Source organism: Caulobacter segnis (genome assembly GCF_031454995.1).
Classification (GTDB): domain Bacteria; phylum Pseudomonadota; class Alphaproteobacteria; order Caulobacterales; family Caulobacteraceae; genus Caulobacter; species Caulobacter segnis_E.
Genome location: NZ_JAVDRV010000003.1, coordinates 228,393 through 284,142 on the forward strand (window position 1 = coordinate 228,393; position 55,750 = coordinate 284,142).

The following is a 55,750-nucleotide window of genomic DNA, read 5'->3' on the forward strand; positions in this document are numbered from 1 at the left end:
CTTCCGTAGTCCAAATGAAGGCTACGCTTAGAAGGCGTAGCGCAGGCCGAAGCGCACGGTGCGCGGCGACTGATAGGTACGAGGCAGGCCGTAGTAAGGAGCCCGAACGCCCTTAACGCCCGAAGCCGAGGTCCGGACTTCGCCCTGTTCAACGACGCGAGTGACCTTGTCGCCGTCCAGCAGGTTGAAGATGTCCATAACGGCCACCAGGCTGCCCTTCGTATCGCTTTCCATGATGCGATACGAGACGCTCAGGTCGACCTGGTAGTTCCAGTCCGTATGGCCCGAGGCGCCGCGAGGAGTCATGATGCTGTTGTACGAGACGTTCGGCTGACCCGCGGCAGCCAGTTGGAGCGGGATCGACGCGTTAGCCGAACCGGCGGTGCCTTTGGCCGTGCCTAGCGGGCAGTACCAAGCCGACGGCGTGCCCGAGTTCGGGGCCAGCGGATCGATCGACTGCGGCAGGTAGCCGATGCACCCATACGGACGACCCGACTGCGCCGTGAAGTTCGCGCCGATGGTCAGGCGCTCGACCGGAGCGTAGGTGCCGAACACCTTGAAGGTGTGGCGGCGGTCGTTCGGCAGGTTGCCGTAAGCGCCGACGGTGTTGGCGTAGTGGTCGAAGTCCTGGGTGATCGAGGTATCGGTCTGACCCACGTCGGACTTAACGGCGCCTTCGTAGTTGCCCTTCGACTTAGCCAGCACGTACGAGCCTTGCAGACCCCACTTGCCGTCGAACGCCCGCTCGAAGGTGAGCTGGAGGGCCTTATACTCCCGCTTGGTCTTCGGGAGCTTCATGTCCTCAGCCGTCAGGTCGATCCACTGCGGATTGTAGGCCGGATTGGCCGCCGCTCCGATCTTCGTGGTGTCGCCTTCCAGATCGATGAAGACGCGGGCGCCGTCGCCCGGATTGACCAGGACATACGGATAGACGCTGGGATCATTGCAGGTGGCGATGCTCTTACGCGCGCAGTAGCGCGAAACAGCGTCGCCGATGGCGGTATCTTCGATCGTGCTCTTGAGTTGACGATAGACGGCGCGGGCGCCGAAGGTCCAGTCGGACAGCATGCCTTCGCGGAAGCGGTGCTCGTAACCCAGGACGAACTCGCGCTCGTACATCGGCTTGAGGCCATCTTCCGTGACGGTGCGCGGGTCAGGACCACCGGGGGGGCTGTAGTAGTCGGTCGCGCCGATCTGAGCGCCAAGAACAGGATATCCGTCCGCGCTGATGCCCGTGAGCGGAGCGCAGTTGTTGGGCGCCGCGGCGGTATTGTTGCTCAGGCACGGTCCGCTACGCGTCGTCTGATAGTAGGCTTCGGTATAGACTTCACCCGACGAAGCGCGGATCGAGGTGTTGGTGGCGATCGGCAGATAGTAGTCGCCGACCGAGCCGTAGATCCGGTCGTCGCCATTGCCGGTCGGGTCCCAGTTGAAGCCGATACGCGGCGCCAATTGGTTGTCGATCTTGATGTACGACTGACCCGACGAATTCTTGTAGTTGTAGATGTCGGCGCGCAAACCCAGCTGCAGGCTGAAGTTGGGCGTCACCTCCCACGAGTCCTGAACATAGGCGGCGGTTTGGCGAGCCGTGAAGGAACCGATGTTCGCGAAGGTCACCACACCAACACAACCGAAGCTCGACGCACCGTCCGGGCAGGACGCTTGCGAGTAGGCGGTGTAGAGCGCGCCGCCCGAGTAGGCGCTAACGGCCGTTGAGGTCAGGTCCTCCCGGTCATAGCCAACGCGGAAGTGGTGGTCGCCCAGAAGCTTGAAGTAGAAGTCGCCGTCGACGCGGTATGTCTTGCGGAGATCGACGCCTTCCAGGTTGAACGGCCCGCCTTGGCGGCCGCCCGTGGCATAGCCGCCGAACAGCGCGCCCTGATCGATGATGCCCGGCACGTTGACATTCGCACCGTAGTCCTTTTGGTCGCTGCGGATACGACCATAGGTGCCCGAGAGGGTGAACCAGTCGGCGAAGACGCCCGTATACTTATAGATTTGGTTCAGACCACCGGACTTCTGGTAGTAATTGTTCAACGCCGCACCGATCGTGTAGTTCGAGCGCGCGAAGTTGTAAGGGTTGTAGTCGGTCGTCGTCGTGTCAGAGAAAATCGTGGCTTCGAGCTTGTGGTTTTCATTCAGCACGAAGTCGAACTTGCCGATCCAGCGCGGATCGTTCGACTTAGTCCGGGTAATGGTGCCGGTCGCCGTGGTCGGGTTTGCGAAGCTCGCGGCGCCCCAGCTCTTGCTCTGGCGGGCGTTGTACAGCAGGAAGAAGAAGATGTGATCTTCCATGATCGGGCCGCTGGCCCAGACCGTCTGCTCGCTCGAATCCGCCTTCGAATACTGGTTTAGGACCAGTTGACCAACCGAGTTGTTGCCGCCCGGCGCATAGGCCTCGCCGCGCTTGGCGCGCAGCGAATTCGGGGTCCAGTAGGTGCTGACGCCGCCGTGGAACTCGTTCGAGCCCGAACGGGTCACGATGTTGATGACGCCGCCGGTGCCACGGCCGAATTCGGCCTGGTAGCCACCGGTCTTCACGTCGACGGCCTGGATGGCTTCGAACGGCAGGTCCGCGTAACCTAGGAAGTTGCGCTGGTCGGTGACGTTGATGCCGTTGATGTAGTATGCGCTTTCAGCGGCCGAGGTGCCCGACAGGGTCACGGCCGACTGGTTGCGGCGCACGCCATTGGCGGCGATCGAGGGGTCAGCGATGCCCACGCCCGGGGCGAGCAGGACGGCGGCATTGATGCTGCGGCCCAGCGGCACGCGGCTGGCCAGGTCCTGCACGTCAACCACGAGACCGGTGTCGGTCTTCGAGAAGTCCTGGGTCTTGCGCGTGGCCGTGATCACCAGTTCGGAAACCGACTGGTTGCTCAGGGTGAAGGCGTAGGACGAGCTGCCCGGAGCGACCCGGATCGATTGATTTTCGAGCGTGGGGAAGCCAGCCGCCGAGATCGTGGCGCTGTAACCGCCCACGGACAGCGCCGGGATGCGGTAGCCGCCATCGGCGTCGGTCTTCGTCGTACGCGTCGAGCCTTGAGTCGAGGTCACGCTGACCGTGGCGCCCGCGATAGGCTTGCCGGCGTCGTCCGTGACGGTCCCGCTCAAGTTGCCGCTGGTGTAGTCCTGCGCCATGGCGACGGTCGGAGCCACGCTTGCGCCGACGAAAACGGCCGCGGGCGCTGCGACGACGGCAAGGCCAGCCAACAACGTCGTCGACATCAGGCGCGCGCGAGCGCCACCCTTAATGAAAGTCATTCTATTACCCCTCTGTGCGTGGCGCGGGCGGCGAGCCGGACAAGCCCCTCTAGAAACTTTGTCCCGCCCGGAGCGGAAAACCGCCGAATTGCGCCACCAGACTCCTGGTGTCCCGGAACAAAACCCCGGTTAAGGAGACGTTAGGAGGCGGCGCGCCCGAGGGTCAATTGTCATTGCAAAACTGTAATCCACATGACGACGACCTGTCGCAAATGGGCCACAGTTTGCCCCAATTTCTGGCGACCACGGCTCGACGGATGTCGCTGAACCCGCCGGAAGCGAAGAAAAATTTCCACAGCCCCTTGTTTAGGAAGAACTATTCCAGCCCAAAATACCGCCGTTAGCGCGAAGATCGGCCGCCACCGCTTGAGGCGAAGCCACGCCTGAACCATCTTGACTTGAGCAACTTTCCGCCCCGTTCGCGCCAAATTCAGGGTCTGGATTTTATATTTTTGACACAAACACCGGAAAGATAACCGTCGCGCCGCCCCCTTAGCGGGCGCCGGCTGACTGACCTGACCATTGTCTAGGCGCCGGTTGGTCGCGAGAATGTCGCCGCGACGGACGGCGTCGCGACAAGTCAGTTTGGCGGAGCCATGAGCGATTTTCGACGCGTCACCGACTCTCTTTCGGTCAGCCCTCAGGTCTCCGAGGCCGACATGGCCCGCGCCGCGGCGGAGGGATTCGTTCTGGTGATCAACAATCGGCCCGACGGCGAGGACCCGAGCCAGCCGTCGAGCGCGGCGATGGAAACCGCCGCGCGGGCGGCGGGCCTGGACTATCTCTATGTTCCCGTGCGCGGCGGGCCGACGCCGGATCAGGTCGAGACGGTGCGCGAGGCGGTCGAGGCCGCGGACGGGCCGGTGCTGGCCTTCTGCCGTTCGGGCACGCGCTCGATCGTCACCTGGTCGATCGGCCAGGCCCTGGCGGGGGCGGACCGCCAGACGCTGGTCGGGCAGGGCCTGAACGCCGGCTACGATCTTTCCGGCGTGCTGCCGGCCTAGGCTAGAAGGCGAAGGTTTCCCGCGCGGCCATCGGCGTCGGCTCGGCATGACAGCTGGCCAGGGCGAAATGCGCCAGCGTGATACAGAGGACCGCGAAGGCCGCGCGCTGGAGCCGTTTTGAAACAAAAATCGCCGTGTCCGTCACCATGGTCCGAGCCCCCGAGGATACTTGAGGGCCTCCAGCGCAAGACCGGCGCCACGACGAGAGGCCCGAACGGAGCGACAGCATGATCCCCTTCGTCCGCGAGCTGGCCTTCGAGTACGGGCGTTGCGATCAGGTCTCGCCCCTGATCCGACGGGTCATCGCCCGTAATCCCGGGCCGTTCACCTACACCGGCACGGGAGTCTACATCGTGGGCCAGGGCCAGGTGGCGGTGATCGATCCTGGCCCCGACCTGCCGGAACACTTCGAGGCGCTGAAGGCGGCGCTGGCCGGCGAGCGCGTCAGCCACGTGCTGGTCACCCACCACCATCTGGACCACAGCCCCCTCGCCCGCCCGCTGGCCGAGCTGTTCGGCGCCAAGGTCCTTGGCCGTCCCGCGCCGCCCGATCATAGCGAGGCCGCCGCGCCGGGTCTGGAGGAAGGCGCCGACGATCGCTTCCGTCCCGACGTCGAGCTCGCCGACGGCGACGTGATCAGCGGCCCCGGCTGGACGCTGGAGGCGGTGGCGACGCCGGGCCACACCTCCAATCACGTCTGCTTCGCGTTGAAGGAGGAGAACGCCCTCTTTTCCGGCGACCACGTCATGGGGTGGTCAACGACGGTGATCACGCCGCCGGACGGCGACATGGGCGACTATTTCGCCAGCCTGGCCAAGGTCCGGGCGCGGAACTTCGACACGCTCTGGCCGACTCACGGCGCGCCGGTGCGGGAAGTGACGCCCTTCATCGACGCCTATATCGCTCACCGCCAAGCCCGCGAGGCGCAGATCCTGGAGGCGCTGGGCGCGGGCTTCACCTCGATCCCGGCCATGGTCCCCAGCCTGTACGCGGCCGTCGATCCGCGCCTGCACCCGGCCGCGGCGCTGTCTGTCCTGGCCCACATGAATCAGCTGGTGAAGGAAGGCCGCGTTCTGGCCGAAGGCGATGGGCTAGGCGGCCAGTACCGGCTGGCCTAGGGGAACAGCCGCTTGGTGGTCCAGCCGTCGGCGACGCGGTCGAAGACCAACCGCTCGTGCAGACGGAACGGGCGATCGCGCCAGAACTCAAGGGTGATCGGGACGATCCGATAGCCCGACCAGTGCGGCGGACGCGGCACCTTTCCCAAGCCGAACTTCAGGCCCATCTCGGCGACGCGCTTTTCGAGCGCCAGGCGGTCGGGCAACGGCTGGGACTGGTCGCTGGCCCAGGCGCCGATCTGGCTGTGACGGGCGCGGCTGGCGAAATAGGCGTCGGCCTCGGCCTCGGTCACCGGCTCGACCAGACCCCGGATCCGCACCTGGCGGCGCAGGGACTTCCAGTGGAACAGGATCGCGGCCTTGGGATTGGCCGCCAGCTCCCGCCCCTTGGCGCTGTGAGTGTTGGTGTAGAAGACGAAACCACGCGGGTCGAAGTCCTTCAGCAGCACCATCCGCGAGTCGGGCATGCCGTCGGCGTCGACCGTCGAGACGGTCATGGCGTTGGGATCGTTGAGCTCTTTCTTACCCGCGTCCTCCAGCCACTCGGCGAACAGGGCGAAGGGATCCGTCTCCGACAGAAGCGGGGGCGGGGTGGCCTCGGTGACCTGGCGGACATAGTCGTCCTGGCTGGGCGAGGCGGGGATCAGGGTCTGGTCGGCGCTCATGCGCTTCATATAGGCCCGCCCGTGGCGAGGGGCCACAGCCCCGACTCCGTAAGCTAAAGTCTTAACTTAACGCCCCGTTGACCATCCGGGCGGCAGGGTCGCGGCCATGACCGCCAAAGGCCCAGTTCTGACGCTTTTCGCGGCCCGCGCCCTGCTCGGCGTTGGGCCGGACGCGGACGATCGCGCGCTGCGCAAGGCCTATCGCGAGGCCGCCAAGCGGGCCCACCCCGATCGCCCGACCGGCGACGCGGCGCTGTTTCGCGACGTCCAGGCGGCCTACCGCCTGCTTCAGGACGCCTTGGCGCGTCCGACGAATTTCCCCCCGACCCTGGCCGCGCCGCCGGTCGCCGACCGCGCCTTTCTGGATATCGACATAGCCACCGCCGTCGCCGGCGGGGCGGAGGAATTGTCGATCGACGGCCGCCGCCTGCGCCTGAAGCTGCCGGCTGGCTTGCGCGCCGGCGACAAGGTGCGGCTGATGGACGTGCTGTTCGAGGTCCGCCACCGGCCGCTGGACGGCGCGTTGGTGCGCGGAGACGACCTGTGGCTGACCGGAAAGGTCGCCCCGCGCGTGCTGGCCGAGGGCGGCCGGGTCGAGGCCGATACGCCGCTGGGTCCCCGTCAGGCCTGGATCTCGACCAAGGCCGCCGATCGCGGCCTGGTCCGCCTGACTGGTCAGGGCCTGCCCGCCCGCGCCAACCACCGCGCTGGCGACCTCTTCCTGCGCCTGGAAGCCCGCGAGAGCGAGAAGGACAGCCTGGCCCGCTCGCTGCTGCGCCGCTTCGCGGCGGCCTGGGCCGCTTAGAAAGCGACGCCCCCAAATCCTCCCCCGCTGGGGGAAGATCTAAATAGATCGCGCGCGATCTTTTTTGCGGCACTGCTCTTGAAGTTATGTCGCGCACGATTAAATCGCTCACATCATTCGAGAGCGAGGAGTTTCGCCATGACCACCCTCTACACCACCCGCGCCACCGTCGTCGGCGGCCGCGAAGGCCACGCCCGCAGCGAGGACGGCCTGCTGGACGTTCAACTATCGATGCCCAAGTCGTTGGGCGGCAAGGAAACCGGCACGAATCCGGAGCAGCTGTTCGCCGCCGGCTACGCCGCCTGCTTCCAGAGCGCCATGGCGCACGTCGCCCGCACGCAGAAGATCGCCCTCACCGGTTCGACCGTCACGGGCCAGGTCAGCCTCGCCAGCGCCGGCGCGGGTTTCGCGCTGGAAGTCGCGCTGGAAGTCGAGACCCAAGGCCTCAGCCAGGCCGACGCCGAAGCGCTGGTCGCCACGGCTCACCAGGTCTGCCCGTACTCCAACGCCACGCGCGGCAATGTCGACGTGGCCATCAGCGTCAAGGCGGCGTAAGCCAGTCGACATGACAGAGACACCCGCGTCATCCGAAAGCCCTGTCGAGATTCTGCGTCTCGACAACCAGCTGTGCTTCGCCCTTTACGGCGCGGCCAACCGGATGACGCGGCTCTATCGGCCGATCCTGGACGCGCTTGGCCTGACCTATCCGCAGTACCTGGCCATGCTGGTGCTGTGGGAGCAAAGCCCGCGCACGGTGGGCGCCCTGGGCGATGCGCTGGATCTCGATTCCAGCACCCTGACCCCGCTGCTCAAGCGGCTGGAGGCGAGCGGCCTCGTCGAGCGCCACCGCGACCCGGGCGACGAGCGGCGGGTGATCGTGGCCTTGACCGAAAAAGGCCAGGCGCTGCGGGAGCAGGCGGTCAGTGTTCCGGAAAAGCTGTTCTGCGCGCTGGACCTGCCGCTAGAGGCGCTGACGACCCTACGCGAGCGGCTGAAAACGCTGGCGCGCTGAACGAGTCAGTCCTGCGAAACAGGGACTTCCGCCGACTGAGCCTGGCGGCGCGCCAGGAAGGCGGCGTGGTCGGCGTCGCTGGTCTGGCGCAGGGCGCGAAGGTCTTCGCTGATGCGGAAGATGGCGACGTAGAACTCGCAGAACGCCCGCCACAGCAGGACCAGCGCGCCGGCGACCAGAAGACCGGCCACCAGCACGGGGAAGGCCAGCAGCAGCGAGCCGACGCCCGGCTCCTTCAGCGCCAAGCCCACGGCGGCGCCCACGACCGAGAAGCCGAACAGGGCCACGACGCCCAGGCCCGCCCAGTAGATGAAGTGAATCACCGGCCCGGTGACCAGGCGATCGAACGTCAGAAGATCCCAAAGCAGCGAGTTGGACCCACGCTTGGTCTTATTGGCCGGAGGCATACGGGAACCCCAAGTCGGCGGAAAACCGCCCCTTTGCAGGCCATCGCTAGCAGCGAGAAGCCCGCTCGGCAATGCCGAGCGGGCCTCCTTATCACCGTCTTTGAAAACGATGGCTTACTGCGGCTTGGCGCCGGCGACGGTGGCGTCGATCTGGGCCTTGGTGGCCGTGGTCGAGACGCTGCCGTCCGCGCCCGCGCTCAGGCTGTTCCCCGGCAGGGCGAACTTCACGCCGCCATTGGTGACGATGACGTTGGTCGAGCCGTCGGCGCCGGTGCTGGTGCCGCTGATCTGGCCGACCGGAACGCCTTGGGCGTCCTTCACGGCCGAGCCGACCTTGAAGCTGGCGACATTGGCCGAGCTGGGGGTCGCGGCGCTGTCGGCGGTGTTGGCCGAGGGCGAAGTCATCGAGGATCCCGGCGCGGCCGAGGTGGCGCCCGGGCTGGTCATGGTCTGGCCCGGCGCGGTCATCTGGCCGGGAGCCGTCGTCGATTGACCCGGCGTGGTAGTCGTTTGGCCCGGGAGCGTTTGCCCCGGCGCGGTGGGCGCGCCCGTCGAGGGCGTACCCATCGAGGTCGAACCGGTGGAAGTGGTGCTCTGGGCGAAGGCGGCGCCGGCGAACGTCAGGGACGCGGCGGCGGCGAGCAGGGCGATCTTGTTGGTCATGTTCACTCTCCGTCGAGGCCCCACCCGGCGAAAACAACGTCACCTTCCCGCTACAGTTCCGTCGAAGAGTCGACGCGAACTCTACCGGGGCGCGTTTTTTGCCGCCGCCAGCGCCGAAATGTAGCCCTCCATCAAGCGCACCAGTTCGTCCTCAAGCCGCTGGGGATCGAGCGCCAGGTCCTGCTCGACCGTGGCCGCCCGCAACAGGCCGACGACGGCGTGGGTCAGCACGAACCCCGCCTCTGGCGAGAGGTCGAAACCCAACGCCGCCTTGCCGGCGATGGCGGCGAAGAACGACTGGTGATGGCGCGCCATCACCGCCTCGCCCTCGTCCAGCAACAGGGCGTCCAGCAGGGCGCGGCGGGTGTCGGGCGCCCCCTCGAAGGCGGTCGCCAAGGTGCGCACGATCAGCCTGACGGCGCCGAGTTCCGGACGCGCGATGACCAGATCGGCGATCCGGTCGCGCGCGGCCTCGGCCTTGCGATGGGCCAAGGCCGCCAGGATCGCCTGCTTGCCCCCAAAGTACTGGTAGAGCGTACCGACGCTGACCCCCGCGCGCTCGGCGATGTGGTTGGTGGTCAGGGCCTCGACACCGCCCTGCTCCAGAAGTTGAAAGGCCGCCTCGAGAATGGCCTCGACCGTCGCCTCCGAACGCGATTGCCGTGGCGTTCGTCTCGTTTTTTCAGGGACTTGCATCCGCGCAGCGCCGCCTTTCCGTATCAGGGCCAAGGCGAGTAGCCTGGGCCTACGGTAGGCGTAACCTATGATGCGAAAGCTGGATCCGTCACGGGTCCGCGACGTCACGAGGATCAGATGAGCACGCTGGACCAGGTCCTGGCCAAGGTCGCCTCGCAGAAGACCGCCCTGCCCGAACTCTATGGCGATATCGACTTCGACATCACGCCCGAGCGGTTCACGACGGACCCCAGACAGAGCGTCGCGCCAAGGCTGGCCCGCGCCAAGCTGGACGCGGACAAGATCGCCCTGATCAAGGCCTACACCATGCTGGGCGACGTGGTGGCCGACGCCTACGCCGCCCTGATGCCGCGCCATGGCTTCCGGCCGCTGGTCGCCATGCTGACCAAGGCCTGCGACGAGGGGATCGCGGCCGTGCCCGACGCCCCGCCAGAACTGGCCGCCTTCATCGCCGACATGGAGCGCGCGCCCGACTGGCTGGACATGGACTTGGTGCGAGAAGGCCAACGCCTGGACCGCAACGCCGCGGCCAACCTCGGCCCGTTCGCGATCCGGGGCGCGTTCATCGCCACCTTCATGAACAAATACGCCGCCCTCCCCATGGCGCTGACTGGGACCCTGTCCAACGACACCGCCGCGCGGCGGGTGAACGAGACGGCCACCTTCTTCACCGCCACCCTGCTGCCGGGATCGCTGGAACGACATGGCGCGGGCTTCCGCGCGGCGGCCATGGTGCGGCTGATGCACTCGATGGTGCGGTTCAACGCGCTGAAGCGCTCCAACCGCTGGGACGTCGGGGTCTATGGGATCCCGATCCCGCAGGTCGATCAGATGCCGGCCGGCCTGATCCCGATCTTCCTGATGAGCTACAAGATCGTCGGCGAGGGCCGGAAGACCTTCACCGCCGAGGAGCGCGCTCGGGTCGAGCTGGCCCGCTACCGCTGCTTCCTGCTGGGCCTGCCCGAGGACCTGCTGGCCGACACCCCGCAAGGGGTCGTCGACACCATGAACGCCCGTAGCGCCACCCTGCGCGCCGGCTTCGACGACGCCACCTGCGGCGAGCTGGTCCGCGCCACGCTGAACGCCTACCTGCTGCCCGACGAGCGGCCCGAGAACCGCCTGTTCGACAAGGTCGAGCGCGGGTTCTCGAAGGTCTTCTTCCTGCGCAACTTCATGAATGGCGACGTCGCCGCCGCCAAGCGCATGGGCGTCGAGATCGGGCCGCGCGACTTCATGCTGTTTGGGCTAGTGGCCCTGCTGGTGACCAGCCAGCTGACCGCCTATCGCCTGGCGCGACGGGTGCCGGGGCTTTCCGACATCGCCGACGCACGGCTCGTGGGACGGCTGAAGCGACAGCTGAAGCGCTACGGCCACGCCGAGTTCACCTCCGACGCCGAGAAGTACAGGCCGACCACCGGCGCCAAGCCGGCGGCGGCGGCTTAGGGGACGAGCCCGCGCGACGCGGGCCCGTCCGCCAGGCGTTTACAGAGTCGCCATGTCGATCACGAAGCGGTAGCGCACGTCGCTCTTGTGCATGCGCTTGTAGGCCTCGTTGATCTGGTCGATCGAGATGGTCTCGATGTCGGCGACGATGTTGTTCTCGCCGCAGAAGTCGAGCATTTCCTGGGTTTCCTTGATCGAACCGATCATCGAACCGGCCAGGGTGCGGCGACCAGGGATCAGGGCGAAGGCGTTCAGCGGCACCGGCTCTTCGGGCGCGCCGACGATCACCATGGTCCCGTCGATCTTCAGCAGGGCCAGGTACGCGCCCCAGTCCAGCGGCGAGGAGACGGTGCAGATCAGCAGGTCGAACGTGTCGGCCAGGGTCTCGAAGGTCTTCGGGTCGTTGGTGGCATAGTAGTGGTCCGCGCCCAGGCGCAGGCCGTCGGCCTGCTTGGACAGGGTCTGGCTCAGCACCGTGACTTCCGCCCCCATGGCGTGGGCCAGCTTGACGCCCATGTGGCCCAGGCCGCCCATGCCCAGGATCGCGACCTTCTTGCCGGGACCCGCGTTCCAGTGGCGCAGCGGCGAGTAGAGCGTGATGCCCGCGCACAGCAACGGCGCGGCGGCGTCCAGCGGCAGGTTTTCCGGGATCGACAGGACGTAGTCTTCCTTGACCACGATATGGTCGGAATAGCCGCCGTAGGTCGGGGTTTCCGAACCGGGCTCGAAGGCGCTGTAGGTCAGCACCAGGCCCGGCTGGTACTGCTCGCGGTCGAGGTCGCGCGCGGCCTTGCAGGTGACGCAGCTGTCGACGAAGCAGCCGACGCCGACGGGGTCGCCTTCCTTGAACTTGGTGACATTGGCGCCGACGGCGGTGACCACGCCGGCGATCTCGTGGCCCGGCACGATCGGATAGACGCTCTGGCCCCAGCCGTTGTCGACCATGTGGATGTCGGAGTGGCAGACGCCGCAGTACTTGATCGAGATGACGACGTCGTCGGGATTGGGGTCGCGGCGTTCGAAGGTGAACGGCGCCAGGGGCGCGCCAGCGGCGGGCGCCGCATAGCCTTTAGCGGTGGCCATTCGGGATAGTTCCTTGGATTTGGAGATCGCGATCGGGGGAGGATCGCGTGCAGGGTGTTTGCCATATGGAGCCGCGCGGGCGGTAGACTAGTCCGCCGGACCGATTGCACGATCCTCCAGATCGTGAGTGCTGACGGCGGAGACTCGCGGCCAACCTCCCCGTTGTTCCCGCCCTGAAATGACGAGGATATACCGGCGATGGCAAAGCCAATCGCCAGCGCCTCCCCGCATCAGACCATCGGCCGCGCGCCGTCGCCAGAAGCGGGCGGCTCCGGCTCGACCAGGGGGAGCGGCATGGGTCGCTCGATGCGGGCGCGAATTTCTGGGTCTTTCAGCAGCGCCACGCGCATCACTTCGCGGGCTCGGGGCGCGGCGGCGCTGGACCCGAACATGCCGCCATGTTCGACCAGAACCGACATGGCGTAGCGAGGGTTGTCGTAGGGAGCGAAGGCGATGAAAAGGTTGTGGTCTTTCAGCTTCCAGGGAACGCCCTGATTGCTGCGCGATCCGGTTTGGGAATATTGGCGCACCTGGGCGGTGCCGGTCTTACCCGCCATCAGGACGTCGCCCAGCCCCAACTGGCTTTGCTTGTAGGCGCCACCGGTGGGGTCGTTGGCCACGGCGGCCATACCCGCCCGCACAATAGCCAAGTGTTCGGCCGGAATGGGAAGGTCAGGCACGGAGTCGCCATGGGGCTGGTCGACACCGCCAATCGACTTGACCAGTCGCGGGTTCAGAGCGCGCTTGCCGTTGGCCAGCCGCGCGCACATCACCGCGAGCTGCAGCGCGTTCACGTTGATGTAGCCCTGACCGATCCCGTACGGCACGGAGTCGCCCGGATGCCAGATCGGATCACGCTTGAAGGCCGCCTTCTTCCATTCGCGTGAACCCACCAGGCCTTTGCGTTGGCCGGGGATTCCCAGATCGAAGGTCTGGCCGAAACCCATGGCGGTCGCCGTCGCGTGGATCGGGTCCGGGCCGATGCGCAGCGCCATCTGGTAAAAATAGACGTCGCAGGAGTTCTTGATAGCGTCGTGCATGTTCTGCACGCCGTGACCGCCCTTCTTATGGCAGTGCCAGGTGCGGCCGCCGAAATACCAGCCGCCCGCGCAGACGACTCGTTCGGTCGGATCAACACCGGCGCTCAGCGCGGCCAACGCCACGGTCGGCTTGAAGGTGGAGCCCGGCGGATAGGTGCCGGCCATGGTCTTGTCCAACAGCGGCTTGCGCTCGTACTGCGCCAACGCCTTGTACTCCGCCCCCGACAGGCCCTTTACCAAGCGGTTGGCGTCGAAGCTTGGCGCGGAGGCCATGCACAGAAGGTCACCGCTCTGGCAATCGACCATCACAATCGCGCCGCTTTCGTCCCCCATGACCTCGAGCGCGCGATTCTGAATGTCGGCGTCCAGCGTGAGGCGGATCTCCTCGCCGGGCGTGGCCGCGATGTCGCCTTCCGGGTCCAGGCGCACGACCCGCCCTTGGGCGTCGACCTCTGCCTTGGTCGCGCCGGCACGCCCCCTGAGTTGGCGGTCAAATGCCTTCTCAACGCCCTGCTTGCCGATGCGGAAGCCGGGGTTGTGCAACAGGTTCTGATCCTGGCTGGCGTCGCCTTCGGCCGCCTTGAGATCGCGATCCGACGCTTTGGCGACATAGCCAATCACGTGCGCGAAGGCCCCGCCGAAAGGGTAGACTCGCACCTCCCCCATGTCCGCGGTCACGCTGGGAAGCTCAGGGGCCCGGATGTTGATACGAGAGAATTCCTCCCAAGAGAGATCCTCCATCACCACGACCGGCGCCTTCTTAGGCGCGCGGGCGATTTCCTTGAGCACACGGGCGCGACGGGCGTCGTCGATCGGGGCCAACTTCCGCAGGTCGGCCATGACCGCCGCGGCATCGAGACCCTTGTCCTTGGTGACGAGCAGACGGAAGTTGGGTCGGTTGGAAGCCAACGCCACGCCATTGCGGTCCAAGATCAAACCACGTGGCGGCGGGACGAGGCGGTAGTTGAACTGATTTCCCGCCGAGAGCGTCTGGTAGCGCCGCGCCTCGACTAGTTGCAGCTGCGCCAGGCGTCCACCAAGAGCCAGTAAGCCGGCGCCCGTGAGCCCGCCAATCAGAAACGCGCGCCGGTGGAAGACTCCTTGGCGCTCGTTCACCTCGGAGAAGAAAATAGAGGGTTCGCTCATGCCGACTCAACCAGACCTTGTCGCGACCACATCACGCGGACGGTTAGCGTCAAGTTGGTTTTCAAGCCCCGCGACAGCAATGAAGCCCGCGCTGCGCAAAGTCCGCTCAGGGACTCGCGCCGCGAACAGCGCGGGCGCGATATCCAGATCTTCAGATCGCCACCGTGAGCGAGAAAGGGGCCGAACCGCTGGCGCCGCCCTTGCTAGCTGAACCAGGGGTTCCCGCCACAAGGGCGGGAATGACGGGGAGATAGAAAGTTAGGCCAAGTGCGCGTCGACGAGCCTCTACACCATCCCCACCGTGCGCAGTCGGGCGCGGGGGTGGATTTCGTTCTGGCTCATCACCACGGTCTGGCCGCGGAAGCGCTCGATGATCGAGCGGACATAGGGGCGCACGCCCGGGCTGGTCAGCAGGACGGGCGCCTCGCCGGCCAGGGCCGCGCGCTCGAAGGCGTCGCGGACGCCGCGGATGAAGTCCTGCAGACGCGAGGGCGGCAGGGCCAGCTGCTTGTCGTCGCCAGGGCCGATCAGGCTTTCGGCGAAGGCCTGCTCCCAGTCGGCCGACAAGGTGATGATCGGCAGGGCGCCGTCGTCGCCGCGGTTGGCCCAGCAAAGCTGACGCGCCAGGCGCGCGCGAACCTGCTCGACCAGCAGGGTGACCGAGGCCGTGTGCGGCGCGGCCTCGCCGATGCCTTCCAGGATCTGCGGCAGATCGCGGATCGAGACCCGCTCGCGTAGCAGCGACTGCAGCACGCGCTGGACGGTGGCGGCGGTGGCGGTGCCCGGGATAAGGTCGTCGACCAGCTTCCTCTGCGCCTCGGGCAGCTCCTTCAGCAGCTTCTGGACCTCGGCGTAGGACAGCAGGTCGGCCATGTTCTCCTTGAGGATCTCGGTCAGGTGCGTGGTCAGCACCGTGGCCGGATCCACGACCGTATAGCCGCGGAAGGTGGCCTCCTCGCGCAGGTCGTCGGCGATCCAGGTGGCCGGCAGGCCGAAGGCGGGCTCGCGCACGTGCTCGCCGGGCAGCTCGACCTGGCCGCCGCGCGGGTCCATGCACATCAGCATGCCCAGCCGCACCTCGCCGGCGCCGGCTTCCATTTCCTTGATGCGGATGGCGTAGCCCTGGTTGGCCAGGCGCATGTTGTCCAGGATGCGGACCGGCGGCATGACGAAGCCATACTCGCTGGCCAGGGTCTTGCGCAGGGCGCGGATCTGGTCGGTCAGCTTGCGGCCGTCCAGGTCGTTGATCAGGGTCAGCAGGCCATAGCCCAGCTCGATCTTGACGTCATCGATGGCGAGGGAGGCGCTGATCGGCTCTTCCTCGGCCTCGGCGGGCGCGGCGGCGTCGAGGGCGGCCGGGTCTATCTGTTCGGGCGCCTTGGCGTCCTGAATGCGCTTGTAGGCCAGCAGGCCCGAACCGACCGCCACGGCCGCGAACGGGATGATCGGCATGCCGGGGATCAGGGCCATGACGCCGGCCGAGGCCGAGACCATGCCCAGACCGACCGGGTTCATGGCCAGCTGGGTGGTCAGGGCCTTGTCGGCCGAGCCTTCGACGCCGGCCTTGGACACGACCATGCCGGCGGCGATCGAGATGACGAGGGCCGGGATCTGGCTGACCAGGCCGTCGCCGATGGTCATGATGGTGTAGGTCGAGGCGGCCTCGCCGATCGGCAACTTGTGCTGCACGACGCCGATGATGATGCCGCCGATGATGTTGATCGCCGTGATGATCAGGCCGGCGATCGCGTCGCCCTTCACGAACTTGCTGGCGCCGTCCATGGCCCCGAAGAACGTGCTTTCCTGCTCCAGTTCCTTGCGCCGGATCTTGGCGCCTTCCTGGTCGATCAAGCCCGTCGACAGGTCGGCGTCGATCGCCATCTGCTTGCCCGGCATCGAGTCCAGGGTGAAGCGGGCCGCCACTTCGGCGATCCGGCCCGAACCCTTGGTCACGACCATGAAGTTCACGACGATCAGGATGATGAAGACGATCACCCCGATGACGAAGTTGCCCTGCATCATCAGGTGACCGAAGGCCTCGATCACCGCGCCGGCGCCGCCCGTGCCTTCCTGGCCGTGGCCGAGGATCAGGCGGGTCGAGGCGATGTTCAGGCCCAGTCTGTACAGCGTCGCGACCAGCAGGACGGTCGGGAACGAGGTGAATTCCAGCGGCTTCTTGATCAGGATCGCCGTCATCAGGATCAGCACCGATCCCGTCAGCGAAATGGCCAGCAGCAGGTCCAGCAGGAACGACGGAACCGGCAGGATCAGCAGGACGATGATGCCGACGACGCCCAGCGCCAGGCCCATCTCGCCGCGCATGAATCCGTCGATCAGCGACTTGGCGCTGGGGACGGATCGAGCAGCTGTCGGAGCGGCGGCGTCGGCCATTCGGAACCTTGGAAAGGTGAAGGTCTAGCGGACCAGCGATTGAAGCGATTTGCGGTCCGCCGCCATATCCTTAATGAAAATTAGCCATGTTCGGCGCCGGACCGATGGTCGCGGCGCCGCGACATGTCGCCGCCCGACCTAGGCGGCGGCGCCGACCCCGCCCTGGGGCGGCGGCACCGGCACGCCGGCGTCGGAATATTCCTTCAGCTTGTTGCGCAGGGTGCGGATCGAGATGCCCAGGATGTTGGCCGCGTGGGTGCGGTTGCCCAGGCAGTGCTCCAGCGTGTCGATGATCAGCTTCTGCTCGACCTCGGCGACCGTCGAGCCGACGAACGCGCGCGAGACGGCGTCGGCGGCCATCTGGGCGCCGCGAGCGACCGCCGCGTCCGGGGCCGGCGCCAGTTGCTGGCCGTCCGGCAGGCGGATGGCGAATTCCTCGATCTCGGCGCCCGTCGACAACAGCACCGCGCGGTGCATGGCGTTCTCCAGCTCGCGGACGTTGCCGGGCCAGCGGTGGGCGATCAGGCGACGCTTGGCCTCGGCCGAGATCGGCTTTTCCGGCACGCCATTGGCGGCCGAGTACTTCTTCACGAAGAACTCGCACAGGCTGATCACGTCGGCCGGACGCTCGCGCAGCGGCGGCAGCCGCAGGTTCACGACGTTCAGGCGGTAGAGCAGGTCCTCGCGGAACGTCCCGTCCTTCACGGCCTGGGTCAGGTCGCGGTTGGAGGTCGCCAGGATGCGGATGTCGACCTTCACGGGCTTGGCGCCGCCGACGCGGTCGATCTCGCGCTCCTGGATCGCGCGCAGCAGCTTGGCCTGCAGGCGCACGTCCATCTCGCTGATTTCGTCCAGCAGCAGCGTGCCGCCGTTGGCTTCCTCGAACTTGCCGATGCGGCGGGCCATGGCGCCGGTGAAGGCGCCCTTCTCGTGGCCGAACAGCTCGCTTTCCAGCAGGTTCTCGGGGATGGCGGCGCAGTTGACGCTGATGAACGGCGCCTTGGCCCGGCGTGACTTGCCATGGACGTAGCGGGCCATGACTTCCTTACCCGAGCCGCTCTCCCCGGTGATCAGGATCGAGGCCTCGGAGGGCGCGACCTGGTCGGCCAGCTTGATGACCTGCTCCATGGCCGGGTCGCGGACGACCATCGGACGCTCGTCGTCGGTGACGGCGGCCAGGACGGCGGCGATCAGCTCGGCGTCGGGCGGAAGCGGGATGAACTCCTTGGCGCCGGCCTTGATGGCCGCGGCGGCGCGCATCGGATCGGCGTCGACCCCGCAGGCCACCACCGGCACCCGGATTCGCTCGGCCTCGTTGGCGGCGATCAGACCGGCGATGTCGAGGGCGTAGTCGACCATCAGCAGGTCCGCGCCCTGCCCCGCTCGCAGCGCGGTCGTCGCCTGCTCCGGCGTTTCGACGTGCGAGACCTTGGCCCCCGCGTTCATCGCCATCTTCACGGCGACCGAGAGCTGCCCGTTCAGTTTTCCGACGACCAGAAGCCGCATCTCTTACTCTCCCGAAGCTCTTCCTGGGGAAGAACCCAAATCCTTGAAGTCCTTGGCGTTCGGAACCTTAGTTCTGATCGCCGTCCTTGATGATTTCCGTCATGGTCACGCCCAGGCGCTCGTCGACGACGACGACCTCGCCCCGGGCGACCAGGCGGTTGTTGACGTAGATGTCGATCGCCTCGCCGACCTTGCGGTCCAGCTCGAGGATCGAACCCTGGCCGAGCTGCAGCAGCTGCGCCACGGACATGTGGGCGCGGCCCAGCACGGCCGAGATGTTGACCGGGACGTCGAAGACCGGCGCCAGGTCGGAGGCGGTCTTGTCGGCGATTTCGACCGGCATTTCGGAGGCCAGCATCTGGCCACCGAATTCGTCGAGCGTGAGGTTGTCTTCGGCCATCGGGGTCAGCCTTGCTTATGAGAACATGGGTTCGGCATGGAGGCCTTCGGCGGCGATCGCCGCTTCCAGCGCTTCGGCGACGCGCTGGGCGGCGCCGTCGGGATCAAAGGCCGCGCGGCCCTCGCCCCAATCGAAGGTAAAGGCGGCCGGCGGCATGGCGCCATCGGCCCGGGCGACGATCTGCCCCTGGTAACCGATCTGCGCCGCGACGCCTTCGAGCGCTTGCTGGGCGCGCTCCTCCATCTCGGGCGAGACGCGGACGAAGATGCGCGGTTGAGCCTCGACCTCGCGGGCCAGCGCCTCGAGGGCGGCCGTGACCGGCGCTTCGGGGAAGTGTGTCAGGGCCGCGTCGGCGATCTTGCGCGCGCAGGCCAGCGCCAGCATGGCGGCGCCTTCGCGGTGCTCGTGAGCGACGTTGGTCAGGGCGGCGAACGCCTCGCGCACCGCGCCGGCGACATCGGCCAGGGCGTGGGCGGCCTCCTGTTCGGCGCGCGCCACGGCCGAACGCTCGCCCTCGGCATAGGCCTGGGCCTTGGCGGCCTCGACTTCTTCGAGGGTGAAGTTCTTCTTCACCTTGGGCGGCTCGTAGGCGACGCCGCCACGATCGTCGAAGACCGTGTCGAAGGCGAACTTGCGAGGGGGGGTGTCGATCATGCCATCCGCCTCAGTAGATCAGCTCGTCTTCGCTGCCCGAGCCGGCCAGCATGATCTCGCCCTTGGCGGCGAGGTCCTTGGCGACCTGGACCATGCCCACCTGGGCGGCGTCGACGTCCTTCAGGCGCACGGGGCCCATGCTGTCCATGTCCTCGCGCATGATCTTGGCCGCGCGCTCGGACATGTTCGAGAAGAACATGTCGCGCAGCTTGTCCGAGGCGCCCTTCAGCGCCAGGGCCAGCTGCTCCTTCGGCGTGCCGCGCAGCAGGGTCTGGATGCCGCCGGGGTCCAGCTTCGACAGGTCCTCGAACACGAACATCAGGGCCCGGATGCGCTCGGCCGCCTCGCGGTTGCGCTCTTCCAGGGCGGCGATGAAGCGCGCCTCGGTCTGACGGTCGAAGTTGTTGAAGATCTCGGCCATCATTTCGTGGCTGTCGCGCTTCGACGTCCGCGCCAGGTTCGACATGAACTCGGTGCGCAGCGTCATCTCGATCTTGTCGAGGATCTCGCGCTGCACCGGCTCCATGCGCAGCATCCGCGTGACGCATTCCAGAGCGAAGTCCTCGGGCAGGCAGGCCAGCACGCGGGCGGCGTGGTCGCTCTTCACCTTCGAGAGCACGACCGCCACGGTCTGCGGGTATTCGTTCTTCAGATAGTTGGCGAGCACGGCCTCGTTCACGTTGCCGAGCTTGTCCCACATGGTTCGACCCGCGGGACCGCGGATTTCCTCCATCAGGGCGTCGACCTTGTCGGGCGGCATGAACGAGGCCAGTAGGCGCTGGGTCTGTTCGTACGAGCCCATGATCGCGCCGGTCGAGCTCATGCCCGACACGAACTCGACCAGCAGGTCTTCGACCACCGAGGCCGAAACCGTGCCCAGGCCCGCCATGGCCTGCGAGACTTCCTTGATTTCCTCGTCGTCGAGGGCTTCCCAGATACGGGTGTGATCCTCGCCCAGGGCTAGCAGCACGATGGCCGCCTTTTCAGGCCCCGAGAGCTTCTTGACGTCGTTGACCGCGACTTTCATGGCCGTCAGCTCGACTCATGCAGCCAGTTGCGAAGGATCGCGACCGACTCTTCGGGGTGCTTCTCGACGAACTCCGACACGCGCTTGATCGACGAGGCCTTCACCTGGCCTTCGATCTTGGCGATGTCGATGCGCTGGTCGATGTCGCTGACGGGACCCGCGATGGCCAGGGGCTCGCCGTCTCCGTCCACCACGACCTGCTGCTGGGTGCCGTCCGACAGCGTGATCATGCGCGTCACCGGCTGGCCCGAGCCGCTCGGCAGCGAAGCCACGACGTTCGGCTCGGACAGGTTCTTGATGAACGGCCGGACCGCGAACAGCAGGATCAGGATGGCCACGATCCCCAGCACGCCCAGCTCGGCGGCGCGCATGATGTCGTTCTTGTCGAAGCCCGCCAGCAGGCCTTGCTTTTCGAGACCCTGGTCCTCGGGCTGCGGGAACTTGATGTTGGTGACCTTGACCTGGTCGCCCCGCGCGGCGTCGAAGCCGACGGCGGTCTTCACCAGATCCTCGATCTGCTGGATTTCCTGAGCCGAGCGCGGCGTATAGGCGCCAGGCTTTCCATCCTTGCTGGGCGGAGCGGTCACGCCGTCGATGGCGACCGCGACGGCGACCTTCTTGATCGTGCCCGGCTCCTGGACGGTGGTCTTCACCGACTTGGAGATCTCGTAGTTGGTGACGCTCTCGTTCGCGCCGGCCCGCGACCCCAGTTGCTGGAAGCCGTTGGCGCCCTGCCCCGGGACGTTGGCGGTCGCCGTCGCGCCCGAGTTGTCCTCGTTCTTGTTTTCCTGGCTGTTCGACTCGTTGGTGCTCTCCGAACGGACCACCTGACCATCCGGGTCGAAGCGTTCTTCCTGGGTCGTGACACGGTTCAGGTCGAGCTCGGCGGTGACGTTGACGCGAGCCTTGCCCGGGCCCAGCACGCCCTCGATCATGTCCTTGACGGTCTTGGCGATGCGCGCCTCGGCCTCGGTCTTGCGGTCCTGGGCTTCCTTGCCGGCCAGGCTCTCGTCGCTGGGCGCCGACAGGGTCTTGCCGTGCTGGTCGATGACCGCGACCTTCTCGGCCTTCATGTTCGGGACCGCCGACGAGACCAGGTTCTGGATGGCGTGGACCATGTCGGTCGACGGCTCGCGCGAGCCGACCCCGATGGTGACGGCGGCCGAGGGCTGCTCGGAATCCTCCTCGAACAGCTGGCGCTTGGGCAGGACCAGGTGGACGCGGACGCTGTTGACGCCCTGCATCGCCTTGATCGTGCGCTCCAGCTCGCCCTGCAGGGCGCGCTGGCGGTTCAGTTGCTGGACGAAATCGGTCTGGCCCAGGGCGTTGCCGCCGTCGAAAATCTCGTAGCCGATGGAGCCGGAGCTCACGAGCCCCTTGCCGGCCACCATCAGGCGGGCGCTGGCGACCTTGTCGCGCGGCACCATGATGGTCGAGCCGTCGCCCTTGGTCTCGTACTTGATGCCGGCCTGGCTCAGAGCCTGGGTGACCTCCGAGGCCTCTTTCAGGTCGAGGTTCGAATAGAGCAGCTCATTGGGCTCCTTGCCCATGAACATGATGAGGGCCACCAGCACGGCCACCACGCCCGCGCCGACGCCCAGCATCGCGGCCAACCGACCGACGCCGAACCTCTGAATTGAACCCAGAAAGCTTTCCACGAAGCCCCATCCCCTGATCAACGACCCCAAAGGGGACGCCCGGCGAACGCGAACGAAGCGCGCGTCGGTAGGCAGGATTTACCCAGTACAAGGTAAACGAGGCGTTTATATTTGGCCGTGGAAGCGACGCCATGGGGCGCCAAAACGTCGCGGCCGCGCCCCGGGGGGCGCGGCCGCTGAACGTCGTCAAACCCTTTTGGCTCAAGGCCTGCAAGGTTCTCGATGTATCTGGGGACGGTCAACGCGACGCCCCCCCCCCGCGCCATTATCAACGGTACTGCTGGATCCGAGTGGTCCGCAGGCCCGCCATGCCATGGCGATCGATCGACTGCTGCCAAGCGAGGAATTCCTCGTTGGTCAGCTTATAGCGGTCACAAGCCTCGTCCAACGAGAGCAGGCCACCGCGAACGGCGGCCACGACCTCGGCCTTGCGACGGATGACCCAACGCTGGGTCTCCGGCGGCGGCAAATCGGACAGGGTGAGCGGCGCGCCAGTGGGCCCGATCACGTACTTCTCACCCCGGCTGTTCGTGCGCTGCTGCTGCAACATGGCTTTACGCCTTTCCCACAACCATCACTGTTGGAGGCCACTATAGGGACCGCCTAATAACAGCGGCTTAATCCCAATAGTAAAGAAAGGCCTAAACAAGACGGCTCTTAGCACTCCGCCGCGCCTCAAAGTGAGACACGAGTATTAAAGAAAGTTAAATCCTATGATCAGCGCTTAATATTCAGAAGCTCCTCAAGCATCTGATCCGCCGTGGTGATGATCTTCGACGAAGCCGAGTAAGCACGTTGCGTGGTAATCAGGCCGGTAAACTCGGTCGACAGGTCGACGGTCGAAGCTTCCAGCGTCGAGGGAGCAAGCGCGCCGGCCCCACCTTGGCCCGGAGCCTTAAGGCTATAGGTGCCGCTTTCATTGGTGACGCGGTAGGCGTTGCCGTTAACCCCCTTCAGGCCGTTGGGGTTCGAGAAGGTCGCGACAGCCACTTGGGCGATCCGGCGCGTGACGCCGTTATCGAAGATGGCCGAGACATAGCCATCGTCGTCCACCTCGATATTGGTCAGGTTGCCGAAGGCCGTGCCGTTGGTGTTCACCGACTGAACGACCGACTGGCTGTTGTACTGGGTCAGGCCGCCGGCGGCGCTGGCCAGGTCGATCTGGACGTTCTGGGTGTCGATGCCCAGACCGTCGGCCCAGGTCGGCTGCTGGACCGCCGGCGGAACCGCCGGGGCGGTGCCCGAAGCCATGATGGTGATCGCGGTCGGCACCGTGTTGCCAAAGAGGCCGCCCGTGCTCTGCAGCTTGCCGTCGGTGGTGAAGCCAACGATACCGCTGCTGATCAGGCCGTTGCCGTTGTTGGCCAGGTCGCCCGGCTTGGCGCGCAGTTCCGCGTACCACTGGTTCGGGCCCGGGCCCTTCAACAGCGACAGGGTGACGGTGCGCTGGCCGCCCTTGGAGTCCGACAGCGGAATCTGAATTTCGAAGTCCGGCTTGACGCCCTTGGTGTTGTCCTTGGCGTAGTCCGACATCGACCAGGTCTTCGGGTCATAGAGCTTGCCGGCCTTGGCGTCGGCGTCGGTGGTCAGGCCGAGGGCGGCCAGGTTGACAGTGGTCGGCGTGCCGGCGGTGTCGATGTCGACGGACGTCAACGTGCCGTTCGGAGCGGCGGCGGCCTTGGGCTTCAGCGTCGAGGACGCGATGTTGCCGGCGTTGTCGTAGCCGACGACGCCGCTGGCGATCACGACGCCATTTTCCTTGATCTCGACCTGATACTTGTTCTCGGCGCCGACGGGATTGGCGACCCCCGTCGCGCTGTAGACGACGTCATAGTTGTGGCTGACGGCGGGCGTGGCGCTGTCGAGCACGTTCGAGAACGAGGGCGAACCGGCGGTGCCGACCTTGTAGGACACCGCGGCTGCCACGGGTTGCTCGGAGCGCAAGTTGGCGTTGACGCCGACGCGGGTCGTCTTCTCGGCCGTGCCGCCGACGGTGCCGACATTGATCGACGACAGCTGCATCAGGTCCGAGGGGTCGGGCGTGATCGCGCCGGTCACCGGATCGGCCAGCCAGCCCTGCAGATAGAGGCCGGCGTCGTTGCGCAGGTAGCCCAGGCTGTCGAGCTGGAACGAACCGGCGCGGGTGAACGAACGCGTGTCGGTCGCCGCGAGGTTTTCCGGCTTCTCGGTGGTGACGAAGAAACCCGAGCCCGAGATCGACAGGTCCAGGTTCGAGGTCGTCGACTGGGTCAGGCCCTGCTGGCTGATGAATTGGTGCGTTTGAGCCTTCACGCCGCCGGCGCTGTAGGTCTGGTTCTTGCTGCCCGAGGTCACCAGCGTCGAGAAGTTCGAGCTGGAACGCTTGTAGCCGACGGTGTTGACGTTGGCGATGTTGTCCGAGATCGCGGCCAAGGCCGACGAGTTGGCGACCAGGCCGGAGACGCCGGCGAGCATGGCGCTGTTGATGCTCATAACGGTAATCCTGCGTTGAAGGGGTTCGAGGGTTCAGCGCGGTTTGCGTTTGGATCCTGGGGAAGACCGTCTTCCGGGGATCGCGTCGGCGTCGTTCTGACGCCCGGTCGAGAAGGTGATCAGGCGGCCTTGGGAGTCGCCGGATCGTTCGTGCCTGTGTCGGCGCCCGTGCCCGTGCCCGTGCCCGCGCCCGTGCCCGCGCCCGTGCCCGTGCCCGCGCTGGTCGCGGGGGCGGTGATGCCGATGACGTTGTCGATCGGGATGGCCTTGCCATCGACGATGACCTTGGACTGACCGGTGGAGTTATCCACGGCGCTGACGACGCCCTCGGTGCGGCCCTTGATATTGGTGACCTTGATGTCCTTGTTGTCCGCGCCCTTGGCCTTGACAGCGACAGTGTAGACCCCGCCGTCGGGCAGCTGGGCGCCGGTGTCGTCCTTGCCGTCCCAGGTCAGGGTGTGAGCGCCGCTCTTCTGGTCGTCGGGCTTCAAGGTGCGGACCACTTGGCCCGCCGCGTTCTTGACCTCGATCGTCAGCGCGGTCGAAGCGCCCGCCTGGGTCCAGGAGAAGGTCGCCTTGCCGCCCTTCAGCGTCGAGCTGTCGGTGGTTGCGGTGACCTGCTTGCCGATCATGCTGACGCCCTCGGACAGGCCCGTGCCGGTGTTCATCCCGACCAGGGCGGCCAGCAGGTCGTTGGTGATCAGTTGCTGCTCGACCCCCGTCATCTGAGTGATCTGCTGGGTCATCTGGGTGGTGTCGGTCGGCGACAGCGGGTCCTGGTTCTTCAGCTGCGTGGTCAGCAGCTTCAGAAAGGTCTCGGTGTTGCTCGCCATCGACGTCTTGCCGTTGTTGATACGGTCAAGGATGGAGCTGGTGTTCTGCGAGGAGACGGCGGCGGCCATGGGCGTTTCCTAGATCCGGATGTCCAGGCCGCTGTCGGCGGCCGTCTTCAGGCCGGGCAGCAGGTCGGAGGGGGTGACGACGATCTCTTCCTCGGCGGTCATGGCGGCCTGGAAGGCGCGGCCGTGGAAGGCGCGCTGCCCTTGGTCGTTCCAGCCGTCGAAGGCGAAGAAGGGGTTCGAATTCTGGCCGCCGTTCTGGCTGGAGACGTCGAACGACAGGGCGTTGTCGGCGACGTTGAAGCCGGCGTCGGCCAGGGCTTGGCGCAGCTCGTGGGCCTTGCCGCGCAGCTCTTGCGCCGCGTGGGCGGTGTCGAACCGCATCGAGGCGGTCAGGGCGCCGTCACGGGCGATCTCGATGCGCACATCGACCTTGCCCAGGCCGTCCGGCGTCAGCGCCACGTCGAAGCGGGTGGTCTTGGCGTCGGCCTTCTTGACGATCTCGGCCGAAAGGGCCGCGACGGTCTCGGGCGAACCGCGCACCGGGGCGGGCGCGGCGACGGGGGCCGAGGCGCTCGAGGCGGGAGCCGGCGCCAAGGGCTGGGGGGCGACGGTCGAGACCGGCGCGCTGGCCTGGGTCGGCGCTTCGACCACGACGACGCTGGCCGCGCTCGCGGTCTTGGCGTCGCCGCCAGCGCCCTCGATGTTGGAAGCGTCCGCGGCGGCGACGGCCGTCACGGCCTGGGCCGTTTCGACCGGAACGGCGTCGAGGGCCTTGGCCTGGATTTGATGCGGCGCGAGCGCCTTGGCCGTGTCGACGGGTTTGGCGACGGGAGCCGCTTCGGGCGCTTCGGCGACCTCGGCCACGGCCTGGGCGGCGACCGCTTCAACGGCGACGGCGGCGGCGGCGACCTCGACCTTGGCGGCGGCCACGATCGGCGCGGCGACGGGCGCGGGGGTCGGAGCGGAGGCCTGGGCGACGGCGGCCTTCGGCGTCTCCGCCGACGTCTTCGGCGTGTCTCCGGCCTTGGCCGTCGATGGCGCGGGAGCCTCGGCGACGGGCTGGTCGGCGACAACCGTCGACGGCGCGGCCGTCGCGCCGAGCTTGGTCAAGGCCTCCAGCGCGGCCGCGTCGACGGCGGCGGCGGGCTGGTCGGCGGGCGCCGCGGCGGCGGCCACGAGCTTGCTGGCGTCCTCGGTGTTCGTCGGCGTCGCGGTGGCGGCGGTGCTCGTCGGGGCGGCGGTCGTCGGAGCGACGGCTTCGGCGGTCTTGGCCAGGGTCGGTGTCGCGACGGCGGTCTCGACCAGGGCGGTGAAGACGGGCGCGGCCTCGGTCGCGACGGCGGGCGTCTCGACGGCGGGCTCCGAAGCCTCGGCGTCCACCTGGGTCTGGACCGGCGCTTGAGCCGGCGCGGCCATCGCCGCGATCAGGGCCGCGGCGGCGGCCGTCTGAGCGGCGGCGGCGTCGACCTTGGCGGCGTCCTGGCCGGGGCCGGCGTCGACGACCTGCTCGGCCTTGGCGTCAGCCTTTTCGGCCTTGCCCTCGGCATGATCGTCGGCGGCGTCGGCCTTGTCGGCGACCTTCTCCGCGGCCTGATCCTTCTGTTCGATCTTGTCGGCTCGGGCGTCCTGGACCGCGTCGGCGCGATCCGCGCGGTCGGCGGCGCCGGAGTCGGCCTTGGTCTCGGCCTTGGCGGGCCTGTCGGCGGCTTTGTCGTTGGGCTTGGACGAGCGCGCGTCGTCGCGAGCGTCGCTCTTGGACTCGGCGCGGGTCGATGCGCGGGGCGCGGGCGTGTCGCCCTTGCGGCCCGCGATGGCCATCAGGGCGTCAAAGCCGTCATTGGCCGACTTCGCGCCGACGGCCGGAGTCGGCGCGGCGGGAAGAGCGGCGGTGGGTGCGGCGATCGCGGTCATTCGCAGTCGAAGCTCGGTTGGCGGCGGTCCATGACGAACGCGCCTTTGCCGCCCCCTCCCAGCAATGGTCGGGCCAACTCGCCAAACACACTTCAAGTATTTGTTTTTATTGCGAGTTAACTCCCCGTTCACCCTTTTCCGACCGGCCTGAGCGGCGCTTTTTGCCCAGTCGAGGGGCTTTCCAACGACCGGACTTGCCGCGTCGGCGGGCCGCGGGCCGACTTGGCGCCGTCCTTGCGCATGACATCTCGTCGAATGTCCGACCCACGGAACTCTTCGCCATGAAATTCAATGGCTTGGCATATATCGGGATGTTGATCCCCACCCCGCCCCGGCAAGTTTCGCCGGGCAAGGACGCGTCGTGCGTTGCGCGGTTTGCCGAGCTGAAAGGATCGTTCGCATGTCGCTGAACTCGATCATGGGCACGGCGACGTCCGGCATGATGGCGGCCCAGACGGGCCTGCGCGTCACGTCGGACAACATCGCCAACGTCAACACCAAGGGCTATGTCCGTAAGACGATCTCGCAGTCGAACATGCTGTCCAACGGCATGGGCGTCGGCGTCAGCATCGACGCCATCAAGCGCGCGACCGATCGCTTTCTGACCACGGCCAGCCTGAACGCCGCGTCCGAAAGCGCCCGCTCGACGGTGATCGCTCAGTCATTGGACAACGTGCAGCAGCTTTTCGGCGATCCGACCGGCTCGACCAGCTTCTTCTCGCGTCTGGACGATATCTTCACCGCCTTCTCCGCCGCGCAGGACGATCCCTCCTCGGCGCTGCTGCGCGGCCAGGCCATGACTCGCGTGGATCAATTCCTCAGCGAATCCAGCCGCATCACCTCTTCGATCTCAAAGCTGGGCAAGGACGCCGACACTCGCATCTCGGGCGACGTCGACCGGGTCAATGACCTGCTCAAGCAGATCGACGGCCTGAACACCGACATCACCCGCGCCAAGGTGGCCGGCGCCGACGCCACGGGGGCCGAGAACGTCCAGAGCGGCCTGGTGGACGAGCTGTCCAAGCTGATGAACGTCCAGATCACGCCGCGCACCATGGGCGGCGTGGTGGTCCGCTCGACCGAGGGCCTGCCGCTGGCGGGCGACGGCGCGGCCAATATCACCTACCAGACCTCGCCCACGGCGACCGGCTATCTGACGGTGCAGCTGGCCAACGGCTCGCCGGTGCCGATCCCGCTCAATATCTCGAGCGGCGAGATCAAGGGCCTGATGGAGGCCCGCAACACGGAACTGATCAATATCTCCGATCAGCTGGGCGAATTCACCTCGCGGGCGGCCGAGGAAATCAACCGCGCCGCCAACGCCGCCTCTGCCGTGCCGGCCCCCGCCGCCCTGACGGGCCGCGACACCGGTCTCGACGCCCAGGCCGCGATCACAGGCTTCACGGGCAAGACGACGATCGCCCTGACCGATGGCGCGGGCATGGTGCAGCGGCGGATCGACATCGACTTCACCGCCGGGACCATGTCGGTCAACGGCGCGGCGGGCCCGGCCTTCACGCCGGCCAACTTCATGGCGCAACTGAACACCGCCATGGGCGGCATGGGGGCGGCCGGCTTCTCCGGCGGCGCCCTGTCGCTGTCGGGCGTGGGCGGCCTTGGCGTCGCGATCGCCGACGACGCCACGACCCCCGCCGACAAGGCCGGCAAGGGCTTCAGCCACTATTTCGGTCTTAACGACATCATCCGAACCAACGGCTACTCGCCCTATGAGACAGGCCTGACCGCGACCGACGCTCACGGCTTCACCTCCGGCACCATGACCTTCCGCCTCACCGACGTGGAAGGCGGCCGCATCCGCGACGTCGTGGTCGACCCACCCGTGGGTGGAACCATGCAGGACCTGCTCGACGCGCTGAACTCGCGCGCCTCGGGCGTGGGTCTCTACGGCCAGTTCTCGCTGAACACCAAGGGCCAGATGACGTTCACGTCGAACACCACCACCCCGGTCACCATGTCGGTGGTGGGCGACACCAGCGAGCGCGGTGTCGGCGGCCCCTCGGTCAGCCAGCTGTTCGGTCTTGGCCCGGCCGAGCGTAGCACCCGCGGCGAGAAGTTCTTCGTCAACCCGGCGATGGAGCAGAACCCGTCGCTGGTGCCCCTCGCGAAGTTGGACCTGGTTCAGGCCATCAGCGGCAACGCCGCCTTGGTGATCGGCGACGGCCGCGGGGCTCTGGCCCTGGCGAAATCGGGCGACACCATCACGAACTTCTCGACGGCCGGCGACGCCTCGTCGGCGACCATGACCGTCTCGCGCTACGCGGCGGACTTCAGCGGGTCCATCGCCCGCAAGGCCAACACGGCCGAAAGCCGCAAGGACTCCGCCGAAGCCGTGGCCAGCGAGGTCGAAAGCCAGCGCCAGTCCGAGGAAGGCGTGAACCTCGATGAAGAACTGATCAACCTGACCACCTACCAGCAAGCGTTCAACGCCTCGGCCCGCCTGATCCAGGCGACCAAGGATATGTACGACGTCCTGACCGGCCTTGTGAGGTAAGCCATGACCCGGGTTTCCACCGTCCAGAACTACAACGTCATGACGTCCAATCTCATGCGGGCTCAAATCCGCCAGAGCGACGTCGGCGAACAGGTCTCGAGCCAGAAGGTCGCCTCCGACCTCAAGGGCTACGCCAAGAACGCCGAGATGCTGACGGCCATGCGCAGCACCCAGACGCGCATAGAAGGCATGATCGACCAGGCCAAGCTGGTGAACAACCGACTGCAGATGCAGGACACGGGTCTCGGCAAGGTCGCGGACTCCACCAAGTCGGCGCGCGACGCCGTCGCCAACGCCCTGGCCGCCGGCAGCGCCCAGACCCTGATGCAGCAGTTGCAGGCGTCCTTCGGCGACGTCGTGCAGGGCCTGAACACCAAGTCCAACGGCCTCTATGTGTTCTCGGGGGCCAAAACCGACACCGCCACGACCAGCGCCGCCAGCATGGGCGACTTGACGCTGGCGCCGACCACCGCCTCGCTGTTCCAGAACGACCAGTACATCGCCAGCAGCCGCGTCGACGAGCAGACCAGCGCCAAGATCGGCGTGCTGGGCGACGCCGTGGGCGTGCAGGTGTTCGAGGCCTTCAAGCAGGTGCAGGCCTATGTCGACGCCAACGGCCCGTTCACCGGTAAGCTGACCGACACCCAGGTGACGTTCCTCAACGGGCTGCTGCCCACCTTCGACACGGCCTACAAGGGTGTCGTCGACGCCCAGGGCAAGAACGGCGTGGCCCAGAAGCGGTTCGAAAGCGCGCAGGCCGACCTTGAGAACCGGGGCGATCTCCTGACCGGCATGGTTGGCGACATCGTCGACGTCGACATGGCCGACGCCGTGACCCGCCTGGAATCGGCCAAGCTGGCCGTCCAGGCCTCGGCCCAGGTGTTCACCAGCCTGCAGCAATCCTCGCTGCTGAACGTTCTGAAGTAGCCCAAACCTCGCAAATTCGGCGTTCCGCCGCTATATGGCGGCGATGACCGCCGAGACGACGACCCAGATCGCTTCCTCCAGCGCCGACTCCCTGATCGCGGCGGCGGTCGAACAGGCGCGCGCCGCCGTCGGCCTGCCGGAAGGAACCCGGATCGTCGCGGCGATGTCCGGCGGGGTCGACTCCACCGTCACCGCCGCCCTGCTGGCCCGCGCCGGCTACGACGTCGTCGGCGTGACCCTGCAGCTCTACGACCACGGCGCGGCGATCTCGCGCAAGGGCGCCTGCTGCGCCGGCCAGGACATCCTGGACGCCCGCATGGCGGCCGAGCGCATCGGCATCCCGCACTACGTGCTGGACTACGAAAGCCGCTTCCGCGAGCAGGTCATCGAGGATTTCGCCGACGCCTATTTGCGCGGCGAGACGCCGATCCCGTGCGTCCGCTGCAACCAGACGGTCAAGTTCCGCGACCTGTTGGACGTGGCCCGCGATCTGGGCGCCGAGGCCATGGCCACCGGCCACTACGTCCAGCGCGGCATGCCGGCCGGGACGAACCGCCCGCAGCTGCGCCGCGCCGCCGACCCGGCCAAGGACCAAAGCTATTTCCTGTTCGCCACCACGCGCGATCAGCTGGATTTCCTGCGCTTCCCACTGGGCGGCATGGACAAGCCGACCGTGCGCGCCGTCGCCGCCGGCCTGGGCCTCGCGATCGCCGACAAGCCCGACAGCCAGGACATCTGCTTCGTGCCCGAGGGCAAGTACACGACCGTCATCGACCGCATCCGCCCGCAAGGCGCGGAAGCTGGCGACATCGTGCACCTGGACGGCCGGGTGCTGGGCCGCCACGAGGGCGTGACCCGCTACACGATCGGCCAGCGCCGGGGCCTGAACGTCGCCGTCGGCGATCCGCTGTTCGTGGTCCGCATCGACGCCGCCAAGCGTCAGGTCATCGTCGGCCCGCGCGAGGCCCTGCTGACCGCCGCCCTCACCTTGAAGGAAACCAACTGGCTGGGCGGCCAGGACGACCTGACGGCGGCGGCCGACGAGGGACAGCCGGTGCTGGCGCGCGTCCGCTCGACCCGCGAGCCGGTCCTCGGTCGCCTGACCGTGCTGGACGGCGAGGTCGCGGTGGCCTTCGATGGCGCCGAGGAAGGCGTCGCGCCTGGCCAGGCCTGCGTGCTCTACGACCCCGCCGATCCCGAGCGCGTGCTGGGTGGCGGCTTCATCGCGCGGGCGGTGCGGGCGATGGACCTGACGCCGGCCTGATCGGATCGAAAGCCGGCCTCCCGTGTTCCGCAAGGAACATCCACGGAGGCCTTTCATGCTTCGATCCCTGCTCATCGGCCTTTCGGCCGGCTCCCGCGCCCTGACGCCGTTGGCCACGGTCAGCGAGGCCGCGCGCGGCGGTCATCTGGCGCAAGGCAATCCAGCCGTCCGCCTGTTGGCCCATCCGTTGTTCTCGGCAGGCTCCAAGGCGCTGGCGGCGGGCGAGCTGTGGGGCGACAAGATGAAGTCGGCGCCGGACCGCATCGTCCTGGCCGGCATCGCGGCCCGCTTGCTGGCGGGCGGACTGTCCGGCGCGGCGCTGGCTCCGCGCAAGCAACTGCTGCTCGGCGCTGCCCTGGGCGCCGGCGCGGCGGTCGCCGCGGCCTATGTCACGTTCGATATCCGCATGCGGGCCCTGCGCCGCTGGGGCCAGACGCCGACCGGCCTCGTGGAGGACGCCCTGACCGTGGGCGCGGCGCAGTGGGTGGTGCGAGGGGCGAAGTGACCAAGCCTCGAACGCCCGCGCCTAAGCCGCCACCGACGCCCAAGCCCGTCAAGGTCACGGCGGAGGGCGTGCGTGGCCAGCGCGATCACATCAAGGAATTGACCGGCGAAGACCCGCTGCGCGGGGGGATCGCGGACTAGGGCAAAAGCCCTACTCCGCCGCCATGTTCGCCGCCTCCAGCGCCTCGCCCACGGTCAGGCCGGGCGCTTCGCGCGGCGCGCGTTCCAGGTCGCGGCGGTCGACGACTTCACCACAGGCCTCGCAAGCCAACACGGGATGAAAGGCGCAGCCGCAAGCCTTGTGTCGGAACAGCACCGGCGAGTTGTCGCGGCCATAGACGTGGCGGTCGCCCCACTCGGCCATGGTCAGCAGCACCGGCGCCAGGGCCAGGCCCTTTTCGGTCAGCCAGTATTCGTGGCGCGGCGGGCGTTCGGAGTAACGGCGCGTCTCCATGACGCCATGGCCGACCAGGCTTTTCAGCCGCGCCGCCAGGACGTTGCGAGCGACGCCCAGCCGCTCCTGCCATTGCTCGAAACGCTTCACCCCGGCGAAGGCGTCGCGCAGGATCAGCAAGGTCCACGGGTCGCCGACGACCTCGAGGGTGGCGGCGACCGAGCAGCGCTCGTTGGTGTAGTCAGCGGTTCGACCCATGACGGGAGGGTGCGGCGTTCCGCGACGGAAAGCAAGAGCGTTGCGTTTGAAGATGAACTAATGTAGGTTTTTATTCGCAATCGACTCTCTCGGTTATTGCGAACTGGCGAGGGGCCGTGGCGTCCACCACGGGCCGCTCGCCTCTTTCCCATCACGATCGCGGCGCGCCGAACACGGCGATGAGGATCTTCTCCTCCTAAGCCGCGTCGGGCTGGGCCGGCGGGCGGATGCGGCCGCCCTGAGCCAGCAAGGCGTCGATAGCCTCCGCCGGGATCGGAGGACTGAACAGAAAACCCTGCGCCTGGGCGCAGCCGATCGCCTTGAGGATCTCGCGCTGGGCCAAGGTCTCGACGCCCTTGGCCATGACCGAGAGGCTCAGCGCCCTGGCCAGGCGCACGATGGCGGCGACCACCGCCTCGGAGTCGGCGTCATGGCCCAGCGGCGCCACGAAGCTGCGATCGATCTTGATCCGGTCGATCGGGTAGAGGCGGATGTAGGACAGGCTGGAGCAGCCAACGCCGAAGTCGTCCAGAACCAGCGAAAAGCCCATTTGGCGCAGACGGTCGACCGTCTCGTGCGCGCCTTCGCCATCGCCCAGCAGAGCGCCCTCCGTGATCTCCAGAGCCAGCTGGCGCGGATTGGCGCCGGTCTCGCGGATCAGTTCGGCCAGCTCGTCGACGAAGCCGGCGCGCTTCATCTGCCGGACCGAGACGTTGATCCCCACCTGCAAGCCGCGCCAGCGGAGGCTGTCCTCCAGCGCGCGCCGCAGAACGTAGCGGCCCATCTCCTGGCTGAGGCCGCAGTCCTCGGCCAGCGGGATGAAGGCGTCGGGCGGTATCGCGCCGCGCGTCGGATGCGACCATCGCGCCAGGGCCTCGACCCCCACCACGCGATCGGCGGCGTCCACCTGCGGCTGGTACTCCAGACGCACCGCGCCGTCGCGTAGCGCCGCGCGCAAGTCCTCCTCCAGCGCCCGGCGCGCCTTCAGGGCCGCGTCCATGGCGTCCTCGAAGAAGCAGTAGCGGCCGCGCCCTTCGCTCTTGGCGCGATAGAGGGCGACGTCGGCCCGCCGCGCGGCCTCGGCCGCGCCGATGTGAGCCTCCTCCGGCCCCACCAGCACCACGCCAACCGAACCGCTGACGAAGTGGACGCCGAACGACATCTCCATCGGCCCGCACAGGGCCTTCAGCAGCCGCTCGGCGACGATGGCCGCGCCGTTGGCGTCGAGGTCCGAGGCGACCACGCCGAACTCGTCGCCACCCAGGCGGGCCACCGTCTCGCCGCCGCGACAGACGCTGGCCAATCGCTCGCCGACCTTGCGGATCAACTCGTCGCCCGCGGCGTGACCGTGCGTATCGTTGACCGCCTTGAAGCGGTCGAGGTCGATCGCGAGCACCGCCATGGCCCGCCGCTTGCGGTCCAGGCCCTCGATCGCCTGACGCAGGCGCTCCTCGAACAAAAGGCGATTGGGCAGGCCGGTCAGACCATCGTGCAGCGCCAGGTGCTTGGCGCGCGCCTCGCTGGCGATCAGGCCCTCGGCGATCAGCCGACCGCGCCGGGCCAGGAGAATGGTCGCCAGCGCCAGGGCGCAGACCACCCCCATCACCGGCCCCATCATTCGACGCAACAGGCGCTGGCCAGGATGCGGCGAGCTCCAGTCCAACGTCGCCACCACCTTGCCCGCCGCGTCGCGCAGCGGCAGCTGGGCGTAGCCTTTCTCGATGTCGGCGTCGACTTGGTGCAGATGGGCCCCGTTCAGGAAGAAGCGGTCGGCGAAGCCGTTCAGATACGGCCCGTTGATCTTGAGCGCGGTCACCACGATCGGCGCGCGCGGCTGTCGCAGGACCGTCCCGCCGTAGTTAGGCCGCACCAGGCTGGCCGTCGTCAGATAGATTTCGTCGTCGATCTTGGCGAAGGCGCTGACCTGCACCGGCGATGAGACCAGTCCGCCGTCGCCAGCGGGGCCCTTCGCCGACGGCGAGGCTCGTTCGGCGGCGCGCAGCTTGGCGATCAGCGGCGCCAGCGTGGTCTCGCGCCGAGCGGCCTCCGCGGGCGCGAGACCATCGCGGTCCTGCTGGCCCAACCGGATCCGATCCTGGCCATCCAACACGAAGACTTGCTCAAAGCCGAACTGCTCGGTCAGTTCGGCGACAATGTTCTTGCGCGCCCAGGCTTCGTCATAGCGGTTGTCGAGGCGGCGGACCGCCTCGTCCGAGATCATCAGGGGCGCGACGCCGCGCTGGATGTCCTCGACGCTGCCGGCTATCCCGCGCGCGACCAGATCACGGTCATGAGCCCGAGACTCATGGTCGATCTGTTCCGCCAGCGTGATCATGACCGACAGAAGCAGTCCGATCGTAGCCAGCGAGATCATCGCCAGCGGCAGCGCCATTTTTCTAGAAAGTCGCGTCATCGCGCGGCTTTACCCCTAACGAACTTGGCTCCGACTGTTTCAAGAAATGGCTAAGCTCGGCCTAAGCGGTCACCTTGGCCAAGGCGGACAAGGTGCGGCGAACTGTCTCACCCCAAGCGTTCACTTTGGGACCGAAAGGTTCTAGAGAGACCGACCCGTCCCCTCAGAGCTGCGCGAAACCTCCCTTGCGACTTCCCCAGGCCCGTCTCGACCAGGTTCTCGATCGTTTCCGCGAAGTGGAGGCGCGCATGGGCGCGGCCACCGACGGGACCGAGATCGTCAAGCTCTCCAAGGAGCACGCCGAGCTGAAGCCGGTGGCCGAGGCCGTCGAGCGCCTGGCCAAGCTGAGCGCCGAGCGCGCCGAGCTGGACGTCATGGCGGCCGATCCGGAAATGGCCGACATGGTCCGCGACGAGATGGCCGAGCTCGACGAGAAGCTGCCGGTCCTCGAACGCGACCTCGCTTTGATGCTGGCCCCCAAGGACAAGGACGAGAACGCCTCGGCCATCCTGGAAGTGCGCGCCGGCACCGGCGGCGACGAGGCCGCCCTGTTCGCCGGCGACCTTTTCCGCATGTACCAGCGCTACGCCCAGCTGCACGGCTGGCGCGTCGAGATCGACAGCATCTCGGAAGGCGAAATGGGCGGCTACAAGGAAATCGTCGCCTCCATCACCGGCGACGGCGTGTTCGGCCGGCTGAAGTTCGAAAGCGGCGTCCACCGCGTGCAGCGCGTGCCGGCCACCGAAGCGCAAGGCCGCATCCACACCTCGGCCGCCACCGTCGCGGTGCTGCCCGAGGCCGAGGACGTCGAGATCGACATCAAGGAAAGCGACCTGCGGATCGACACTTACCGGTCCTCCGGGGCGGGCGGCCAGCACGTCAACAAGACCGACTCGGCCGTGCGCATCACCCACTTGCCGACCGGCGTGGTGGTGACCTCTTCGGAAAAGTCGCAGCACCAGAACCGCGCCCGGGCCATGAAAAACCTGAAGGCGCGCCTTTACGACATGCAGCGCGAGGCGCTGGACAGCGCCCGCTCCGAGGCCCGCAAGAGCCAGGTCGGCAGCGGTGATCGCTCCGAGCGCATCCGCACCTACAACTTCCCGCAGGGCCGGGTGACCGACCACCGCATCAACCTGACCCTCTACAATCTGTCGCGTATCATCGAGGGCGACGCCCTGGACGACGTGATCAACCCGCTGATCGCCGAGGATCAGGCCGAACGCCTGGCCAGCCTGGAAGAGAGCTTCGGGTAATGGGCTGGACCCGCACCTACAACGAGGCCGAGCCCCAGCGGGTCAACAAGTGGCTGGCCCAGAGCGGTGTCTGCTCTCGCCGGGAAGCCGAACAGCTGATCTCCGACGGCCTCGTGTCGATCGACGGCGAGGTCGTGGAAGACATGGGCCGCAAGATCCAGCCGGGCCAGACCTTGGTCCTGGCCGATCGGGCGACGGCCAAGCTGGACGGCACGCCCACCTACCTGATCCACAAGCCGCGCGGCGTGGTCTCGTCCCAGCCGGATCCGGGCCAGGTCCCGGCCGCGCGCCTGCTGACGCGCGCCAACCTATGGGGCGACGCGCGCGGCGTGACCATCCCACAGTCGGGCGACCTGATCCCCCCCGTGGGGCGGTTGGACAAGGACTCGCGCGGCCTGCTCCTGCTGTCGCAGGACGGCGTGGTGGCCAAGGCCGTGATCGGTCCTCAGTCGGATCTGGAGAAGGAATATCGCGTCGCCGTCATGGGTGAGCTGACAGACGAGAAGCTGGAGCTTCTGCGCTTTGGCCTGGAGCTCGACGGCCGCGAACTGAAGCCGGCGGAGGTGGAGGTGATCTCCGACCAGCGCCTGAGCTTTGTGTTGAGGGAAGGTCGCAACCGACAGATCCGCCGGATGTGCGACCTCGTGGACTTGAAGGTGGTGGACCTGTTCCGCGTGCGGATCGGTCCGTTGGACCTGGGCGACATGCCCGAAGGCCGCTGGCGGCCGCTGACCGCGGCCGAGCGGACCAGCTTGGTCGAAGCCTAGCCGATCTGGTCGATGATGTCGGCGCGCAGCTCGGCGCGGGTCATGCCGGGCCAGGCCCATTCGCTTTGAGCCGGACGCGCCGGCGACAGCGCGACGCGCTGTTGGGTTTGGACGCGGGGCTGGCGCCGAACGGCGGCCTCGCGGATAGAAACGATTTTCATGAAGTTCCAAAACAGGGGCCCGCGAGATTGCCGGCCCCAAACGCTAGATGGGTGGGAAATCGCTCAAGGCCGTCTGTAACGGCGCGGAGCGAGCGAAGCACCGCCCCCGGCCGATAACCGGCGCGGAAATGTAAGCGGGCGATCGCTTATGGATAACAGATGGTGCGCCACCCGTCCCGTTCAAGGGGCGCGGCGGATAATCGCAGGATCGCGAGACGGTATAGTTGGCGGCCTCGCGCGGAAAGCGGACGCTCCAATCGTCTTTTCAGGGTGGAAGTCGGACCAAGTCCTCACCCCAGCGGGGGAGGTGACGGCGAAGCCGACGGAGGGGGAAGAAGCCGGCTTGGCGGGACTTCCCCCTCCGGCCTTCGGCCTCCTCCCCCTCTGGGGGGAGGATTTTCCAACTGTCCGCCTAGGGCCGCGAGCCCCGTTTAGCTTCGGCGCCAGTTTGGGACGCTCAGGCCGCCCCCTACCCCGCCGGGCTCAGCGCGATGTCGACCATGATCTCGCCGGAGATGGCTTCCAGCGCGTCCTGCACGGCGCCGGCGGTCACGCCTGGCGGCAGGCGCAGGCGGGCGTCCAGGTGGAACAGAGGCGCGCCTTGATGGGGCTCGATGCTGAGGCGCGAGCCGAAGCTCTCGATATTGGCCCCCAGGTCGCTGAGCACGCCGGTGACTTGGTGGACGATGCCCGGGCGATCCTGGCCGACGATGCCCAGCTGAAGCAACTCGCCCGTCGCGACCGGGGCCTCGACCGTCGGGGCGATCCGCACCTCCAGCCCGTGCGCGTCCACCGCCGAGACCGCCGCGCGCAGGGCCTCGACCTTGTCGTCGTCCAGCGCGACCAGCACCGAGCCGACATAGAGCCCGCCCAGCTGGCTAAGGTGGCTCTCCAGCCAGTTGCCGCCGGCCGACAACACGGCGCCGGCCAGGGCTTGGGTCAGGCCAGGCCGGTCGCTGCCCGTGACGCTCAGGATCAGGGTGGTCATCGAGGCGCTCCAAAAACGTGGAGGCGGAGCCCGCCACGCGGCCGCGCCGCTGTCAATGCATCGGCGCCGGTGTGGGGGTCATCCCGCCCGTAGCCGCCAGCGACTAGGGGCGCGGCTTCGTATAGGGCGTGAACGGCCCGAGGCTGACGGATTCCGATTGGAATTGAGAGCCCTGATCCACCAGCGTGACCATGTCCAAGCGGCACAGCTGGCTCCCGTTCATCTTGGTCACAAGCACCTGGTCGCGGCGCAGGCTGTCGGCGCCGATCGACGGGCGGTTCACGTAGGTCACGCCGTTCTTCATGCGGTAGACGATCGCCACGCCGTCGACGATCTCGCTGGAGTCGGTGTCGCGCGCATTGATGCAGTCGACCGGCTTGCCGGCCACGCGACCGTCCAGCAGCCGCGCCAGCTTGACCTCCGGGGCCTCCTTCGGCGCGGCGATCGCGCCGGACGCCGCCGCCAGAACCACAACCGCCGCCAAGGCTTTCGGCATCGAATGCATCGCGCTGTCCCTATTCCGCGGCCAGGGCTCCGGCCGTCTTGGCCGCCTGAATCTCGGCGGCCTTCTTCTCAACGAGTTCGACGATGTGATCGATCATCCCCTCGTTGGATTGTTTGTGGTCGGGCTTGCCGGCCATGTAGACCATGCCCGCGCCCGCGCCGCCGCCCGTGAAGCCGATGTCGGTCATCAGGGCCTCGCCCGGACCGTTCACGACGCAGCCGATGATCGACAGCGACATCGGCGTGGCGATGTGGGCCAGGCGCTCTTCCAAGGCCTCGACGGTCTTGATGACGTTGAAGCCCTGCCGCGCGCACGACGGGCAGGCGATGATGTTGACGCCCCGGTGGCGCAGGCCCAGCGACTTGAGGATATCGAAGCCGACCTTGATCTCTTCGACAGGATCCGCGGCCAGCGACACGCGGATGGTGTCGCCGATGCCGGCCCACAACATCGAGCCGATGCCGATCGAGCTCTTCACCGTGCCGGTGCGGGTGGCGCCGGCCTCGGTGACACCCAGGTGCAGCGGGCAGTCGATGGCCTCGGCCAGCTGGTAGTAGGCGGCCACGGTCATGAACGGGTCGGACGCCTTCACCGAGATCTTGAACTCGTGGAAGTCGTGGTCCTGCAGGATGCGGGCGTGGTTGAGCGCGCTCTCGACCATCGCCTCGGGGCACGGCTCGCCGTACTTCTCCAGCAGCTCGCGCTCCAGCGAGCCGGCGTTGACGCCGATCCGCATCGAGCAGCCGTGGTCGCGGGCGGCCTGGATCACGTCACGCACGCGGTCGGGGCTACCGATATTGCCCGGATTGATCCGCAGGCAGGCCGCGCCGGCTTCCGCCGCCTCGATGCCGCGCTTGTAGTGAAAGTGGATGTCGGCCACGAGCGGGACCTTCGCCTCCCGGGCGATGGTCTTGAACGCGGCCGTGCTCTCGACGTCCGGGCAGCTGACGCGGACGATGTCGGCGCCGGCCTCCTCCAGCTGGCGGATCTGCTCCAGCGTCGCGGCCGCGTCGCTGGTCAGGGTGTTGGTCATCGACTGCACCGAGATCGGCGCGTCGCCGCCCACCTCGACGGCGCCCACGCGGATCTTGCGCGAGGGCCGACGCGTGATCTGGCGCCAGGGACGGACGGACGTGTGGTCTGCGGACATGCGGCTAATTTAGAGGGTCTCGAGCCGCGATAGAAGGGCCTTGCCCGCCCCTTCTCCCCTTGCGGGAAGGTTTACCGCGGAGGCGTCGCCGCCGGGGCGGCTTGCGCCACGGCCGGAGCCGCCGGCGCGACCTTCGGCGCGGGGACCAGCTTGCCGAGCGCGGTCGAGGCGGACGGCAGGTGGCTGACCAGCGCGCCGCCGTAATAGACCTCGAAAACCATCGGGTCGGAGACGTCGGCGATCAGGCCCGGCGTGCGGGGCGCGCGATAGGCGTCGCCGGCCGCCAAGGCGCGAGCGAAATAGACCTGGCCATCGACGCCGCGCACCACCAGGGTCGCGGCCTTGCGGGCCTGTAGCACGACGCCGGAGCCTTCGCCGGACGCGGCGCCCATCATCGCGCCCTTGGGCTTGAACGGCGCGCCGACCTTGATCTGGTGCGCGGGATCGACGATGCCGGCCTTGGCCTCGGCCTCGGCCCGCGCCTTGGCGGCGGCCTTGGCCGCGTCGACCGAGCCGCCGTTGGCGGCGGCGTCGTCGAGGCCGGGGGTCTTGTAGGGCTCGGGCGTGGTCGACTCGACCGGGGCGGGCAGCGGCGCGCCCAGGGCGACCGAGCTGTTGTTGGCGTGGGCCTGGACCTGGGTCGAGGCGGCGGCCGGGGCGATCTGGGGCGTCGGCGCGTCCTTGGCGATGGCGCGCTGGGCGACGTTCCACAAGAGGATGGCGCCGACCACCAGCACCCCGCCGGCGAAGATCAAGGCCAGGCGCGGATCGCGCTCGCGACGCACGCCCACGGGCGCGCGCAGCTCGCCGCCCTCGTCGGGGGCGTCGGTCTTGAAACGGGCGACGGCGGCGTCGGCGTCCATGCCCAACAGAGCGGCGTAGGCGCGGACATAGCCGATGGTGAAGGGGCGGGAGGGCAGCTCGTCCAGGCGCATGGCCTCCAGCGCCTCGACATAGCTTTGACGGATGCGGGTGGCGTCGGCGACTTCGCGCAGGCTCAACCCCCGCGCTTCACGGGCGGCCTTCAACGCCTCGCCGATGTCGGCGGGCTCGTCCTGAATGGGCGCTTCCACCGCGACATCGGCGGCGTCGAACGGCGCTTCGTCGGTCTCGACGTCGTCGAGATGCAAACGCTCCACGTTGCCCATATCTCGCGGCATACTGACTAAGCGCCCCCGAAAACCGCCTGAAACTCAACTCGTCTGGCGCCGATCGCCGGTGAAGCTAGGCGGCTTCCCGACTCCATCATGCACGAAATTCTTAACGAGTGTTTGTGGGTAGCAAACTAAGTATCCGGATTCAATGTACTTACCGGCCACGCTTGCCTAACCGCATAACAGCGTTCTACACCGCGACGTAGAGCTTTCGCGCCAGCGTCTCGATCTCGCCGCGCAGCGATCCGCCCGAGCCCTTCAGCAGGGCCTCGACATTGCGCCGAGCGGCCTCGCGGTCCAGCGACAGCACCATCTGCTTGACCGGACCGATGCCGGCCGGCGGCATCGAAAGACGATCAAAACCCAGCGCCACAAGGGCGAAAGCCTCCAACGGACGCCCCGCCATCTCGCCGCAGACCGACACTTGAGTTCCCGTGTCGGCGCAGGCCTGCTGGATCGTCTTCAGCGCGCGGAGGGCCGCCGGCGACAGAGGATCATAGCGGTCCGAGACCTTCGGATTGCCCCGATCGGCGGCGAACATGTACTGCATCAGGTCGTTGGTGCCGACCGAAACGAAGTCGGTCATCGGCAACAACGCGTCCAAATGCCACAGCAACGACGGGGCCTCGATCATCGCCCCGACGTCCAGGCGCGACGGCGCGGGACGGCCGCGCTTCAGCGCCCAGGCGACCTCTTGGTCGACGAACGAGCGCGCGGCGCGGAATTCGTCGACATTGGCCACCAGCGGGAACATCACCCGCAGAGGCCGGCCATTGGCGGCCTTGATCAGGGCGCGGATCTGCATGCGCAGCAGGGCCGGACGATCCAGGCCCATGCGCACGGCGCGCCAGCCCAGGGCCGGATTGTCCTCGCGCTCCAGCTCCATGTACGGCAGCAGCTTGTCGCCGCCGAGATCGAGCGTGCGGAAGGTCACCGGCATGCCGTCGGCGGCCTCCAGCACCTTCTCGTAGAGGCTGGTCTGGGCCTCCAGGCGCGGCAGCTCCTCGGCGACCATGAACTGGAATTCGGTGCGGAACAGACCGATGCCCTCGGCGCCCGTCTCGGCCAGGATGTCGAGGTCGACGGCCAGGCCCGCGTTCATCAGCAAGGTGATCTTGGCGCCGTCCTTGGTGATCGGCGGGGTGTCGCGCAGGCGGGCGAACTCGGCCTTGCGCTGGGCGCGGACCTCCATCCGGACCTTCAGCGCCTTGACCACGTCCGGACGCGGCCGCAGCCAGGCTTCCTGGGTCTCGGCGTCGACGACCACGGGGTCGCCTTCGCTGACCCGGTCGCGCAGGCCCGCCAAGCGGCCCACGCACGGGATATCCAGCGCGCGAGCCACAATGCCGGCGTGGCTGGCGGCGCTGCCTTCCTCGAGAAGGATGCCCTTCAGCTTGGTGCGGTCGTATTCCAGCAGGTCGGCCGGACCCAGGTTCCGGGCGATCAGGATGGCGTCGTCGGGCAGCTGGCGCACGTGGTGGACGTCGCCAGACAGGTGGCGCAGCAGCCGGTCGTTCAGGTCTTCCAGGTCGTGCAGCCGCTCGCGCAGATAGGGATCGCGGGCCTGGCCCAGGCGCGCCCGGTGCTCGGAGCGGACGCGCTCGACGGCGGCCTCGGCGGTCAGGCCCGAGCGCACGGCCTCCTCGAGGCTGCGGTTCCAGCCCCGGTCGTGGGCGAACAGGCGATAGGTCTCCAGCACCTCGTACGAGGCGCCGACCAGGCCGTGCTGCCCTTCCAGCATCTCGTCGATCTGGGTCTGCAGGGCCTCGATCGCGTATTTGAGCCGGGCCTCCTCGGCCAGGGCGTCGTCGGACAGCAGCTGTTCGGGAGCGACCGGCTGCTCGTGCAGCACCGCCACGCCGTAGGCCAGGCCCTCGGCGAAGCGCGCGCCCTTCAGCCGCTCGGGCTTGTGGGGCGCCAGCTCGACGTCCTTCAGCTCGTCGGCGCCCAGGAGCTCGCTGGAGCTGACCATCTCGGCCAGCACCATGGCGATGATCTGCAGATCCTCGACCTCTTCCTCGTCATAGACCCGCTCGGTGCGGTTCTGGACGACCAGCACGCCGATGGCGCGACCGCCGCGCAGCAGGGGCACGGCCAGGAAGGCGTGGTAGGGGTCTTCGCCCGTTTCCGGACGGTATGAGAATTGCGGGTGGCTGGCGGCGTCGGACAGGTTCAGCGGCCGGCCCAGGCGCATGGTCTCGCCGACCAGGCCCTCGCCGGGCTTCAGCCGGGTGACGTGGACGGCCTCGCGGGCCAGGCCCTCGGTGGCGAACAGCTCCAGGTCGCCCGAGGCGCGGCGCAGATAGATCGAGCAGACTTCCGCCACCATCGAGATGGCGATGGTGCGCACCACCATGTCGAGCTTGGCCTGCGCGGGGCCGCCCCCGGCCATGGCCTCGCGAATCTGCCGAAGCAGGCTTCGTGGTCCTCGAACGGCTATGCCGGATGCCGCCATGAGCCTTAAGCGCGCTCCCTAACCCAGAAGCGGTTGGCCTTGCATGACGCTCGCCCGAACCACTCCGTCCTCAACAGGGGGCTATAGCAGATTTCGCCGCCGCGATACCCGCCGCGCGCAAGGGAACGACGTTTAGGTGCGGCGGCACGAAAAAGCGCCGCCCCCGATGGAGGCGGCGCAGTCTGCTCGCGGGAGGAGGGATCGAAACTCCGACGAGGAAGGGGCTAGCGGCGATAGCCGTAGGCGTAGCGGTTGTCGTAGCGGTTGTCGTAGCGGTCGTAGTAGCGATCATCGCGACGGTCGTAGCGGTCGTAGGCGTAACGGTCGTTGCGATAGCCGGTGTTGTAGTAGCGGTTGTCGTAGCGCGGCGCGGTGCGATAGCCGTGGCTGTAGCGACGGTCGTGCTTGTCCTTGGCCGTGGTGGCGCCGAGCGCCGCGCCGGCGACCGCGCCGATGGCGACGGCGTCGGTCTTGCCGTTGCCGAGGGCCGCGCCGGCGACGCCGCCGATCACCGCGCCCAGGATGGCGCGCTCGGTCTTCTCGCCGGCGAAGGCGGCCGTGGCGGGAGCGACCAGGGCGCCGGCGACGGTGACGGCGATCGCGGTCTTGGTGAACTTGCCGAGGGTGGTCATGGCGGGTCTCCTATCTCTGTTGATAGGTGTTCTAGACCCCCGCGTCTGAACCCGATCGGGACCGGCCGTTCAGGTGGGGTTTAGGTTCGAAGCGGCGCTTTCGGCGGCCGCTTCGAAGGTCAGATAGCCAAACACCGCCCGCCTCAGCCGTCTGGAAAGCCCGTCGCGATCGGGCGCGCGCTCGCGACCTTCGGCGTCGACCAGGGCGCGGGTCAGATGGAGAAGATCGGCGGCGGCCTCGGTCAGGTCCAGTCCGACCATGACGCCCTCCCCGCGCCGCAGAACCCCGACGATCGCGTCCAGCATGGCCTGCTCGGCGACCGCGGTCTCGGCGTCCAAGGGCAAGCGGCCTTCCTCGAAATCCAGGATCCGCGCCAAGTTCGGCAGGTCCAGCTGATGCCCCACCGCGGCCGCGATCAAGCGCGACACCGCCTCTCGCCAATCCTCGCCCGGTCGTTCGGCGACCGCCTCGGCGACCTCGGCGGCGAAGCGCGTGGCGTCGCGTCGCACCAAGGCGGCCATCAGCGCGTCCTTGCCGGGGAAGTACTGGTACAGCGAGCCCACGCTGACCCCAGCGACGGCCGCCACGGCGTTGGTGTTGAAACGCTCCAGCCCCTCGCACTCCAGAATGCGAGCCGCGCCGTCCAGGATCACCTCGACCGTGGCGGCCGAACGCTTCTGACGCGGGCGTTTGCGGGGGCTCAGGGGGTCTTCTCCCCGCCCCTCGGGATGCGAGTAGGCCATATGTGATGAAAAGCTCACATTCATGGCGCGGTCAATGACGGCCGCGACCGGAGAACACCATGAGCCTTCAACCTCAAACCATGACGCTCTTCATGCTGGTGCGGACCACGCCCGCCTGGCTGGCCCTGCCGCCGAAGGAGCGCTTCGCCTTCTTCGACGCCCATATCGATCCGCTGCTCGCCGCCCAGCCGGCGGTCAAGCTGCGCTTCTACGACGCCGAGTTCTACGACGCCCGCGTCTCGGACGTGCTGGTCTGGGAGACCGCCGACCAGGCGGCCTATCGCGCGATCGTCGAGGGCCTGCGCGAGACGCCGTTCTGGGATCACTACTTCCACATCGTCGACATCATTCCGGCGATCGAGAACGCCTATGCGGACCACTACGACGCCAAGCTGATCGGGGCGGCGGCGTAAGCGCTCACGCCCGATGGCGGCGCGCCGACCACAGCACGCCGGCCAGCATCAGCACGATGGCCGCGTTCTCCAGAGGGCGCGGCCAGCGGCCTTCATGCAGAAAGCCGTAGAGCAGCGCGAACACCGTCTCGAACACGATCAGTTGGCCCGATAGCGATAGCGGCAACAGGCGGCTGGCGGCGTTCCACAGGCCGTTGCCGATCACCGAGGCGCCGATGGCGACGGCGAAGCTGACGCCCCAGAAGAGGCCCCAGGCGCTCGCCGCGTGCGTCTCGCCCCCGACGGCGAAGGCCGGGACCACGATGACCAGGGACAGCAAGCCCGTCGCGACGCCGGTCAGCAGCGACCATTCATGGCTGTTGAACTTGGGCGTGGCGGCCAGGCGCCGGGCGTTCCAGACGGCGTAAGCGGTCCAGACGGCCAGGGCCAGGAGCGCGCCGGAAAGGCCGACCAGCGTCCGCCCCGCGCCGGCCCGTCCAGCGGCCGCGAAGGCGTCCAGGTTGATGCAGACCCCGCCGGCGACGATCAGGGCCAGGGGCGCGATCAGACGACGTATCGGCGTCCCCTGCCCCGGCCCTTCTTTCCTGGAGGGGGCGCCGACCAGGGTGATGGTCACGGGCAGCAGGCCGATGACCAGCGAGGCTAGGGCCACGCCGGCGCTCTGCACGGCCACGGCCAGGCCGACATAGTAGATCAGGTTGCCCAGCAGGCTCAGCAGCAACAGGTCGCGCCAGTCGCGGCCGTCCATCCGGGCCATGACGGCCTTCCAGTTGGGCGCCAGCAGCACCGCCGCCGCAAGGCCATAGGCCAGGTACCGCCCGGCCGTGGCCTGCAGGGGCGTGAAGTCCGAAAGCAGCTTCGGCGCCAGGAACACCCCGCCCCAGAACGCCCCGGCGATGACGCCGCACAGCAGGCCGAGAAGGAGGTTGCGGGGAGTGGTCATGGCCCTGGAGTTAGCAGGCGGGGCGACGGCTGACTTTGGTGAAAACTCCTGGAGCTTTGGCGATGGCTCGCGTGCTCGAATTGAACGCACACGTTCAAAGAACGATGGCTTGCCACTCAAGCGTCGCTTTTCGTAAGGAGCTTGGCGTCCCGCCAGGATTCGGCGCCAACCGATCGCCATCGGAGCCTTCCATGATCGCCGCCATGCTCGCCGCCCTGCTGTTCAACGGCGCCGCCACGCCGGCGATGGATCCGGCGGCGGTGAAGGCGGTCGAGGCCGTGGCCTACGACTATGTCGACGGTCAATTGGAGGGGGATGTCGCGCGCGTCACCCGCGCTTTGCATCCAGACCTCGCCAAGCGCGCTGTCCGCGGGAAGCCCGATCCCGACGAGACCCTGGCTTTGCGACGCATGAGCCGAGACGAGCTCATCGACCTGACGCGGCAGGGGGCCCTGAAGACGCCGCGAGAGCAGTGGGACCGTAGCGTCAGGGTGCTGGACATCGCCGGCGACGCGGCGGTGGCGCGTGTCGAAACCTCGTGGTTCGTCGACTACCTCAATTTCGGACGGTTCGGAGAGCGCTGGGTCATCGTCAACGCGCTGTGGCACGCCAAGCCTCGCCCTGCCGCGAAATAGGCCTCACGGTCGCCGGCGCCCGCGCGGACGGTTTATTCAGCCCCGTCTCCCGCGCCACGCCCCCGGCGTGACGCCCAGCATCGCCTTCATGCGCTTGGTCAGAGCGCTCTGATCGCCGTGCCCGGTGCGCGCGGCGATCTCGGCGATCGATAGGCTGGTCTCGGACAACAGACGTTGTGCCGCCCGCAGGCGCGCATCCATCAGGGCCGCATGCGGTGTCATGCGATAGGCTTCGGCGAAGCGCGCGAAGAAACGGCTCTGGCTCATGCCAGCCTCGCCGGCGAGATCGCGGACGGTGAGGGGCTGGTCGAAGCGCGCCTCGATCATCGCCGCGGCGCGCGCCAGGCGCGGATCGACCCGGATCGGCGCGGCGGAAAGTCCGCGCAGCAACAGCGGCGTCCACAGACGGGCGACACCGGTCTCGATCGCGCCGGGCGCCTCGCCCGACAGGAAATCCAGCAGTCCCCGGACCGCGCCGGTGACCGGGGCGAAAGGGCGCTCGCGGAGGCGCTCGAAGGGCTTCATCAGGTCGCCGCCGATGTCGGCCACGACGAACAGGTTCTCGCCCGAGGCGGCGAAGGCGTGGCGCACGCCGGGTGGCACGACCGCCGCGCGGCCCGGATCGACCCGGCCGCCCTTGCCGTCGATCTCCATCTCCAGCACGCCCCGGCGCGGCAGGACGATCTGGTCGAAGGCGTGAGCGTGCTGCGGCGCGTCCTCGCCATAGCGGCGGAACGACAGTTCGGCGGGCGCGGTCAGGGCGTGAGCCATGCCGCGACTATAGCGGGATCAGCCGTGCCCGGGCAGGGCCAGCGGCTCGTCGGCGTCGGCCACCAGGCGTCTTGCCTGTTCCAGCGCCGCCTCGATGTCGCTTTCGATGAACTCGACCTGCAGGTCGGTCAGCGGATGCGGGGCGGCGACGACGTCGCGCAGATAGGTTCGGCGCTCGGCCTCGGTCATGGTCCACCAGCCCACGGTGTGGCCTTCCTCGATCACCGCGTCGCCCATGGCCAGCAGGTCGTCGGTGTCGAAGATCGGCTGACCGGGCTTTTCCGGGAACCACTGGCCGTCGTCCGGCAGGGCCTTGTCCAGCTTGTTCAGCAGGGCGGCCAGCCACGGGCTGACCAGCAGCGGCTTTTCGTAGCCGTCGCCGAACTTGGCGCGCAGCAGGAGGTCGTAGAGCAACTCAAGTCCCGCGTCGCCGTGGAAGGTGACGGTCTTGGCTTCGGGATCGAACTTGAAGACGTCGGACATGCGGGCTTCTTACGGTGCTTTCGAGGGCTTGCGCCCCTCATAACGTCCGAAGGCGACGTTTTGTCGAAGGAAAGGCGAAAGCGCCCCCTCCCCCGCTTCGCGAGGGAGGATGGGTGATCGTCCTCCTCACCCGTGGAACGGGGGAGGTGGCGCGAGGCGAAGCCTCGTGACGGAGGGGGCGCTCCCCTCCGCCTCAAATCAGAGCTGGTCCAGCCCGTACACGGCGTGCAGGGCGCGGACGGCCAGCTCGGTGTAGGCCGCGTCGATCAGAACCGAGATCTTGATCTCCGAGGTCGAGATGACCTGGATGTTGATGTTCTTCTCGGCCAGGGCCGCGAACATCGACTGGGCGACGCCGGCGTGGCTGCGCATGCCGACCCCGATCACCGACACCTTGGCGACGTCTTCGTTCACCGCGACGTCCTCGAAGCCGATCTCGGTCTTGGCGGCCTGGACGATCTCGACGGCGCGGGCGGCGTCACGCTTGCCGACCGTGAATTCCATGTTCGCGGTCGCGTTGGTGCGCGCGCGCGACTGGACGATCATGTCGACATTGACGTTGGCGTCGGCGAGACGGCCGAAGATCTGCGAGGACACGCCCGGATGGTCGGGCAGGCCCAGCAGGGTGATCTTGGCTTCGTCGCGGCTGTAGGCGACGCCCGAGACGATGCGCTTTTCCATGATTTCTTCCTCGTCGCAGACGATCGTACCTTGGCCCGGGGCTTCGCCCGGTTCGACGAAACTGGACAGCACCCGCACCGGGACGCGATGGGCCATGGCCATCTCGACCGAGCGGGTCTGCAGAACCTTGGCCCCCAGCGAGGCCATTTCGAGCATCTCCTCGTAGGAGATCTTGGCCAGGCGCTTGGCCTTGCTCTCGATGCGCGGATCGGTCGTGTAGACACCGTCCACGTCCGTGTAGATGTCGCAGGCGCCCTTCACGGCCGCCGCGATCGCCACGGCCGACGTATCCGAGCCGCCGCGACCCAGGGTGGTGATCCGGCGCTTGGGGGTCACGCCCTGGAAGCCGGCGATCACGGCGATCTCGCCGTTGGCGAAGCATTCCTCGAGGTTCTCCGGCGGGATCTCCTCGATCCGCGCGCGGCCGTGGGCCTCGTCGGTGATGATCGGCACCTGCCAGCCCAGGAACGAGCGGGCCTTGTGGCCCATGTTTCGCAGGGTCATGGCCAACAGGCCGGCGGTCACTTGCTCGCCCGAGGCGACGACGGCGTCGTACTCGTCGTCGGACTCCGGCAGGCCTTGCGCGGCGCGGCCGGCGCCGTCGGTCCAGGCGACCAGTTCATTGGTCTTGCCCGACATGGCCGACACGACCACCGCGACCTCTTTACCCGTCGCCACCTCGGCGGCGACCAGGCGCGCCACACGGCGGATGCGCTCCAGGTCGGCCACCGACGTGCCGCCGAACTTCATCACCAGACGTGACACGTCCTTGATACCTCGACACTTGGTTATTTCTTGCGCCCACACGGCGGGAACCCTCCCCTTCGCGCAAGCGAAGCGCCTTCTAGCGGCGCGATGGCGCAACGGCAATGTCGCGCTCACGTCTTTTTTGCGGGATCGTGGCGAGCGTCGGCGTCCGTGCTAGACAGGCCACATGACGCAAGCCGCCCCCACCTCCCCCTCCTGGAGCATCGACCCGGCCGACGTGGCCCGCTTCTCGGCCATCGCCGCCGAGTGGTGGAACCCCAAGGGCAAGTTCGCGCCGCTGCATGTGTTCAACCCTTGCCGCCTGGCCTTCATCCGCGAGCAGGCCCTGGCGCGGTTCGGCCGCGACGGCGACGCGCGCATGCCGTTCGACGGCCTTTCCTTGCTCGACATCGGTTGCGGCGGCGGGCTGCTGAGCGAGCCGATGGCTCGACTGGGCTTTGCCGTCACCGCGATCGACGCCTCGGAGAAGAACATCAAGACCGCGGCGACCCATGCCGCCGAGCAGGAGCTCAAGATCGGCTACCGTCCCGCCACCGCCGAGCAGCTGCTGGCCGAGGGCGCGGGGCCGTTTGACGTCGTCCTGACCATGGAGGTCATCGAGCATGTCGCCGATCCGGGCGCGTTCCTGCGCACCTGCGCCAAGCTGCTCAAGCCTGGCGGCATCATGTTCGTGGCCACGCTGAACCGCACGCTGAAGGCGCTCGCGCTCGCCAAGATCGGGGCCGAATACGTGCTGCGCTGGGTGCCGCCCGGCACCCACGACTGGAAGCAGTTCCTCAAGCCCGAGGAGCTTCGCGCCTTCATGGCCGGCGAGCCCGTGGCGATGCAAGGCCCGTTCGGCGTGGCCTACAACCCGCTGACCGGCCGCTGGAGCCGCTCGGCCGACACCGACATCAACTACATGATGACGGTTACCAAGGATTGAGCCAGACTGACCTTGCGATGTCCGCGCGAGGTGTCTGATGCCCCTGTTCCTGGCCCTGCTTGCCGCGGCCGTCCTGCCGGGACCGATCAGCGGCGATTTCGATCACGACGGCAAGGCCGACACCGCGCGAATCCTTCGCGCGGGCGAGCGCGGCTATGTCCTGGAGATCTCGCGGGGCGCGGCCCCTAAGGCGCCTGTCCGGATCGAACTGCGTCGCTATCCGCCGAACTATATGGTTCCCGCCGAGAACAGCGGCGCGGTGGCGACCTCTTGCGGCAAGGGGGTCGGAGCCCGGACCGAGCCGTGCCCTCGAGCCTCCGTGCGGGTGACCCGTGGCGACCTCCTATTCGGCAGCGCCGAGGCCAGCGAAGCCGTCCTCACCTGGGACGGGCGGACCTTCCGCCAGGACTGGCTCAGCGACTGACGCACGGAACCTTCGCCCCAACCTACGCCTTTACGTCTCCGCAGGGACACAGCGCCCCGGATTGGCGACCTGGTGTCGGGGGTCAGCCGTCGATCCGTTCGATTTGAACGGAGACTCAAATGACTTCCAAGACCTTGGCCGCGGCCCTGGCCGCCACGGTGGCCTTCGGCGCGATCACCCCCGCCCTGGCCCAGACCTCGGCGTATCAACAGAGCCTGCAACGCTATGATGACCAGCGCGCCAACTACTATGAGCGCGTGGCCGAGTACCGCGAACGTCAGGCGGCATACGAGCGTGACCGCGCCAACTACCTTCAGGCCCGCGACGACTATGACCGCCGCTATGGCCGCGGCGCCTATGACCGTCGCTACCGGACCGAGGCCGACCGCTATCGCGCGGCCCAGTACCGCGAAAGCGCCGCCTACCGCGCCGAGCAGGCCCGGTTCGAGCGCGACCGCGCCAACTACGAGCGCGCCCGCTACAACTATGATCGCCGCCATGGCCAAGGCGCCTATGACCGCCGCCACCGGGCCGAGGCCGACCGCTTCCGCGACAGCGGCTACGCCAGCAACGGCGGCTATGACAGCCAGCGCGCCCAGTGGGAACGCGACCGGGCGGAGTACGAGCGCGCCCGCGCCGACTATGACCGTCGCTACGGCGGCGGCGCCTATGATCGCCGCTATCCCGACTACGCCACCCGCTACAACACGCCCTATGCCGGCGGCCCCTACAGCCTCGACACCAGCGCCAACGTCGTCAATCGCGACGAGTGCCGCCACGACGCCAAGCGCAACGCCACCGTCGGCGGCGTGATCGGCGCCCTGGCCGGCGCGGCGCTGGGCTCCAACGTCGCGGCCCGCAACGCCAAGACCGAAGGCTCGGTGCTGGGCGCCCTGGTCGGCGCGGGCGTCGGCGCGGCGGTCGGCAACGCCTCGGCCAAGTGCGACACGCGTGGCAACTACTGGACCTACGAAGAGACGCAGCCCTATCGCTACGCCGACGGCCGCTACGCCCAGGCCAACGAGCGCTGCCGCCTGGCGCCGGCCCCGACCGAGTACAACGGCCGGGTCGAGACCCGGTACGTGCGCGTCTGTCCTGACTCCGACGGCCGCTATCGCGTCGAGGGCTAATCGCCCAAGCGCCCAAGCGCCCAAGCCAAACCGTCGACTGCCCGACTTTAGGGAAACCGGCGGCGCGCTTGGGCGTTTACCCCCACGAGGGATCCAGACAATAACAATCGGAGAGCCGCCATGCGCCCCCGTCTCAATGCACTCGTCCTGGCCACCGTCGTCGGCTTCACCGCCAGCAGCGTGGTCGTCACCGCCGCCAACGCCCAGTCGCGCGAACGCTATCGCGTCCTGGTCTGCAACAAGTCGAAGGCCAAGAACGGCGCCATCATCGGCGGCCTGGGCGGCGCCCTGCTGGGCAACACCGTCGCCGGTCGCGGCAACAAGACCGAAGGCGCCCTGCTGGGCGGCGCGGTCGGCGCGGTCGCCGGCCACGAGATCGGCAAGGGCAAGAAGAAGTGCCACTACGAGTACCGCTATCGCCGGTAATCGACTGGCTTAGGGTCGGAATGACAAGGGCGCCAGGCCAAAGGGCTTGGCGCCCTTTCATGTTTCGGAACCTCCCCCTGGCGTCCAGACACGCGGTCGGTCCGTAACGTTGGGCAAGGAGAACGCCATGCCCAACACGCCGCTCGCCCTTGTCGCCATCTAAGACCACGCGCCCCCTTTACGACCGCCGCGAGACCAGGCAATTGTACGACAATTGTCGGAGTATTGTCGCCGCGTCAGCTGGCCGCCCGACATCGAGGGAGGCGACGGCATGCGACGTTCCAGGACGAGCGGGATCGGGTTGATGGCGCTGATGGCGGCGGCGTTCGCCGTCTGCGAGGCCGGTCCGGCGTTGGCCCGCGCGCCCGCCGCCGCTCAGGAGGCCGCCGTCCGAAAGACCGCGACCGGCGTCGAGATCCGCCTGGCCGACGGCATTCTCCGGCTGGATCCCTGGTCGGACAATATCGTGCGGGTCCGCTTCTCGAAGACCGAGGCCTGGACCGGAAATTACAATCCCGCCGTGATCGCCCAACCCGGGAAGGTCGATTGGACGCTGGAGACCGGCGCCGACAAGGCCACCCTCAAGACCCCCGCCCTCCAGGTCGTCGTCGATCAGGCGTCCGGGGAACTGACAGTGCTCGACGCCAAGGGCCAGCGGGTGACGCGCGCCCGGCCCAGCGACACGGACGCCGGCCCCTCCGTTCAGCGCTTCGAGCTGGACTCACAGGAAGCGATCTACGGTCTGGGGCAGCATCAGGCCGGCCAGTTGGACTATCGCGGATCCAGCGTCCTGCTGCAGCAGATCAACACCGACGTCGCCGTGCCGATGGCGGTGTCCTCGCGCGGCTATGGCGTCCTCTGGAACAACCCGGCGACCACCCGGGTGGACGTCGCCAGCCCGCAATACACCCACAGCCTGCGGTTCGCCTCGGAAGCCGGCGGCGGCGTGGACTATCACCTGATCGTCGGTCCCGAGATCGACCAGGTGATCGCCGGCTATCGCGGCCTGACCGGCCAGGCGCCGTTGATGGCGCGTTGGACCTGGGGCCTATGGCAATCCAAGGAGCGCTACGAGACGCAAGACGAGACCCTGTCGATCGTCCAGCGCTACCGCCAGATGGGCGTCCCGTTCGACGCGGTCGTGCAGGACTGGCAGTACTGGGCGCCCGGCGGCTGGGGCAGCCACCAGTTCGACGCCAAGCGCTTCCCCGACCCGGCCGGTCTGGTGAAGGCGGTCCACGACCTAAACGCCCACATCATCATCTCGGTCTGGCCGCGCTTCGACCTGACCACCGCCAACCATGACGAACTGCGCAAGGCCGGCGCCCTGTTCGCGCCGGCCTATCCCAATGTCTATCCGGCCGGCGAGGGCCGCTGGTACGACGCCTGGTCGGAGAAGGGCCGCGAGATCTACTGGAACCAGATCATGCGAAACCTCGGCCGATACGACTTCGACGGCTGGTGGCTGGATGGCTCCGAGGCCGAACTGGGCGGCAAGCCCGGCCAGATGTCGGCCCTGACCACCGCCGCCGGTCCGGGCGCGGAGACCTTCAACAGCTATCCGCTGCTGCACACCAAGGCCGTCCATGACGGCATGACCCGCGACATGCCGGGCAAGCGGGCCTTCATCCTGACCCGCTCGGCCTATGCCGGCCAGCAGCGCAACGCCGCCATCACCTGGTCGGGCGACGTCAACGGCGACTGGCACACCTTCGCCAAGCAGATCCCGGCGGCCCTGAACTTCTCGGCCAGCGGCATTCCCTATTGGTCGGCCGACATCGGCGGCTTCTTCGGCGGCGATCCCCAGGACCCCGCCTATGCCGAGCTCTTCACCCGCTGGTACCAGTTCGGGGTCTTCAACCCGATGTTCCGCGTCCACGGCACGGGCAAGGGCAAGGCGCTCTGGGACTTCAAGCCCGACACCCAGGCGCGCCTGATCGCCTACGACAAGCTGCGCTATCGCCTGCTGCCCTACATCTATTCCACCGCCTGGGACGTGACCCAGCGGTCAGGAACCATGATGCGGCCCCTGGTCATGGACTTCCGGAACGATCCGAACGCGCTGCGGCTGACCGACCAGTACATGTTCGGCCGCGCCCTGATGGTCAGCCCCGTGGTCCAGCAAGGCGCCGACCTGCGAACGATCTACCTGCCCAAGGGCGACTGGTACGACTTCTGGACGGGGGCCAAGCTCACGGGCGGCAAGACCCTGGCGGTCAAGGCCGACATCGACACGATCCCGGTCCACGTCCCGGCGGGGACCATCCTGCCGCTGGGACCGGTGCTCAGCTACGCCGATCAGCCCAGCCAGGAGCCCCTGGAGATCCGGATCTATCCGGGCCGCGACGGCCGCTTCGAGCTCTATGACGACGCCGGCGACGGCCACGCCTACGAGAAGGGCGAGCGGGCCACGACCCTGCTGACCTGGAACGACGCGGCCAGGACCCTGCGCCTCGGGGCGCGCGAGGGTCGCTATCCGGGCATGAAGCCGGTCCAGCCGCTGAAGGTGGTCTGCGTCCCGACCGGCAAGGCCCAGGAGGTGCGCTACGCCGGCGCGGAGACCAACCTCGCCCTGCCGGACTGCCGGTAGGGCGAGGCCGCCTCGCGGTCCCTAGCGAATGAAGTAGCCGTAGATCTTCCAGTCGCCGCTCTCCCTGGCCAGCACCACCGTCTCGACGGCGTCGGCCTTGTTGGCGAAGGTCGTGGCGAACTGGATGATCTTGTAGTCGCCGTCGGGCACGCCGGGCAGGCTGCGAGCGCTCGACACGTTCTTGACCAACCGCGAGCCCGCCGCGCCCAGGCTCTGACGCAGCGTCCGAGCCGTCTCGGTCCAACGCGCCTCGTCGATCTGGGATTGGAAGAA

52 protein-coding genes and 2 pseudogenes (1 of these 54 running past the window's edge) are annotated in these 55,750 nt (G+C 67.8%); 20 read left to right on the top strand and 34 right to left on the bottom strand.

The genetic code is table 11. From position 1 onward, the window contains the following. Positions 1-27: 27 nt before the first annotated feature. Entirely contained in the window at positions 28-3,156 is a 3,129-nt protein-coding gene (locus tag J2728_RS13325; protein ID WP_309999811.1) for a TonB-dependent receptor, read from the bottom strand. 701 nt (positions 3,157-3,857) lie between these two features. Here J2728_RS13325 and J2728_RS13330 point away from each other — a divergent pair. Beyond that, positions 3,858-4,265, top strand: coding sequence for a TIGR01244 family sulfur transferase (locus J2728_RS13330; RefSeq protein WP_309999812.1), 408 nt, complete (start codon positions 3,858-3,860; stop codon positions 4,263-4,265). Position 4,266: 1 nt separating this feature from the next. Here the strand turns inward: J2728_RS13330 and J2728_RS13335 are convergent, their stop codons facing one another. Beyond that, the gene (locus J2728_RS13335; RefSeq protein WP_309999813.1) at positions 4,267-4,413 is read right to left on the bottom strand and encodes a hypothetical protein; all 147 of its coding nucleotides are present in this window, start codon (positions 4,411-4,413) and stop codon (positions 4,267-4,269) included. A 79-nt stretch (positions 4,414-4,492) separates the two neighbouring features. On the opposite strand from J2728_RS13335, the gene J2728_RS13340 reads away from it, so the two are divergent. Further along, a complete protein-coding gene (locus J2728_RS13340; RefSeq protein WP_309999815.1) occupies positions 4,493-5,383 on the top strand; it encodes an MBL fold metallo-hydrolase in 891 nt (296 codons plus the stop codon). Here the strand turns inward: J2728_RS13340 and pdxH are convergent. Then, positions 5,380-6,048: a pyridoxamine 5'-phosphate oxidase gene (gene pdxH / locus J2728_RS13345; RefSeq protein WP_310000114.1), complete on the bottom strand. Its 669-nt coding sequence runs from the start codon at positions 6,046-6,048 to the stop codon at positions 5,380-5,382. The two genes, J2728_RS13340 and pdxH, sit on opposite strands and share 4 nt — an antisense overlap. Before the next feature lie 106 nt (positions 6,049-6,154). On the opposite strand from pdxH, the gene J2728_RS13350 reads away from it, so the two are divergent. The 3 genes from J2728_RS13350 to J2728_RS13360 all read left to right on the top strand — a co-directional run bounded on the left by J2728_RS13350 (position 6,155) and on the right by J2728_RS13360 (position 7,865). After that, positions 6,155-6,853: a DnaJ domain-containing protein gene (locus tag J2728_RS13350; protein ID WP_309999817.1), complete on the top strand. Its 699-nt coding sequence runs from the start codon at positions 6,155-6,157 to the stop codon at positions 6,851-6,853. A 138-nt stretch (positions 6,854-6,991) separates the two neighbouring features. Further along, positions 6,992-7,408, top strand: a complete 417-nt coding sequence (locus tag J2728_RS13355; RefSeq protein ID WP_309999819.1) for an organic hydroperoxide resistance protein — start codon at positions 6,992-6,994, stop codon at positions 7,406-7,408. 10 nt (positions 7,409-7,418) lie between these two features. Further along, positions 7,419-7,865, top strand: a complete 447-nt coding sequence (locus J2728_RS13360; protein ID WP_309999821.1) for a MarR family winged helix-turn-helix transcriptional regulator — start codon at positions 7,419-7,421, stop codon at positions 7,863-7,865. A 5-nt stretch (positions 7,866-7,870) separates the two neighbouring features. Here the strand turns inward: J2728_RS13360 and J2728_RS13365 are convergent, their stop codons facing one another. The 3 genes from J2728_RS13365 to J2728_RS13375 all read right to left on the bottom strand — a co-directional run bounded on the left by J2728_RS13365 (position 7,871) and on the right by J2728_RS13375 (position 9,631). Next, complete coding sequence (locus tag J2728_RS13365) at positions 7,871-8,272, bottom strand: DUF4282 domain-containing protein (RefSeq protein ID WP_309999822.1); 402 nt, start codon at positions 8,270-8,272, stop codon at positions 7,871-7,873. Positions 8,273-8,386: 114 nt separating this feature from the next. Further along, positions 8,387-8,935 (bottom strand): hypothetical protein, encoded by a 549-nt coding sequence (locus tag J2728_RS13370; RefSeq protein WP_309999824.1) that lies wholly within the window; start codon positions 8,933-8,935, stop codon positions 8,387-8,389. Positions 8,936-9,016: 81 nt separating this feature from the next. Beyond that, on the bottom strand, positions 9,017-9,631 hold the full coding sequence (locus J2728_RS13375) for a TetR/AcrR family transcriptional regulator (RefSeq protein WP_309999825.1): 615 nt from the start codon (positions 9,629-9,631) through the stop codon (positions 9,017-9,019). A 117-nt stretch (positions 9,632-9,748) separates the two neighbouring features. Between J2728_RS13375 and J2728_RS13380 the strand changes: the two genes are divergently transcribed. Beyond that, positions 9,749-11,074: an oxygenase MpaB family protein gene (locus J2728_RS13380; RefSeq protein ID WP_309999827.1), complete on the top strand. Its 1,326-nt coding sequence runs from the start codon at positions 9,749-9,751 to the stop codon at positions 11,072-11,074. A gap of 39 nt (positions 11,075-11,113) precedes the next feature. On the opposite strand, the gene J2728_RS13385 is transcribed toward J2728_RS13380, so the two are convergent. The 12 genes and pseudogenes from J2728_RS13385 to J2728_RS22405 all read right to left on the bottom strand — a co-directional run bounded on the left by J2728_RS13385 (position 11,114) and on the right by J2728_RS22405 (position 27,204). Continuing rightward, positions 11,114-12,157, bottom strand: a complete 1,044-nt coding sequence (locus J2728_RS13385) for an NAD(P)-dependent alcohol dehydrogenase (RefSeq protein ID WP_309999830.1) — start codon at positions 12,155-12,157, stop codon at positions 11,114-11,116. 230 nt (positions 12,158-12,387) lie between these two features. Next, positions 12,388-14,343: a penicillin-binding protein 2 gene (gene mrdA / locus J2728_RS13390; protein WP_309999832.1), complete on the bottom strand. Its 1,956-nt coding sequence runs from the start codon at positions 14,341-14,343 to the stop codon at positions 12,388-12,390. A gap of 285 nt (positions 14,344-14,628) precedes the next feature. Continuing rightward, positions 14,629-16,734: a flagellar biosynthesis protein FlhA gene (gene flhA / locus J2728_RS13395; RefSeq protein WP_309999833.1), complete on the bottom strand. Its 2,106-nt coding sequence runs from the start codon at positions 16,732-16,734 to the stop codon at positions 14,629-14,631. A gap of 138 nt (positions 16,735-16,872) precedes the next feature. After that, positions 16,873-18,240, bottom strand: a complete 1,368-nt coding sequence (gene flbD, locus J2728_RS13400) for a sigma-54-dependent transcriptional regulator FlbD (RefSeq protein ID WP_309999837.1) — start codon at positions 18,238-18,240, stop codon at positions 16,873-16,875. Between the two features lie 67 nt (positions 18,241-18,307). Next, positions 18,308-18,640, bottom strand: coding sequence for a flagellar motor switch protein FliN (gene fliN, locus J2728_RS13405; protein WP_309999838.1), 333 nt, complete (start codon positions 18,638-18,640; stop codon positions 18,308-18,310). Between the two features lie 15 nt (positions 18,641-18,655). Continuing rightward, the gene (locus tag J2728_RS13410; RefSeq protein ID WP_309999840.1) at positions 18,656-19,294 is read right to left on the bottom strand and encodes a FliH/SctL family protein; all 639 of its coding nucleotides are present in this window, start codon (positions 19,292-19,294) and stop codon (positions 18,656-18,658) included. Between the two features lie 10 nt (positions 19,295-19,304). Beyond that, entirely contained in the window at positions 19,305-20,321 is a 1,017-nt protein-coding gene (gene fliG, locus J2728_RS13415; protein WP_309999842.1) for a flagellar motor switch protein FliG, read from the bottom strand. A 5-nt stretch (positions 20,322-20,326) separates the two neighbouring features. Then, entirely contained in the window at positions 20,327-21,979 is a 1,653-nt protein-coding gene (gene fliF / locus J2728_RS13420; RefSeq protein ID WP_309999844.1) for a flagellar basal-body MS-ring/collar protein FliF, read from the bottom strand. A gap of 268 nt (positions 21,980-22,247) precedes the next feature. Further along, a complete protein-coding gene (sciP, locus tag J2728_RS13425) occupies positions 22,248-22,529 on the bottom strand; it encodes a CtrA inhibitor SciP (protein ID WP_013080463.1) in 282 nt (93 codons plus the stop codon). A 167-nt stretch (positions 22,530-22,696) separates the two neighbouring features. Next, positions 22,697-24,451: a flagellar hook protein FlgE gene (gene flgE / locus J2728_RS13430; protein ID WP_309999845.1), complete on the bottom strand. Its 1,755-nt coding sequence runs from the start codon at positions 24,449-24,451 to the stop codon at positions 22,697-22,699. A gap of 224 nt (positions 24,452-24,675) precedes the next feature. Beyond that, positions 24,676-25,353 (bottom strand): annotated as a pseudogene (locus tag J2728_RS13435) (flagellar hook assembly protein FlgD); the annotation flags it as partial. A gap of 9 nt (positions 25,354-25,362) precedes the next feature. Next, positions 25,363-27,204, bottom strand: coding sequence for a flagellar hook-length control protein FliK (locus J2728_RS22405; protein ID WP_473701037.1), 1,842 nt, complete (start codon positions 27,202-27,204; stop codon positions 25,363-25,365). 400 nt (positions 27,205-27,604) lie between these two features. On the opposite strand from J2728_RS22405, the gene flgK reads away from it, so the two are divergent. From flgK to J2728_RS13465, 5 genes are read left to right on the top strand one after another with little or no spacing between them, the layout of a single operon-like run. Then, the gene (gene flgK / locus J2728_RS13445; protein WP_309999846.1) at positions 27,605-29,716 is read left to right on the top strand and encodes a flagellar hook-associated protein FlgK; all 2,112 of its coding nucleotides are present in this window, start codon (positions 27,605-27,607) and stop codon (positions 29,714-29,716) included. A gap of 3 nt (positions 29,717-29,719) precedes the next feature. Then, on the top strand, positions 29,720-30,643 hold the full coding sequence (locus tag J2728_RS13450) for a flagellin (RefSeq protein WP_309999847.1): 924 nt from the start codon (positions 29,720-29,722) through the stop codon (positions 30,641-30,643). A gap of 43 nt (positions 30,644-30,686) precedes the next feature. Continuing rightward, positions 30,687-31,907, top strand: a complete 1,221-nt coding sequence (mnmA, locus tag J2728_RS13455; RefSeq protein WP_309999849.1) for a tRNA 2-thiouridine(34) synthase MnmA — start codon at positions 30,687-30,689, stop codon at positions 31,905-31,907. 55 nt (positions 31,908-31,962) lie between these two features. After that, positions 31,963-32,412, top strand: a complete 450-nt coding sequence (locus J2728_RS13460; RefSeq protein ID WP_309999850.1) for a DUF4126 domain-containing protein — start codon at positions 31,963-31,965, stop codon at positions 32,410-32,412. Further along, a complete protein-coding gene (locus J2728_RS13465; RefSeq protein WP_309999851.1) occupies positions 32,409-32,552 on the top strand; it encodes a hypothetical protein in 144 nt (47 codons plus the stop codon). The genes J2728_RS13460 and J2728_RS13465 overlap by 4 nt, the downstream gene beginning before the upstream one ends. A gap of 10 nt (positions 32,553-32,562) precedes the next feature. On the opposite strand, the gene J2728_RS13470 is transcribed toward J2728_RS13465, so the two are convergent. After that, positions 32,563-33,063, bottom strand: coding sequence for a winged helix-turn-helix transcriptional regulator (locus tag J2728_RS13470; RefSeq protein ID WP_309999853.1), 501 nt, complete (start codon positions 33,061-33,063; stop codon positions 32,563-32,565). Positions 33,064-33,259: 196 nt separating this feature from the next. Then, on the bottom strand, positions 33,260-35,437 hold the full coding sequence (locus tag J2728_RS13475) for a putative bifunctional diguanylate cyclase/phosphodiesterase (RefSeq protein WP_309999854.1): 2,178 nt from the start codon (positions 35,435-35,437) through the stop codon (positions 33,260-33,262). 224 nt (positions 35,438-35,661) lie between these two features. On the opposite strand from J2728_RS13475, the gene prfA reads away from it, so the two are divergent. Continuing rightward, positions 35,662-36,732, top strand: a complete 1,071-nt coding sequence (gene prfA / locus J2728_RS13480) for a peptide chain release factor 1 (RefSeq protein ID WP_309999856.1) — start codon at positions 35,662-35,664, stop codon at positions 36,730-36,732. Next, the gene (locus tag J2728_RS13485) at positions 36,732-37,499 is read left to right on the top strand and encodes a pseudouridine synthase (RefSeq protein ID WP_309999858.1); all 768 of its coding nucleotides are present in this window, start codon (positions 36,732-36,734) and stop codon (positions 37,497-37,499) included. Before prfA ends, J2728_RS13485 begins: the two co-directional genes overlap by 1 nt. Here J2728_RS13485 and J2728_RS13490 read toward each other — a convergent pair. The 9 genes and pseudogenes from J2728_RS13490 to J2728_RS13530 form a co-directional block, all read right to left on the bottom strand. Further along, positions 37,496-37,660, bottom strand: a complete 165-nt coding sequence (locus tag J2728_RS13490; RefSeq protein WP_309999860.1) for a hypothetical protein — start codon at positions 37,658-37,660, stop codon at positions 37,496-37,498. The genes J2728_RS13485 and J2728_RS13490 overlap by 4 nt on opposite strands. Before the next feature lie 280 nt (positions 37,661-37,940). Then, a pseudogene (locus J2728_RS22305) lies at positions 37,941-38,107 on the bottom strand (hypothetical protein); the annotation flags it as partial. Between the two features lie 22 nt (positions 38,108-38,129). Then, positions 38,130-38,648, bottom strand: a complete 519-nt coding sequence (locus tag J2728_RS13500) for a glycine cleavage system transcriptional repressor (protein ID WP_309999862.1) — start codon at positions 38,646-38,648, stop codon at positions 38,130-38,132. 103 nt (positions 38,649-38,751) lie between these two features. Then, the gene (locus J2728_RS13505) at positions 38,752-39,153 is read right to left on the bottom strand and encodes a hypothetical protein (protein ID WP_309999864.1); all 402 of its coding nucleotides are present in this window, start codon (positions 39,151-39,153) and stop codon (positions 38,752-38,754) included. A gap of 10 nt (positions 39,154-39,163) precedes the next feature. Then, a complete protein-coding gene (ispG, locus tag J2728_RS13510; RefSeq protein ID WP_309999866.1) occupies positions 39,164-40,303 on the bottom strand; it encodes a flavodoxin-dependent (E)-4-hydroxy-3-methylbut-2-enyl-diphosphate synthase in 1,140 nt (379 codons plus the stop codon). A 71-nt stretch (positions 40,304-40,374) separates the two neighbouring features. After that, on the bottom strand, positions 40,375-41,463 hold the full coding sequence (locus tag J2728_RS13515) for a helix-turn-helix domain-containing protein (RefSeq protein WP_309999868.1): 1,089 nt from the start codon (positions 41,461-41,463) through the stop codon (positions 40,375-40,377). A gap of 184 nt (positions 41,464-41,647) precedes the next feature. Then, positions 41,648-43,912, bottom strand: a complete 2,265-nt coding sequence (gene ptsP / locus J2728_RS13520) for a phosphoenolpyruvate--protein phosphotransferase (RefSeq protein ID WP_309999870.1) — start codon at positions 43,910-43,912, stop codon at positions 41,648-41,650. Positions 43,913-44,136: 224 nt separating this feature from the next. Then, entirely contained in the window at positions 44,137-44,544 is a 408-nt protein-coding gene (locus J2728_RS13525; RefSeq protein ID WP_309999871.1) for a glycine zipper 2TM domain-containing protein, read from the bottom strand. Between the two features lie 69 nt (positions 44,545-44,613). After that, complete coding sequence (locus J2728_RS13530) at positions 44,614-45,288, bottom strand: TetR/AcrR family transcriptional regulator (RefSeq protein ID WP_309999873.1); 675 nt, start codon at positions 45,286-45,288, stop codon at positions 44,614-44,616. Positions 45,289-45,347: 59 nt separating this feature from the next. On the opposite strand from J2728_RS13530, the gene J2728_RS13535 reads away from it, so the two are divergent. Next, on the top strand, positions 45,348-45,701 hold the full coding sequence (locus tag J2728_RS13535) for a darcynin family protein (RefSeq protein WP_309999874.1): 354 nt from the start codon (positions 45,348-45,350) through the stop codon (positions 45,699-45,701). 4 nt (positions 45,702-45,705) lie between these two features. Here J2728_RS13535 and J2728_RS13540 read toward each other — a convergent pair whose 3' ends face one another. Beyond that, positions 45,706-46,644 carry a DMT family transporter gene (locus J2728_RS13540; RefSeq protein WP_309999877.1) on the bottom strand — a complete coding sequence of 313 codons (939 nt, stop codon included), beginning with the start codon at positions 46,642-46,644 and terminating at the stop codon, positions 45,706-45,708. 191 nt (positions 46,645-46,835) lie between these two features. Between J2728_RS13540 and J2728_RS13545 the strand changes: the two genes are divergently transcribed. Further along, complete coding sequence (locus J2728_RS13545; RefSeq protein ID WP_309999879.1) at positions 46,836-47,279, top strand: nuclear transport factor 2 family protein; 444 nt, start codon at positions 46,836-46,838, stop codon at positions 47,277-47,279. Between the two features lie 36 nt (positions 47,280-47,315). On the opposite strand, the gene J2728_RS13550 is transcribed toward J2728_RS13545, so the two are convergent. The 3 genes from J2728_RS13550 to J2728_RS13560 all read right to left on the bottom strand — a co-directional run bounded on the left by J2728_RS13550 (position 47,316) and on the right by J2728_RS13560 (position 49,979). Further along, positions 47,316-48,050 (bottom strand): AraC family transcriptional regulator, encoded by a 735-nt coding sequence (locus J2728_RS13550; protein WP_309999881.1) that lies wholly within the window; start codon positions 48,048-48,050, stop codon positions 47,316-47,318. A gap of 18 nt (positions 48,051-48,068) precedes the next feature. Then, positions 48,069-48,533: a hypothetical protein gene (locus J2728_RS13555; RefSeq protein ID WP_309999883.1), complete on the bottom strand. Its 465-nt coding sequence runs from the start codon at positions 48,531-48,533 to the stop codon at positions 48,069-48,071. 198 nt (positions 48,534-48,731) lie between these two features. Then, positions 48,732-49,979 carry an aspartate kinase gene (locus J2728_RS13560; protein ID WP_309999884.1) on the bottom strand — a complete coding sequence of 416 codons (1,248 nt, stop codon included), beginning with the start codon at positions 49,977-49,979 and terminating at the stop codon, positions 48,732-48,734. A gap of 169 nt (positions 49,980-50,148) precedes the next feature. Here J2728_RS13560 and ubiG point away from each other — a divergent pair, with 169 nt between their 5' ends. The 5 genes from ubiG to J2728_RS13585 all read left to right on the top strand — a co-directional run bounded on the left by ubiG (position 50,149) and on the right by J2728_RS13585 (position 55,477). Next, entirely contained in the window at positions 50,149-50,907 is a 759-nt protein-coding gene (ubiG, locus tag J2728_RS13565) for a bifunctional 2-polyprenyl-6-hydroxyphenol methylase/3-demethylubiquinol 3-O-methyltransferase UbiG (protein WP_309999885.1), read from the top strand. Between the two features lie 37 nt (positions 50,908-50,944). Then, positions 50,945-51,331 carry a hypothetical protein gene (locus J2728_RS13570; RefSeq protein ID WP_309999886.1) on the top strand — a complete coding sequence of 129 codons (387 nt, stop codon included), beginning with the start codon at positions 50,945-50,947 and terminating at the stop codon, positions 51,329-51,331. A 119-nt stretch (positions 51,332-51,450) separates the two neighbouring features. Continuing rightward, the gene (locus J2728_RS13575; RefSeq protein WP_309999887.1) at positions 51,451-52,461 is read left to right on the top strand and encodes a glycine zipper domain-containing protein; all 1,011 of its coding nucleotides are present in this window, start codon (positions 51,451-51,453) and stop codon (positions 52,459-52,461) included. A 120-nt stretch (positions 52,462-52,581) separates the two neighbouring features. After that, positions 52,582-52,887 carry a glycine zipper 2TM domain-containing protein gene (locus tag J2728_RS13580; RefSeq protein WP_309999888.1) on the top strand — a complete coding sequence of 102 codons (306 nt, stop codon included), beginning with the start codon at positions 52,582-52,584 and terminating at the stop codon, positions 52,885-52,887. 271 nt (positions 52,888-53,158) lie between these two features. Then, positions 53,159-55,477 (top strand): glycoside hydrolase family 31 protein, encoded by a 2,319-nt coding sequence (locus J2728_RS13585; RefSeq protein ID WP_309999889.1) that lies wholly within the window; start codon positions 53,159-53,161, stop codon positions 55,475-55,477. 21 nt (positions 55,478-55,498) lie between these two features. On the opposite strand, the gene J2728_RS13590 is transcribed toward J2728_RS13585, so the two are convergent. Then, positions 55,499-55,750, bottom strand: the end of a protein-coding gene (locus tag J2728_RS13590) for a DUF4019 domain-containing protein (RefSeq protein WP_309999890.1). The gene runs 525 nt beyond the window's last position; the window shows 252 of its 777 coding nt (coding positions 526-777); the start codon falls outside the window, past its right edge — the gene reads right to left on this strand; its stop codon occupies positions 55,499-55,501.

Bases quoted from the DNA above. Each gene is read 5' to 3' on its own strand.
- J2728_RS13330 (WP_309999812.1), top strand. From the start codon at position 3,858: ATGAGCGATTTTCGACGCGTCACCGACTCTCTTTCGGTCAGCCCTCAG.
- J2728_RS13335 (WP_309999813.1), bottom strand. From the start codon at position 4,413: ATGGTGACGGACACGGCGATTTTTGTTTCAAAACGGCTCCAGCGCGCG.
- J2728_RS13340 (WP_309999815.1), top strand. From the start codon at position 4,493: ATGATCCCCTTCGTCCGCGAGCTGGCCTTCGAGTACGGGCGTTGCGAT.
- pdxH (WP_310000114.1), bottom strand. From the start codon at position 6,048: ATGAGCGCCGACCAGACCCTGATCCCCGCCTCGCCCAGCCAGGACGAC.
- J2728_RS13350 (WP_309999817.1), top strand. From the start codon at position 6,155: ATGACCGCCAAAGGCCCAGTTCTGACGCTTTTCGCGGCCCGCGCCCTG.
- J2728_RS13355 (WP_309999819.1), top strand. From the start codon at position 6,992: ATGACCACCCTCTACACCACCCGCGCCACCGTCGTCGGCGGCCGCGAA.
- J2728_RS13360 (WP_309999821.1), top strand. From the start codon at position 7,419: ATGACAGAGACACCCGCGTCATCCGAAAGCCCTGTCGAGATTCTGCGT.
- J2728_RS13365 (WP_309999822.1), bottom strand. From the start codon at position 8,272: ATGCCTCCGGCCAATAAGACCAAGCGTGGGTCCAACTCGCTGCTTTGG.
- J2728_RS13370 (WP_309999824.1), bottom strand. From the start codon at position 8,935: ATGACCAACAAGATCGCCCTGCTCGCCGCCGCCGCGTCCCTGACGTTC.
- J2728_RS13375 (WP_309999825.1), bottom strand. From the start codon at position 9,631: ATGCAAGTCCCTGAAAAAACGAGACGAACGCCACGGCAATCGCGTTCG.
- J2728_RS13380 (WP_309999827.1), top strand. From the start codon at position 9,749: ATGAGCACGCTGGACCAGGTCCTGGCCAAGGTCGCCTCGCAGAAGACC.
- J2728_RS13385 (WP_309999830.1), bottom strand. From the start codon at position 12,157: ATGGCCACCGCTAAAGGCTATGCGGCGCCCGCCGCTGGCGCGCCCCTG.
- mrdA (WP_309999832.1), bottom strand. From the start codon at position 14,343: ATGAGCGAACCCTCTATTTTCTTCTCCGAGGTGAACGAGCGCCAAGGA.
- flhA (WP_309999833.1), bottom strand. From the start codon at position 16,734: ATGGCCGACGCCGCCGCTCCGACAGCTGCTCGATCCGTCCCCAGCGCC.
- flbD (WP_309999837.1), bottom strand. From the start codon at position 18,240: ATGCGGCTTCTGGTCGTCGGAAAACTGAACGGGCAGCTCTCGGTCGCC.
- fliN (WP_309999838.1), bottom strand. From the start codon at position 18,640: ATGGCCGAAGACAACCTCACGCTCGACGAATTCGGTGGCCAGATGCTG.
- J2728_RS13410 (WP_309999840.1), bottom strand. From the start codon at position 19,294: ATGATCGACACCCCCCCTCGCAAGTTCGCCTTCGACACGGTCTTCGAC.
- fliG (WP_309999842.1), bottom strand. From the start codon at position 20,321: ATGAAAGTCGCGGTCAACGACGTCAAGAAGCTCTCGGGGCCTGAAAAG.
- sciP (WP_013080463.1), bottom strand. From the start codon at position 22,529: ATGTTGCAGCAGCAGCGCACGAACAGCCGGGGTGAGAAGTACGTGATC.
- flgE (WP_309999845.1), bottom strand. From the start codon at position 24,451: ATGAGCATCAACAGCGCCATGCTCGCCGGCGTCTCCGGCCTGGTCGCC.
- J2728_RS22405 (WP_473701037.1), bottom strand. From the start codon at position 27,204: ATGACCGCGATCGCCGCACCCACCGCCGCTCTTCCCGCCGCGCCGACT.
- flgK (WP_309999846.1), top strand. From the start codon at position 27,605: ATGTCGCTGAACTCGATCATGGGCACGGCGACGTCCGGCATGATGGCG.
- J2728_RS13450 (WP_309999847.1), top strand. From the start codon at position 29,720: ATGACCCGGGTTTCCACCGTCCAGAACTACAACGTCATGACGTCCAAT.
- mnmA (WP_309999849.1), top strand. From the start codon at position 30,687: ATGACCGCCGAGACGACGACCCAGATCGCTTCCTCCAGCGCCGACTCC.
- J2728_RS13460 (WP_309999850.1), top strand. From the start codon at position 31,963: ATGCTTCGATCCCTGCTCATCGGCCTTTCGGCCGGCTCCCGCGCCCTG.
- J2728_RS13470 (WP_309999853.1), bottom strand. From the start codon at position 33,063: ATGGGTCGAACCGCTGACTACACCAACGAGCGCTGCTCGGTCGCCGCC.
- J2728_RS13475 (WP_309999854.1), bottom strand. From the start codon at position 35,437: ATGATCTCGCTGGCTACGATCGGACTGCTTCTGTCGGTCATGATCACG.
- J2728_RS13485 (WP_309999858.1), top strand. From the start codon at position 36,732: ATGGGCTGGACCCGCACCTACAACGAGGCCGAGCCCCAGCGGGTCAAC.
- J2728_RS13490 (WP_309999860.1), bottom strand. From the start codon at position 37,660: ATGAAAATCGTTTCTATCCGCGAGGCCGCCGTTCGGCGCCAGCCCCGC.
- J2728_RS13500 (WP_309999862.1), bottom strand. From the start codon at position 38,648: ATGACCACCCTGATCCTGAGCGTCACGGGCAGCGACCGGCCTGGCCTG.
- J2728_RS13505 (WP_309999864.1), bottom strand. From the start codon at position 39,153: ATGCATTCGATGCCGAAAGCCTTGGCGGCGGTTGTGGTTCTGGCGGCG.
- ispG (WP_309999866.1), bottom strand. From the start codon at position 40,303: ATGTCCGCAGACCACACGTCCGTCCGTCCCTGGCGCCAGATCACGCGT.
- J2728_RS13515 (WP_309999868.1), bottom strand. From the start codon at position 41,463: ATGCCGCGAGATATGGGCAACGTGGAGCGTTTGCATCTCGACGACGTC.
- ptsP (WP_309999870.1), bottom strand. From the start codon at position 43,912: ATGGCGGCATCCGGCATAGCCGTTCGAGGACCACGAAGCCTGCTTCGG.
- J2728_RS13525 (WP_309999871.1), bottom strand. From the start codon at position 44,544: ATGACCACCCTCGGCAAGTTCACCAAGACCGCGATCGCCGTCACCGTC.
- J2728_RS13530 (WP_309999873.1), bottom strand. From the start codon at position 45,288: ATGGCCTACTCGCATCCCGAGGGGCGGGGAGAAGACCCCCTGAGCCCC.
- J2728_RS13535 (WP_309999874.1), top strand. From the start codon at position 45,348: ATGAGCCTTCAACCTCAAACCATGACGCTCTTCATGCTGGTGCGGACC.
- J2728_RS13540 (WP_309999877.1), bottom strand. From the start codon at position 46,644: ATGACCACTCCCCGCAACCTCCTTCTCGGCCTGCTGTGCGGCGTCATC.
- J2728_RS13545 (WP_309999879.1), top strand. From the start codon at position 46,836: ATGATCGCCGCCATGCTCGCCGCCCTGCTGTTCAACGGCGCCGCCACG.
- J2728_RS13550 (WP_309999881.1), bottom strand. From the start codon at position 48,050: ATGGCTCACGCCCTGACCGCGCCCGCCGAACTGTCGTTCCGCCGCTAT.
- J2728_RS13555 (WP_309999883.1), bottom strand. From the start codon at position 48,533: ATGTCCGACGTCTTCAAGTTCGATCCCGAAGCCAAGACCGTCACCTTC.
- ubiG (WP_309999885.1), top strand. From the start codon at position 50,149: ATGACGCAAGCCGCCCCCACCTCCCCCTCCTGGAGCATCGACCCGGCC.
- J2728_RS13570 (WP_309999886.1), top strand. From the start codon at position 50,945: ATGCCCCTGTTCCTGGCCCTGCTTGCCGCGGCCGTCCTGCCGGGACCG.
- J2728_RS13575 (WP_309999887.1), top strand. From the start codon at position 51,451: ATGACTTCCAAGACCTTGGCCGCGGCCCTGGCCGCCACGGTGGCCTTC.
- J2728_RS13580 (WP_309999888.1), top strand. From the start codon at position 52,582: ATGCGCCCCCGTCTCAATGCACTCGTCCTGGCCACCGTCGTCGGCTTC.
- J2728_RS13585 (WP_309999889.1), top strand. From the start codon at position 53,159: ATGCGACGTTCCAGGACGAGCGGGATCGGGTTGATGGCGCTGATGGCG.